The sequence below is a fragment of the Fodinibius sp. Rm-B-1B1-1 genome, assembly GCF_038594945.1.
In the GTDB taxonomy this organism is placed as follows: domain Bacteria; phylum Bacteroidota; class Rhodothermia; order Balneolales; family Balneolaceae; genus Fodinibius; species Fodinibius alkaliphilus.
This window is the reverse complement of the sequence record NZ_JBCFYD010000001.1, coordinates 749,730-807,400: the sequence shown is the minus strand read 5'-3', so window position 1 is coordinate 807,400 and position 57,671 is coordinate 749,730. Positions and strand designations below refer to the sequence as shown.

The following is a 57,671-nucleotide window of genomic DNA, read 5'->3' as shown; positions in this document are numbered from 1 at the left end:
AAGCATTTAATAAGCTGGATACTCACGAGGTCGTAATTGGTCCGGCGCAGGACGGGGGGTATTATTTGCTGGGGATGTCCGAGTACTATCCTGTATTATTTGAAGGTAAATCCTGGAGCAGCTCTTCTGTTCTGCAGTCAACGGTAGAGCAGGTTGAGAAAATGAATCTTTCATACCATCTTTTGCCCACTTTGAATGATATTGATACCGAAGCTGACTTACGCACATCAAATCGGATTGCTTTGCCATGAGTGAAATAAGCGTTGTGATTCCCGCCTACAACGAAGCGGATACCATTGGACAAACCATTCAAAAAGTAAAAGCCCACAGTAGCGGGTTGGTGGTAGAAGTTATTGTGGTAGATGGCGGAAGCGTGGATGGAACGATGCAAGAAGCTGAGAAAACGGGAGTTATTGTCTTGGAAAGCCCGCGCAAGGGCCGTGCAGCCCAAATGAATTTTGGGGCAGAGCAAGCAAATGGCAGGCTCCTCTACTTTTTACATGCAGATACGCATCCTCCGAAAGATTTTGACGACAAGATGCTACAGGCGGTGAATAATGAATGGGATGCCGGATGTTTTCGCCTCCGCTTTGACTCTGATAACCTTTTTTTGAAATGCTATGCCTGGTTTACTCGCTTTGATGTGGATCTGTTTCGATTTGGGGATCAGAGCCTGTTTATAAAACGGCAGCTATTTTTTGAGATTGGGGAATTTCGCGAAGATCATATTGTAATGGAGGATCAGGAGTTTGTTAAACGAGTTAAAAAAGAACACACGTTTACTATTTTGGATGAGGTTGTGATCACATCCGCTGAAAAGTACCGTAATAATGGTATGGTAAAATTACAGTTGGTGTTTATGCTGATCCTTATTCTTTATTACTTGGGGGCAAGCCAAGAGCGACTGGTACAAATTTATAAGCGATTTATTGATTAAGGATGAGCCTAATATTGGAGGTGCGGCGTTAGATTATTTAAGAGAGAATTGCTTTGTGAGATAGCATGCAAGAGGCGCATTTAATAGTGCTACAGGGATTGGCTAATTATTTCGCTGAGTGTGCCGATCTCTTTAGGACCCGAGAGATGAGTAGTAGAGTCTGGTTGATAAAAAAAGCCATTCCATCCACAATATAGGGATAGAATGGCTTTAATAATTTGATTGTACTATCGAACAACCAGAAACCTAAATCAACGCAAGTAGAACGAAGGGGTTACTCTTCTTCGTCAGCGTTTTGAGCTTCTTTAGCGGCAGCCTTCTCTTCTGCCTTACGGTTCAATTCACGAACCGTATCCTGGTTCTGGTCTTTCTCTTTAATACGCGCTGCTTTTCCTTGTCGGTCGCGCAGATAATAGAGCTTAGAACGTTTAATATCACCTTGTTTTTTGAGCTCTATTTTAGCGACAAAAGGAGAGTAAAGCGGGAAAATACGCTCTACACCAATGTTGCCCGCTGATATTTTGCGCACCATAAAAGTCTGATTGGCGCCGGTACCACGACGAGAAATAACGAGTCCCTCAAACTTCTGGATTCGCTCCTTGTCGCCTTCGCGAACGCGATAGTGTACAACAACGGTATCACCGGTTTTAAACTCGGGATACTCATCATCAATTAATGTCTGTTCTGCTAATTTTAACTTGTCCATAATGTTATCTACTGCTGTTCGTTTCGAAATTTCTTAAAAATATCCGGACGTACATTTTTTGTACGCTCAAGCGACTGTTGGTGTCGCCATTCCTTTACTTTTTGATGATCACCTGATCGTAACACTTGTGGCACTTTCATCCCCTTAAAATCAGCGGGACGCGTATAAACGGGACCTTCCAGCAAATTTTCATTTTGGAAGGAATCCGTTAGTGCACTTTCGGCATCACCCAATACACCGGGCAATACTCGAACAATGGAGTCAACCATTACAAGAGCGGGCAGTTCGCCACCTGAAAGCACATAGTCGCCAATGCTATACGTTTTGGTGATAAATGCATCTATCACACGCTGATCAACACCTTTGTAATGTCCGCATAAAAAGATGAGATTTTTCTCGGTTGACAACCTGTTGGCGTCATCCTGCTTAAACGGCTGACCGTTAGGAGCCGTAAAAATGATCTCATCATAATCACGCTGATTTTGCAGGTGCTCAATGCACGAAAAAATCGGCTGTGGTGTCAAAACCATGCCAGCACCGCCGCCATAGGGATAGTCATCCACCTTGTTGTGTTTATCCTCCGTGTAATCGTGAAGGTCATGCGTATGGATTTCAACCAATCCATCATCCTGCGCATTACCCACGATGCTGTGATTCAGAGGACTTTCCAAAACCTGGGGTACCGCCGATATGATGTCAATGCGTATCATTTATATACCTCTTAGTTGTTTCAGGTTTTTGCATTGAATTTGTTGTGCCTCTTCATCGATACCGACAATATATTCCTCCACAACGGGGATGAGCAATTGTTGCTCATCGGTGGTTACCTGAAGTATCGGGTGTGCCGGGTTTTCCAGCATTACATCTACAGCACCGACTAACTTTCCATCAGAAAATACTTGGAAAGAAGTTAGATCGAGCGGACGTTCATCCGAATCCAACAGGGATTCTACCACATCGCGATCGGCAAATACCGAGAAGTTTTTAAGCTCTTCGGCCTGCGTGCGATCAGCTACGTGTTCAAATTTTACAAAGAACGAAAGCCGGTTATTTTTTTCTTGTACCCGAACCGACTCTACCCGGGCAGGGATCAAATCCCCTCTGGTCGTTTCAATACGAACCAGATCAAGAACATCAAAAAGCGAAGGCGCGTAAATATCGGGAATGATTAATACTTCTCCCTGTACGCCGTGTGATCGGGAGATATACCCGATCTTTTCATACTGGTTTTCAATTGGTTCCAGCATCTGTTCTGTTGATGGATGCCATCTTAAAGATGGTGTCCATCTTTATTTAACTATTCTCTTTCTTGTCATCCAAAGCACGTTGAACGGTGACCCGATCTTCGTCTTCAGGGACAAAGCCTTCAAGCTCATCAAGAGGTGTATTCTCGATATGTTCAATAGCTTCTTTCGCTAACATATCGGTAGATACTTGTCCTTCTGCTTTTGATTCTTCTTCATCCTCATCTGCAGCGTCTTCCGTATCTTCCTCTTCATCATCAGAAGCTTCAACCTCTTCCTCAGTTTCGTCATATTCTTCCTGAGCTTCAGTCTCTTCTTCAGAATCGTCGCCAGACTCTTCCTCTTGAGCTTCGACTTCTTCCGTTTCTTCATCAGCAGCTTCCTCTACTTCTTCGTCTGCTGTTTCTTCTTGTGCTTCGGCTTCTTGCTGATCATCTTCATCAGCGGCCTCGGCCTCATCTGCCTCTGCAGTAGCTTCATCAGCATCCTCTTCTTCCTCTTCGTCAGATGCAAGAGCTTCCTGCTTAGCTTTTTCTTTGGCAGCCTCTTCAGCTTTCTTTTTAAGCTGCTTCTGGAATTCTTTTTCCTCGGCTTCTAATAGTGCCTGTTGACGTTCTTTGCGCGTAGGAACTTTTTCCTCCTTCTCCTCGCGACGTTCACGCCACTCAGCAAGAGCTTCTTCAATTTCTTCTTCCGACTTGCCCCAACGGTACAAGTGCATTTCGTACATGATACCTTGGTTCTTGAAAATAGAACGAACGGTATCAGTTGGTTGAGCACCTTGCTTTAACCAGTGTAGTGCACGTTCTCTGTCCAGATCAAGCTGGTTGTTGGGTGTTACGTTATCAAAACGACCTAAATCTTCAATAATGCGTCCATCTCTGGGCTTGCGGTTATCCGCAACAACAATATGATGGATAGGTCGCTTTTTTCGACCTCTACGTTGTAATCTTATTCTTAACAATGGATTATTTCCTTAGTTTTAAATTTGCGTTGATTTTGTATAGAGGATATTGTCGGAATCTTGCGCAATATTTATATAAAAAAGATGCCAACTGGGCTAAACAGTTGGCATCAATGGTATTAACCAAATGGTAAATTTCCTTTCATTCCCTTCATACCTTGCATCAATTTGCCCATCTTGCCCATACCCGAGAACGACTTCATCATCTTCTTCATCTGTTCAAACTGCTTTAACAGATCGTTGATATCCGAAACGCGTGTCCCGGAACCTTTGGCGATTCGGCGTTTTCGCGTGGCGTTTAAAATATCCGGATTGTGCTTCTCTTCCGGAGTCATTGAGCAAATGATTGCCTCAATAGGCTTGAAGGAGTCTTCATCAATTTCAGTGTCTGCTTCTTGCAGGGCTTTTCCAGCGCCGGGAATCATCCCAACCAGATCCTGGATATTACCCATACCTTTCACTTGCTGCAGCTGCTGATAAAAGTCATCGAGATCAAACTCATCCGACTTAATCTTTTTCTGCAGCTTTTGTGCTTCTTCTTCATCAAATTCTTTTTGTGCCTTCTCCACCAATGATACCACATCACCCATACCGAGGATTCGTTTCGACATTCGCTCGGGATAGAATGGAGCAAGGGCATCCAGCTTTTCGCCGGTGCTTACAAACTTGATCGGTTTTTGGACCACCTTCTTAATTGAAAGGGCCGCCCCGCCGCGGGTGTCACCATCAAGCTTGGTAAGTACAACACCATCATAATTGATGGTTTCATTAAATTCTTTGGCCGTGTTTACCGCATCCTGGCCGGTCATCGAATCCACGATGAATAATGTTTCATCGGGTTCAACCGCCTTTTTAATTTCAGCCACCTCATCCATCATTTCTTCATCCACGTGCATACGTCCGGCTGTATCAATGATAACGGTATCTAATGCCAGACTTTTGGCCATGTTTACGGCCTCTTTGGCCACGCGCACAGCATCTTGCTGATTGATGGAGTAGACCGGCACGTCAATAGAGTCGGCCAGTGTTTTGAGCTGATCAATAGCTGCCGGACGATAAACGTCGGCCGCGGCTAAAATAGGATTACGATTGTTTTCCTGTTTCAAGTAACGAGCCAGCTTAGCGCTGAAGGTTGTTTTACCAGAACCTTGCAAGCCGGCAATCAGAATAACGGTCGGTGGCGTATGTGCAACAGAAATGTCCACACGCTCTTGACCCAAGATATCGGTCAGCTCATCATGTACAATTTTCGTAAACTGCTGACCGGGATTGACGGCGGTAAGCACGTCTTCTCCCATCGCACGCTCTTTTACCTTGTTCGTGAACTCTTTGGCAACCTCGTAGTTCACATCGGCATCGAGCAGAGCGCGACGTATTTCTCTCACCGTTTCCGCAATGTTGACGTCGGTGATCTTAGCTTCTCCTTTCAGTTTCTGAAAGGCGCTATCTAATTTTGATGAGAGATCTTGAAACATTTGTTTATTGTAATCTGAGTTTTTAAAACTTATTCACTTACTCCCAAATACGGCATGGGAATAAGAGTCCCGCAAAATAAGGACAATTTTCTGTGTTATCAACAGAATTATTTAATAGAAATTATGATAAGAATAACGACAAAATGTGTAATGACAGTTTTTATGTTTCTTTTATTATCTTCCCACAGAAATCTATTGAATTCAAAGAAATTGAGGATACTATTTTATGGCTGACCAACAAGGATATGGACTGCTTAAGGGAAAGAAGGGATTGATCTTTGGTGCCCTTGATGATCGCAGTATCGCATGGAGAATCGCCTTAGCGTGTAAACGTGAGGGGGCAGAGTTTTCATTATCCAACGCTCCGGTGGCCCTGCGATTCGGGGATCTGGATGATCTTGCCGAAGAAACGGGGGCGGAAGTTTTTCCCTGCGATGTGACGAATGAAGATGAAATAGAAGAGCTGATGCAGAACGTAAAAGAAGAGCACGGTCAAATTGACTTCATGCTTCACGCCATCGGGATGTCTCCCAATGTGCGTAAAAAGAAGGGCTACGAAGAGCTCAATTATAACTGGTTGCAGCAAACGCTGGATATCTCTTCGGTATCACTGCACAAAGTTATCCGCTATGCAGATGAAGCTGATATCTTGGCTGACGGCGGGAGTATTGTTGCGCTTTCGTACATTGGCGCGCAGCGCATTTTTTCAAAATACAGCGATATGAATGATGCCAAAGCGCTGCTCGAAAGTATCGCCCGAAATTATGGTAGTCGCCTGGCCGATCGCGGTATTCGCGTGAATACGGTATCGCAGGCACCGACCAAAACATCAGCAGGAAGTGGTATTAAAGGTTTTGACGGGATGTATACTTTTGCTGACAAGTTGGCTCCGATGGGGAATCCTACGGCTGATGAGTGTGCGGATTATTGCGTAACATTGTTTTCTGATCTTACGCGTAAGGTGACCATGCAGAATCTGTATCACGATGGCGGATTTGTCACAGCGGGAATTAATGAGGAGATGATTAACGACCTGGCTGAAATGTATGCCGATGATGAAGGGGATGAGTAACACGTCATCTCGTTTAATATGCTATTCAGATGCCCGGTGTTTTCGAAATGCCGGGCATTTTTTGTTTTGGACAACCCCTCTTACATCTCCCCCTTTAAAAGGGAAGAATATTTATTGCTTAGGATATTATGCAACATAATTCCCTACTTATGAAGGGGGCAGGGTGGTTGTTTTTATTTTTGTTCTCAAACCTGTAGTTGCCTGACCTTCTGAAGGATTGGCCAACTTGCAAATATACTTTTTAAAACTTGTATCTTGGTTTTAATCTTTTCTCGAAAACCAGTTACTTACCAACGGTTTTTTAACTCCCAATAAAATAGTGCACCGATGAAGCGACTTTCTGTTTTCTTATTTACACTTCTATTTATAACAGCAACCGGTTTTTCCCAAGATCTTCCTTCCATTAGCAAGGAAACGCAAGGACTTGAAAAGGAGGAGGGATTTTTCACCTATTACTGGGATGATTCCAGTGGGAAGATTTGGCTGGAGATCGACAAGTTTAATACGGAGTTTCTGTATGTTAATTCGCTTGCCGCAGGAGTTGGCTCGAATGATATTGGACTCGATCGTAATCAGCTGGGCGACGATCGAATCGTAAAATTTGAGCGTCGTGGCCCCAAGGTCCTGATGGTACAGCCAAACTATTCGTATCGGGCCATCACCGATAATCCCAAAGAACAAGAGTCGGTGCGTGATGCTTTTGCGCAATCAGTGTTGTGGGGATTTGAGGTTGCGGCACAGGAAGGAGATCGCGTGCTTGTTGATGCTACCGATTTTCTAATGCGGGATGCCCACGGCGTCAGTGAGCGGTTACAACGCAGTAACGAAGGAAACTTTAGTGTAGATAACAGTCGCTCGGCTTTGTATCGCGAGGCAACGATGAACTTCCCCAAAAATACAGAATTCGAAGCTACGCTTACGTTTACGGGCAGTAATCCCGGCGGACAAGTTCGCTCGGTAACCCCTACATCTGATGCAATCACTGTTCGTCAACACCACTCATTTGTGGAGCTGCCGGATGATGATTTTAAGCCCCGAACGTTTGATCCTCGTGCGGGATATTTTGGCATCAGCTACCAGGATTACAGCACGCCGGTTGGAGAATCGCTCACCAAACGATTTATCACCAAGCATCGGCTTAAGAAGAAAAATCCAGCTGCGGAGATGAGTGAGCCTGTTGAGCCTATTGTTTATTATTTAGACCCGGGAACGCCTGAGCCTATTCGTGGTGCACTGCTGGATGGTGCCCGTTGGTGGAATGAGGCTTTTGAGGCGGCAGGTTATCAGGATGCGTTTCGCGTAGAGGTGTTGCCAGATAGTGCTCACCCCATGGACGTGCGCTATAATATGATTAACTGGGTGCACCGGTCAACGCGTGGCTGGTCGTACGGTTCGTCAGTGGTGGATCCGCGGACGGGAGAAATCATCAAGGGTCACGTGCTACTGGGATCGCTGCGCGTGCGACAGGATTATTTAATTGCTGAGGGATTGTTATCCCCATATAAAGAGGGAGCAAGTTTTGAGAAATATGATCCCATGCTGGAGATGGCGCTGGCACGAATTCGCCAGCTTTCTGCACACGAAGTTGGTCACACTATTGGTCTCGCACACAATTTTGCGGCCAGCACCAACAATCGTGCTTCGGTTATGGATTATCCGGCTCCCAAAGTGAATATTACTCAAGATAGTACACTGGACCTGTCTGATGCCTATGATACGGGCATTGGCGAATGGGATAAGGTGGCCGTTGAATATGGGTATAAGGATGTTTCGGGTCTGCCAAGTAAAGAGGCCGCGCTAAATAATGTGCTTGAAGGTGCGATAGATGATGGGTTGCTTTTTATCTCAGATTCGGATGCACGTCCCGCAGGAGGAGCTCATCCTAAAGCTCACCTCTGGGATAACGGCGAAGATGCGGTCGATCAGCTGCATCATATTATGGATGTGCGGGATATTGCCTTGCAGAACTTTTCGGAATCAAATATACCACAAGGTACCCCAATGGCTAAGCTGGAAGATGCCTTGGTGCCTATCTACTTATTTCACCGTTACCAAATTGACGGTACGGTTAAATTAATTGGTGGACAAAATTACAGTTACAACCTTCGTGGAGATAGTCAGGTCGGTCCTGAACCAGTACCGGATTCTACCCAGCGGGCTGCTTTGGATGCTATGCTCAAAACGCTGTCTGCGGAACAGCTGACCATGCCCGAACGCATTGTGGAACTAATACCACCACGTCCCATAGGCTATTATGATTCCCGTGAATTGTTTAACAGTCATACCGATCCTACGTTTGATCCGTTGAGTGCAGCGGAAACAGCGGCAGCAATGTCCGCAGAATTATTGTTCAATACCGAACGGGCAGCCCGGTTAGTACAGTCAGAAGCGCACAATGCAGATAACCTGGGCCTTGGTGATATGTTGGATACCTTAATTGATCGGACTTGGAAGCAGCCGGTTGCTGATGGGTATAAAGGAGCTGTTCAAAATACGGTTAATCACGTTGTTTTATACCAGATGATGAATTTAGCTGCGGATGATCAGGCGTCATCACAAGTACGTGCCGTTACCAATTTTAAGCTTGAAGCGTTGCGTGAGTGGATGCGTGAAGAGGCCGAAAATCGAGCAGAAAAAGAACAGCGCATCGCATCTCTTTTATATGGATATCGTACGTTGCAGCAGTTTAAAGACGAGGGAGAAATGTTTATGCCCACCGAGCCGTTGACTCCACCACCGGGGTCGCCCATTGGATCTGATGAGCTCGGGTTTATGCAGTGTAGTTTTAGGTAGGCCGATCAATCCTCCTGCCCTACTTGTCCAAGGAGGAACTCCTGAATAAGAGATTTAATTCTAAAATTAATTAGCCTGGAAATCTCTCTTGGAGAAGAGGCATTTAGGGAGGTTGAAAATTATATAAGTTGTTTGTGTTCTGTAGCCGAGCTATGGAAAGAGATAGAGTTTAAATATTATGGGACTTGGTTTTGGTTACGTAGTTTTGCTGCGTAACCTTACTTTTTAGTGCAAACTTTAGGTTTTGTAAGTAATCAGATAATAGATGCTCACTCCAGAAGAATTATTAAACGCCTATGCCAACGGTATTTTCCCGATGGCCGATTCACGGGATGATCCTGAAGCTAAATGGTATAGCTCAAGTCGACGTGGCATAATACCACTGGATGAATTTCATGTCTCTTCTAACGTGCAGCGGATCGTTCGTAATCAGCACTATCACATCAAATTTGATTATAACTTTCGTCAGGTGATGGAAGCCTGCGCTGATCGGGATTCAACGTGGATATCCCATGAAATTATCGAGTCGTATTGCCGTTTGCATGAGTTGGGTCATGCGCATTCGGTGAGTGTTTGGGATCAAAAATGGGAGCTGGTTGGCGGGCAGTATGGCGTTTCACTGGGTGCAGCCTTTTTTGGAGAATCCCTGTTTGGTTGGGCCAAAGAAGCCTCGAAAGTGGCACTGTATTGGACTCACCAGGCATTGCTACAAGGTGGCTTTGAGCTTTGGGATACGCAATTTTGGACGGAGCACCTGGCACAGTTTGGGTGTATTGAAATATCGGCCGAGGAGTATGAAAAGCGGTTAAAAAAGGCTCTCAAAAAAGAGGCTGAGTTTAGTGTTGCGCATAAGAAGTAAAAAAGATGCGCATTAACTAATTGGTTAATGCTTATGTTTTTGGCAAAACATAAGCATATTTTACTCAATTGATGCGCATCAATTTAAAAAGCAATACTAAGCCTTCAGAGATGCCGATTCATGCACTTCGCGTATTTTTTTCTTAATGCCTTCCGGATCAAGTCCAACCTCGTGATGAAGTTCCTCTTGCGTACCGTGTTCTACGATACGGTCAGGTACACCCATAATGGTTGTGGGAATGTGATGCGGTTTATCAGCAAGATATTCCGCAACGGCACTGCCGAATCCGCCCAGACGAGTGCCATCTTCGATGGTGATAATACGCTCGTAGGTATGACAGATTTCGTCAATCAGATCGGTATCCAGCGGTTTGGCAAACCGCATGTTAAAGTGTCCTACTTTAATGCCTTCTTCGGCCAAATCATCAGCGGCTTCCATCACGTAGTTGCCAAATGGACCAAAACTCAAGATTGCAATTTCGTCGCCATCACGCAGTTTTTGTCCCTTCCCTATTTCCATATCCTTAAAGCCTTCAGGATAATCCATGCCGGTCGCACGTCCACGGGGGTAGCGAATGGCCCAAGCGCAGTCATCATATTTTGAGGCCGTATACATCATATCACGAAGTTCTTCCTCATTCATCGGTGAAGAAACAATCATGTTAGGTACGCTGCGGAGATACGAAATGTCATACAGCCCGTGGTGTGTAGGACCATCGGCACCGACTAACCCAGCACGATCAATACAGAAGACGACTGGCAGCTTTTGAATGGCTACATCGTGAATTACCTGATCGTATGCGCGCTGCAAGAAGGTGGAATAGATAGCTGCAAACGCTTTTTTGCCTTCGGCCGCTAATCCCGCTGCAAAGGTGATGGAATGCTGTTCGGCAATGCCGACATCAAAAGCGCGGTCGGGATACTTGTTCATCAGTGGCCACAGGCTTGACCCGCTGGGCATGGCTGGAGTAATACCTACGATATCTTCATTCTCATCCGCAAGCTCTACCACCGCTTCCCCAAAAACGTGCTGGTACTTTGGTGGTTTTGGAGTAGTATCAGGGTCGATCTGCTTACCGGTAATTTTATCGAAGGGACTACTTTGGGCATGCCATTTCGTTTGTTCCCGTTCGGCCGGAGCAAACCCTTTTCCCTTAACGGTAACGGCATGCAATAATTTGGGACCCGGGATGTCTTTTAGGTCTTCCAAATGTCGACGCATAGCATCCACATTGTGTCCGTCAACGGGACCATAGTATTTAAAGCCTAATGCCTGGAAGAGGCCACCGGGCGTGATGGCCGTAGAAATCGCTTTTTCCAGTTTTGAGGCCATCGTGCGCATTTTTTCACCAGCTGATTTAAAATGGCCCAGCATGTCATAAATCTCGTCACGCAGTTTGTTAAATGTTTTACTGGTCGTAATTTCGGTGAGATATTCTTTCATGGCTCCCACATTGGGGTCAATCGACATGTTATTGTCATTGAGGATGACCAAGATATCCGAATTCATAACCCCGGCATTATTCATCGCTTCATAAGCAAGTCCGCCGGTCATGGCGCCATCTCCAATAACCGAAACCACTTTTTTATCACTTTCATCTAAATCACGAGAGACGGCCATGCCAAGACCTGCTGAAATAGAGGTGCTGGAATGTCCAACACCAAAAGTGTCATATTTACTTTCACTTCGCTTTGGAAAACCCGAAAGTCCACCGTATTTGCGGTTTGTGTGAAAATTATCACGCCGCCCGGTAAGTATTTTATGTCCGTATGCCTGGTGTCCCACATCCCAAAGCAGCAGATCTTTGGGCGTATTGTAGACATAGTGCAGGGCTACAGTCATTTCTACCGTTCCCAAACTGGCACCAAAGTGTCCGCCATGAATCGAGACGATATCGATAATAAAATCCCGGAGCTCATCACAGACATCTACCAATTGCTCTGGACCGAGCTTTTTGAGATCATCGGGCGAATCAATTTCTGCTAAGAGTGGACCGGGCGTTACTTTTTCAAATTCCATAATTGATTATTTCTTTTCATTATCATCGGCATGCTGGTCGGCTACTTTTTGGATGCGCAGCTCTGCCTCTTCAAGTGTTTCTGTGCAAATTTTGGAGAGTTTTATTCCTTCTTCGTACAGATCAATCGATTCTTCAAGAGAAATAGATTCGTCTTCAAGCTGATTTACAACTTCTTCCAGTCTTTTTAAAGCTTCTTCGAAGCTCGGACGTTCCTTTTCGGACATAAATAGTGCAGTAATAAGGTCATTAAATTCTTAAACCATATAAATAAAAAGTTTTACTCATCAGATTCCAACTCTTTTTATCGTTGTAAAGTTTCTCAAAATTATTTCCGGTATATTTGAGACCCATCTGAAACAAAAGTTAAAGCTTTATCTAAGCTTGTAAAGTAAAGCGTAGGTATATATTGATGCAATCTCTGCGTTGCTTTTTGGTGCGGATGGCCAAATCGATTTTGTTTTGCCAGTGATACCATTCCGATATCTGGTGAAGCTAATTCCAAGAGCTCATAACCCGAACTGGTTTTACTTCCATGGTGACCTACTTTTAGAAAGTTTGTATTGAGCAACTTGGGAAAGTTCTTCGTTAGGTTATGTTCTTGCTGCTCTTCGGCATCACCCATAAATAGGAATTCGGTTTCCCCGTAAACCAGTTCGAGCACCAGTGATCTGTTATTGACGTTGGCTGATGAGTTTGAAGGTTCAGGGCCATAAACAAAAAGTCGTAATGTGGGGTCGATGTTCACCTGATCGCCGGCCGTAAGTGCTTTAATGGGGATATTCTTTTGGACAGCTTTCTTGCGATATGAGCTGTATAAGTTGGAATCGTAATGCGTCCCCGAATTGTAGATAGTGTCTACTGGGATGGCATCTATGATTTCCAGAATGCCGCCGATGTGATCAGCGTGCGGATGGGATAAAAATACCGCATCCAGCTTGTCTATGCCTTCTTCTTTAAGATGCGGGATGATGATATATTTCGCACTGTTGTAATCGGGCTGCCATCGTCCGACATCAATCAGAAAGTGTTTGTTGCTGGGCGTTGAAACGAGCGCAGCGTCACCCTGTCCGACGTCGAAAAATGTTACTTGTAATGGTGCTGGTTTTATTTTTTTGATGAGTTGGTTGCTTTGATGTAGGCAGCAGGCTATTAAAAAGACAATGAGCATCTTCCAGCGCATTTTTGGAATGGGGAGCGATGCAATAAGGAAAATGGCAGTAATCCACATCCCAAAAAATAGCAGGCTATCAATGTGGATTTGTACCCAGCTCCAGGGAAGGGTTGCGGTATAATCCACAAAGCGATTAAGCCACTGCAGGAATAAATCGATAGGGTAATTGAGCGTTTGGGCTGCAGTTGGAGAAAATGGATAAATGAGTAGCAGAAGCAGCGCCAAAGGCACGGCAACCCCAAGAAAGGGAATGACGAAGGCATTAGCCAGCGGACCAATGAGGGAAAATTCACCAAAGTAGTAGGCTAATAAAGGAAAGAGTCCTACTTGCACAAGAAAGGAAATGATGATAATCATGATCGGTTCGCCGTACCATTTGAAACGAATCCAATTGGGTAACCCCCGCTGAATAACGGGTGCGGTGAGCAGGATGATATAAACAGCGCCAAAGGAGAGTTGGAATCCGATGGAAAAGAGGTCGGAGGGATTGATAAGTAAAATTATGAGTGCTGCCACAGCCGTCAGGTTTTTGGAGTCACGAACCTTATGGAAGAGTTTGCCGTAGGCTAATAACATGCCTACGAGTGAGGCACGGGTAACGGAGGCCGAAAAGTCAGTTAGCCCTGCGTAAATAAGTAGCACAAAGCCAAGAAGGGTAATGCCTATCTGTTTACCGTATTTAATGGTCCAAAAGAAGGGGATAACGAACCAAAAAGGAAGTAAAAGAAATCCTACGTGCAGGCCCGAGACAGCCATGATATGGGAAAGTCCGGCGCGGGAGAATGAGATCTTTTCTTCTCGAGCGAGCTCGTTTTTATATCCGATGAGTAGCGCCTTGGCCAGTGATGAGGTTTGTTGGCTAAAATTGTGATCGATGGCATTAAGAACGTGTTTGCGCAGGTAGCTCCAGCGCCAAGGATTACTATTTACTTTGATGGAAGTTATTTCTTTGATACCTACCTGGCTGTAGATGTTTTGAGAGGCTAAATACTGTTTGTAGTCAAACTGAGACGGGTTACGTTTTTCTTCTAATGGATACACGGTAGCCGTAAAGGTGATGCGATTTCCTAACGTCAACGCATTCGGAATAGACAAATCATCGGGATTTAAAACTGCTCGCAAGTTATATGACTTATCCCAGCTTAATTTATCTGGGAAAACCGTGGAATCTACACTCACATCTACCTGCAGTTTGCCGGTGCTGGTTTGTTTGACCTGTTGGATATTGCCCGAAAAGGTGAGTTCATGCCATGTATAAGTGTTGATCACTTGCGCGTGATTGGGCGCTGAGCGATAATCCCAAAGGGAATGCCAGGTGCCCCCAAAACAAATGATAAGAGCTAAGTAGGAGAGTATAGCTGTATTATAAATTTTATTGCCCAGCAACCGGTGGTAGATCAGTTCGGCCGTTAGGTATGTAAGTCCACAAATGCCGAACAGTACCAGCCAGATAGAGATAGAAACATCAAGCTGATAGTCTGCAATAATGCCTGCTATCAACAGCAGTGCTAATCGTACGGCAGGGTACGAGGCAAAGGGAAATTGATATGTCTGATGAATACTCACATTAGTATGATCGGTGAGAGTGCAAAACCTTACACCTATTAAATATTGTTACAAAGTATTCTCAGACTTTGAAGTGGGGATTGTGGTGCTTATAATTTTGCGGACACAAACTTCAATAAATATAGTATGGGGATTATGAAAAAAGTTATTGGATTATTGGTGGTTGCTGTGGTAGCGATTGGCTGTATGCAACCGGGGGTACAGCAGGACCAGCAGAAAAAAGAGTGGGCCATAGCACTACATGGTGGTGCAGGTGCAATTTCTGAAGATCGTCCCGATTCAGTGAAGCAGGCCTATTTTAATGATTTGGATGAGGCTCTTACGATCGGTGAAGATATTTTGGCTGATGGCGGTTCTGCGGAAGATGCCGTCGAGAAGGTGATTAATTATTTGGAGGATAACCCCAAGTTTAATGCGGGCAAAGGTGCTGTTTTTACGCATGATGGTGAGCACGAGCTTGACGCTGCTTTTATGGTAGGAAATACGCGCGAAGCCGGTACTATAACGGGAGTTAAGACGGTAAAAAATCCTATTACGCTGGCTCGCAAGGTGATGGAGACATCCGAGCATGTGATGTTTGCCACAGAAGGTGCTGAACGATATGCTGATAAGGTTGGTGTTGAGCGGGTAGAACAGGATTACTTTTATACGGAATCGCGATATGAAGCACTGCAACGTGCTCTTGAACAAGAGAAAGAAGATAATACCGAGCAGTCCAGCTTGATCCCCCAAGAAGATAAAACGGCGCTTTATGCCGATGGGGAAAAGTTTGGTACCGTTGGAGCTGTTGCGGTGGATAAAAATGGACAAATTGTGGCAGGTACTTCTACCGGAGGTATGACGAACAAGAAGTTTGGTCGCGTTGGTGATGTGCCTATTATTGGCAGTGGCACGTACGCAAGTGATGTTGTGGCGGTTTCCATGACCGGCTGGGGCGAAAAAATTATGCGGGCGGTATCAGGACATACGGTTAGCTCGTATATGAAATATAAACCGGCTACTCTTGAAGAAGCCGGAGATTATTTGTTAAATGATGTGCTAAATCCCGGTGAGGCTGGTATGATTGCTGTTGATAAGTATGGCAATATCTATACGGATATGAATACGAATGGAATGTTTCGGGGAAGCTCTGACTCGGAAGGAAATCGAGAAGTAGCTATCTGGGACTAAATTGTCAGGTGTTGGAGTACGAAAATGTGTAAATCAAAAACACTTTCGTTCTTCAACACTTTTATATCCCATTGTAAAACTGTTCGCGTAGCTCTTGGATGTAAATCCCAATGTCGTTTCTGAGTGTGAACAGTTGTTCGTGGAAGTAGAAATACTGTTTTTTAGTGATAAACGAGCTGCCTTTTAAATCCCGTTGTAAAATAGTAAGGGCATCATTGGCGCAATAAAGAGATTTTTTGGTGTAGGCAATATTTCCGCCTAAGAAATCTCGGTCAAACCCAAAGGAATAACCACCGGCAATTTTTGCTCCAATTTTAAGCACATTGCCGATAAATTCATTGACGTTGATGGTGATATATTTAGGATTGATGGTTTCGGCCCACTGCAATATGGAAGCGGCAAGCATGCGGGAGTTGTTGTAAACATACAGGGTGTCAATGGAACCGGTATTTGACATAGCAAAGTCTTCACTTAGTTCTTTCCACTCTTCCCCCTCATCAAAATCATCGTAGTCGTCATCCAAGAAGAAATCTTCTTCAAGATCATCAAACAAAAAGTCTTCCCATTCTTCTTCGCTATCATCCTCATCGTCAATCTCCTCATCATCTTCTCCCGGGAAATAGGCTTCGTCGATCAGAAGTTCTTCCTCGATAAAGGCATCTACGGCATCAAACTCATCGGAATTTTCCTGCAGGAGTTTAAGCCATCGGGGGATATTGCCAGAGTGTTCCTGGATAATAAATTTCCGAAGGTGAGTACTTCGACGTTCAATATCATTGAGGTGAGTTTCCCACTGGTGCTCATCCCAAATATCATCGTTAAAATCACCGTAAAACATAGAGTTAGAGGATTGGGTGATGTTTATAAGTAGCTTCCCCTTGTAGAAAGCTCATGTAAATTTAACGCTTTTTGAGATAAAATTGGTACAAATAATTTTGTTATACCCACAAAATGTTTTAAAACGTGAATTGGATAGGTAAGGTCACAAACATATCTACTTCTTTCCCATCTCGTTTTCCGGGTACAAACCGTACCTTACGTATGGCTTTTTCGGCTGCTGCTTTTAGTTCGGGATATTTGTCTTTGTTAAAAGAAATACGATTAACATTGCCTTCAGCATCAATGAGCACATTTGCTTCGAGCATAATTTTTGTACCATCTGCGTAAAGATGAGCAGGATACCTTAACTGTTGGTGCAATGCATCTAACCCACCAATAATGGCAGGGGTAGTTTCTGTTACTACTTTGATATTCTCTTTTGTTACTTCAGGGGGAGACTGTGTATTTTTAGAGCTACTACAGCCGTACACAAAAATAACGGTTGAGAAAAAACAGCAGGCTATCGTAAACCAAAAGGTGCGCATGTAAAAATAGGGTTATAGTTTTTCCAAGACCCCAATGATAACTTCAGTCATCTTGGGCTCGGCTTCTCCGGCTGCTTCTAATACATCTTCAATATCTACTGGTTCAAGGGCATCGGGAAAGCACTCATCAGTAATTACTGAAATGCCCAGCACATCCATGCCCATGTGCACCGCTGAGATTACTTCGGGGACGGTACTCATCCCTACTACATCGGCGCCGATATTACGGAGGAAGCGATATTCTGCTTTCGTTTCCATTGTGGGACCGCTGAGCGCTAAATAAACTCCTTCGTGCATTTTAATACTTTTCTCTAATGCAACTTCTTCGGCGACATTCCGCAGTCGTTCGGTGTAAGGGTCGCTCATATCCGGGAAGCGGGGCCCGAGTTCATCATCGTTGGGCCCAATAAGTGGGTTATCTCCGAGCATGTTGATATGATCGTTGATGAGCATAATTTCGCCGCGAGAAAAGTTTGGGTTCATCCCTCCACAGGCATTACTCACAAGAAGTGTTTCGGTTCCGAGAGCATGAAGAACACGGAGAGGAAAGGCAATTTCTTGCATGCTGTATCCCTCGTAATAATGAAAGCGTCCTTGCATGGCCACTACTTTTTTTCCACTTAGAGATCCAAAAAGAAGTCGGCCGGCATGACTTTCTACCGTAGATACCGGGAAGTGAGGAATATCATCATAAGATACGCTATCAACGATGTCAATGGCATCTGCTAACTTACCAAGACCAGTACCCAAAATAATTAAATAATTAGGTTTTTCGTCTGTAGCACCTTGTATAAAAGAAAGGGCCTCTTTTCGCTTTTTTCGAAATTCTTCTACGGTTTCTCGTTGCATGGATACAAAAATCTGGTTGGATTAAGATCGATTACAGAAAATATAAAAACCCACTCGAGATAGGAAACTCCGAAAAGTAAAAGATCCTCAAAAACCGATTGTAGTGATGAAGCACTTAATCAAGTTCATCAATAAGATCGTCAATATCTTCGGTACCGGGGGGCATTGTTTGAGTATCATCTTCGAGCTCATCTTCGTCATCATCTCGCAGGGCTTTACGGCGACGTTCAGTTTGCTCTTTTAATTTGTCAGAAAACTGATCGTCATCAGCAGGTAACTCAAAGAGAGCTGCCTCATCTTTGGAAAACTGCTCCAGTGATTCCTGGGCCATTTCCAGATACGAGCGAATACCACTAATAATTTCTTTGCGTCGATCGAGTAGTCGGATAATGCTTTGTCGAACCTGCTGACGTTGTTGCGTAGCTTCCCGAATGATCGATTCGGCCTCCATTTCTGCCTTTTCAATCTTATTCCGAGCATCTTTACGGGCACCGGTAAGTTTTTGCTCTGCTGATTCTTTAGCCGTTTGCAGGGTTTCATGAAGAGCTTCCTCAACGCGCTCGTAATGTTTTAGTTTCTCCTCCAACTCATCAATACGTTTTTCGAGCTCGCGGTTTTTAGCTACCAAATGCTCCCATTCATTTGACATGAGGTTTAAAAAGGCTTGTACCTCATCCTTGTCATATCCACGAAGAGACTTTTCAAATTCCTGTTGTTTAATTTCCAGCGCAGTAAGTTTCATAATAATAGTAAGTGTACCCTTGTAGTAAAAAAGATAGTTTGTTTAACAGGTTACTCCCGTAGCATGTTCCGCAGATTATTATGGTCCGACGATAGGGATCCTTGGGAAGCTGATTCCGAGTCTTCTATTTCAATTTCCTTGTTAGGAGCATCTATTTGTTTAGGGGGCTTCTGTTCCTGTTCTTGCGTTTGGCTATTGGGTTCTTCATCGGCAATAATAGCTTCTAAATGTTCAAGTCTGCGCTGCGAATTTTTTTTATAATCCATAAAAGCGCGAGCAAGCCGATTGAATTCCTCTTCGGGAACGCCACCCTTATTGCGATTAATCCATGTTTTAACAAGGTTGAACGTTTTTGCTGCGAGGTAACCTACCAGTGCAAATGCCCCGATAGAGCCTACCAAGGCAACTACCATTTCCTCAAAACTCATGATGATACCTGTTCTTTTTGTTGAAGATCATTCGTTAGATTACCCTCAGTTGAGGAGGCTTCAATTTGTTGGTACCCAGATTTCTCATCATTGTCACCATCCTCTTCGGCAACAATGGCCTCAAGATTTTGAACTCGTTTTTTCATTTCCTTTTGATACTGATGGAGTTCCTTCTGAAGATTATCGAGCTCATTTTTTGTAAGACTGGATGTGTTATTTCGGGAATCCATCCATTTTTTGATTAATCCGGTAGCACAACAAATAGCAACAATAGCAACGACAAATTCAGGTCCACTCATGATTTGCTCCTCTTCTTGTCTGCAAGATTAGAAACTTCCTGTTCATTTTCCTTAACGGTTGATGAGTCGTCAATTTCAATTTCTTCCATTCCTCGTCCCGCTCCAGTCGAGAAATCATCGGGTTCACCAGCCGCGATCGCTTCCAGGTTTTCAATACGTCCTTTAAGCGAATTAACAAGTTTACGAAGGTCTTCGACTTCCTCTTCATTTTGCCGGCTCCGATTCATCATCGACATTTTATTTTTTTGATACTCAATAATAAAAGCACCGATAATTGCTACAAGCGGAATAAGTACCCAGATCCATGCTGCCATAATAATCTGCCCTGTTAATTACTATTAGTAATGTACTAAATCTTAGTGAGATTGAAAGTACTTATAACGATAATTTTACTTAGTAGTTACGTTCTCCAAAGATTGCGCGTCCTACCCGGACCATTGTTGAGCCCTCTTCAATAGCAATTTCCATATCGTTTGTCATTCCCATCGAAAGTTCGTTAAGACTTACATTTTCAGCTTCGTACTTCCGATGGTCATCCCGTAACTTTCTAAGCATCTTAAATTCTGGTCGTACGCTTTCCACGTCTTCGGGATCTACAAACGTTGCCATCCCCATAAGGCCGCGAACTCGTACATGGTCAAGGCCTTGTGCATATTTCAGAATTTCTTTTAGGTCTTTGGGTTCGCATCCACTTTTTTGGTCTTCGCCACTAATATTTATTTGTATTAACGTGTTGATGACGCGATCTATTCGGGAGGCACGCTTTTCAATTTCACTCAGGTACTTCGACTTTTCTATAGAGTGAATCCAGTTCACCCGTTCAACCATGTATTTTATTTTATTGGTTTGCAGGTTTCCGACCATATGCCACTGGAGTTCGTTATTTTCATAGTCTTCCATTTTGTCCTGCAATTCCCTGGCACGATTTTCTCCAAAATGAACCTGCCCGCACTTAAAGGCTTCTTTGATGTCATCAACAGGTTTGGTTTTGCTTACGGCAACAAGAGTAATTTCATCTGGGCTGCGGCCAGCTTCTTTGCAAGCTTTTGTTATGCGTTGTTGTACGTTTTCCAGATTGTGACAAATATCGTTGGGCATAAAAAGGGTGTTTGAAACGTTTGGTTAATACTGATTTAGATAATTTCTTGATAGATCAACGCGGTTTAATTACTTAAAAATAAGCTTTTAAGAAAGGGATTAAAATGGTATTTTAAGGGTCTGAATTAAAGAATCGAATGTAAATTGACCGTTCACGCTCTGAGTATTTTTTATTTCGACTCTGATATTTTTTTGTATCGCCTCAGGTGCTATAAAACAGGAATGCTAAAGCATGGGGGCCGATAAACCACAGATGAATATTCAGGTTCGGCATATTTCTACCTTCCTAAACCAGTGGGCACCGCCCAGCACAAAGCTCGACTACGATAATGTTGGCTTACTCGTAGGAGATCCCAACCAGCAAGTTTCAAAGATTCTCACCTGTTTAGATGTTACGCTGGATGTTGTGAACGAAGCTCTTGAGAACGATTGTGATTTAATCGTCGCACACCACCCGCTCATTTTTCAAAGTATTGATCGTATTAATCCCACCGATGAGCAGGGTAAAATTATTTTTAAGCTGATAAAAAATGATATTGGGCTCATTGCCGCCCATACTAATTTAGATGCAGCTCTTGATGGGGTTTCATTTGTACTGGCCAAAGAGTTGGGGCTCGAGAATCTTAAGTTTTTGGATAACAGCTACAATATCAGTCGAAAAATTGTGCTTACAACGAATCATTCTGAAAGTGATTCGGTGCTTAAATTGTTGAATTATTATTCAGCGGAAGAGGCGCATTATTACAAGGTAGAAGGCAAAAAAGATCATCAATATACCTATGAGGCGATTATTGATGAACATCATGTTTCAGAGTTGGAAAAAGAGCTTGAGAAAAATGGATTACTTCATCATGGAAGTTTCCAGGTGATGGAAGTTGCCAGCCCATCGAAGAATGTAGGTATGGGCGTGGTTGGGTTTTATCGCGATAAAGGATTAACTCAGCAACAGTTTTTGGATACGGTAGCTGATGCGCTTGATGTTACAGCAGTACGTTTTTCGGGATCGGTGGATCGTATTAAAAAGGTAGCTGTATGTGGCGGTGCCGGGGTTTCATTAACGGGCACTGCTATTGGAGAGGGAGCGCAGGCATTTGTAACAGCTGATATTAAATATCACGATTATTTTACTGATACTGATAATTTTTTACTGGTCGATGTAGGCCATTATGAAAGTGAAGTGCCAGTGGTGGCGGCCCTTCAGCAAGAACTAACGGAAGCATTTGAAGATGTTGACGTTCTTGAAACCGAAGTAATCACCAACCCTATGCAGGTATATGTACCTGATGCTTAATAAATAAAATCCGCAGGAATAAACGACGTAATATAATCTATGGAAGAAGTACTACAACAATTAGCAAATCTTCAATATATCGACAGCAGAATAGACGAGCTTAAGCAGCTGCGTGGCGATTTGCCGGAGGAAATTCTGGATATCGAAACCGATATAAATCGACTTGAGGCAAAGATCAGTCGGCTTGAGGAAGAGGAAAAAGAGCTGAAGGTTGAGCGCGATAACCTGGAGCTTGAGATTGAAGATGCCCAAAATAAGATGGAGAAGTACGAAGAGCAGCAGATGTCGGTCCGGAATAACCGCGAATATGACGCGTTGACCAAAGAGATCGAGTCGCAAAAGCAGGTTATTGAAAATTCTGAGTCTCGTTTGGAAGAGATCACAAACCGTCTTGAAGAGGTCGGTCCTGAGATGGAAGAACTTCAAGAAAAGTTGGAGGATACCAAAGAGCTTCATGAAGAAAAAAATGAAAATCTTGAAGAGGTCAAGAAGGATACGCAGAAAGAAGAAGATATGCTTTTAGAGAAGCGTGAAGAGGTCGAAGAAAATATTGATGAACGTTATCTGAAAAGCTATAAGCGTTTACGCAATGGACTATCAAATGGACTTGCTGTTGTACCCATGGAGCGTGGTGCAGCTTTAGGGATGGCGTTGCCTCCGCAAACTCAGGTTGAGGTTCGCAAAAAGAATAAAATTATTATTGACGAAAACAGTGGACGCATTGTGGTGCATCCATCATTTTTCGAAACAGCCAAAGAGGAGCTGTCGTTGTAATAATTTTGTTGGTTTAGTGGTATTTTGAAGATGTACAGTATTTATATACGATATTGTACATCTTTTCGTTTTTTGAGCAGATGTTCTTTAACATATTATTTAGGATGATCGGGCAATCGCTCGCTGCATAGCGTGAGGAAAGTCCGAACACCTACGAGCACCGTGCTTCCTAACGGGAAGATCCGGGAAACCGGTTAGCCAGTGCCACAGAAAATAGACTACCCTGATTCGTTGGGGAAAAGGTGAAAAGGCGAGGTAAGAGCTCACCGCTCCGGTGGTAACATTCGGAGGCATGGCAAACCTCACGGGGTGCAAGCTCATGCAGGCTGTGCGTTGCTCGTCGCAATACAGCCGGGTAGAGTGCTCGAGCCCCAAAGTAATTTGGGGACCAGATAAATGATTGCCATCCTGACAGCTGTCGGGATACAGAATTCGGCTTACAGATCATCCTTAGAAACTACATCAAAAGGCTGCCTTAACAGGGCGGCCTTTTGGCTTTCAATGGGAATGCAACATAAGTAAAAACAGAATGTTAACACGTAATATTTTCTTCCATGATATCGAAAGGTAAAGTATATTTATAAAATATAATTGAGTTGATAAAACTCGGAAAAATATCAAAATAAGGGAGAAGAGAGTATGAAAAAAGAATTAGTTGTGGGGTTATTAGTGGTCACAGTGTTAACAGGTTGTTCTGCACAAGCTGAACAAGATGAGGTGATTGAGACGCTACATGTAAAATGGGATAATCCCATTGAAGCAGGTAAGTATTTGGTAACTATTACGGGTTGCAATGATTGTCACACAGATGGATACTTGATGATGGGCGGACAAGTGCCTGAAGAAGATTGGCTGATGGGGTCTGCCGTAGGTTGGCGGGGCCCATGGGGAACGACCTATCCTACGAACTTGCGGTTGCGTGTTCAGGAATGGGATGAAGAAACGTGGGTAAAAACACTGAAGAATCGGAAAGCTTTACCACCGATGCCATGGATGAACGTTAATAGGATGAGTGAAGAAGATATGCGCGCAATTTATGTATATATAAAATCGCTGGGCCCCAAAGGTGAGCACGTTCCCTTGGCAATAAGCCCGGAATTAGAACCCCAGACTCCATATTTGTCATTATTCCCACAAAATATGCCGGTAGCGACATCTCAAAAATAATAGGTGGGATACGGTCTTGAGATCACTTATTTTTGACCGAAATTGAGATAGAATAAAGGAAAAATCGATCATGGATAAGGAAGAATTACGTGCGGTTCAAGCTCCACTTAAGGAAAAATACAAGACGAGTCCCGAAAAAGCCGAATGGATCTTGGAGGCTGAGGGAAAGTTAGGAGAGGGTATTGCCTGTAATGTTCCAACGGATGCGGGTGAGGTAGAAGCAGGATTACATCCGGCAACGGGGGGCGATGGCACGCAAACCTGTTCTGGTGATATGCTATTGGAAGCGCTCGTTGCTTGTGCGGGGGTGACGTTAAAATCGGTAGCAACCGCCATGGAGATTGAGATTGCCGAGGGAACCGTTCGGGCAGAAGGGGTACTTGATTTCAGGGGGACAATGGCTGTATCAAAAGAGGCACCGGTAGGTTTTAAATCTATCACCTTGAATTTTGAGTTAGACACAGCGGCCTCTGGCAAAAGAATAGAAAAGCTTATCGAATTGACTGAGCGGTATTGCGTGATTTATCAGACGCTAAAAAATAATCCCGAACTAAATACAAGCGTTTCAATTCGGTGATTAAAAGCGGCTACCGAGATTACGGTTTGCTATAGCTGGCAGGGTCTTGCTGATAGAATTTTGAGAGCTGTTGATATAGCTGCGGATGTTTCTTTTTTAAATCTATGGGCCGCTCAAAAAACAGTTCGGTTATTACAGCAAAAAACTCGGCTAAATTAGTGGCTCCGTAGTGATCAATGAGCGTTTGTTGATTTTGTTGGATGCTCGTTAAAAATTTTTGGTACTCGTCACCTACGATACGTGCCCACGAGAGAAAGTGTGAATCTGTTGCTCGATGTTCAATTTGTTCCGTAGCACCATATTCGTAATCCAGCTGGTGGGCAAACTCATGAAATACTAAGTTTTCACCGTCATGGATATCTGAAGCTCCTTTTTGAACCTCATCCCAGGCCAGGATAACATAGCCGTGCGACCAAGCTTCGCCATGACGTTGTTCAAATCCTTCCTCTACAAAAAAGCCGTTGTTGCGCTGTTTTACCTTAGCTACATACTTTTGGGGATATACGAGTACCGAGCGCAGATCTTCATAAAAGTAAGAAAGGTCATCAATACCCAACAACAGTATGGATGCCTGGGCTGCAATGCTGACTCTAATTTCATTTGTTAGTTCAAGTCCGGCACAACCCTCAAACTGTTTTTCCGCGATAAAAATTTGGGTAAGTCCCTGTAGCTTTTTCTGAAGATCGCCGGGCAAATGTTTGTAATAAGGAACATTAGTTTTAAGAATGGGGAGCCAATCTTCGGGAAAAGGTTTGTTAAGCAGGCGTTTACGCCGCCATTTTTTAAAGCCGAACATGGCAGTGCCGGTTACATGTTAACTTTGTAGGTGCCTTTGTATTTGCGCTCGAGCTCGCGTTTCGTATCGCGTTCTTTAATGTCTTGGCGCTTGTCATGTTTCTGTTTACCCTTGGCGATCCCAATAAGGATTTTAGCATAGCCCTTTTTAAAGTACATTTTTAGCGGAGCCAGCGTATACCCTTTTTTGTTAACGGCTTTATCCATCTCACGAATTTCGCGCTTATTAAGGAGCAGCTTACGTTCTCTGCGCTCATCATGATTTTCGTAAGTAGCATGCTTGTATGGTTTAATATACATGCCGTTGAGCCAAACTTCACCGTTCTTAATATATGCAAATGCTTCACCAAGGCTGGCATTTCCTTCGCGGAGTGACTTTACCTCTGTTCCCCTTAGAACAATACCCGCTTCATATGTTTCTTCGACATGATACTCGTGACGGGCTTTACGGTTCTTAATGGTGGGTGTTGAGTTGTTGGACATGTTTTAGGGTTTATTGACTATGCTTTTGTTAAAGAATGACCCTCATTTTAAATATAAGTTTTAACTGGGCCGTGTGAAAAGGCAGATGGTAAATGTGTAATGTAAGGTACTTCTGCCTTTTGCTGTTTCACTTTTTATTAATAATCAAAACCCAGTTTGTTAAGTTCACTAATAATTTCATCACCGGGAGATTTATCAGGCATAGTGCTGTATATACTCATAATCTGGTCAATTTCGGTCCGCGCCTTTTGGTTATCGGGATTGATTTTGAGCACTTCAATATACTGTTCCAGTGCCGATGTCATACGATCACGCATGGTACTGCCTTCGGGACCGCGATACTCAAGATACAGCCCGTAATTAAGGTACGTTTTCTCCTTAAGTTCGTTCAGATTCGTATCCGTTTCTTCAGCATCGGCATCATTAAGAATGTTGAGTGCCTGGGTATAATTGTCTTCAGCAATAAGCTGGTCTACCCGTTCAGCTACATTTTTTGGTGTTTCGTTAGTGCATGAGATAAAAAGAAGTGCAATGAGAGAGAGAAATAAATAACGCATTAAAGTGATAGGGTTTTGGGGTTGTAAATGAACCTAAAGATAAGGAAAACGATGTTAGATTAAATATAATGGATTGGGACTAATACAGAGTACAAAAATCACCATACAAAGCCATCCTAAGGTCTTTCGGGTAGGGTCAAGCTCGCGTTCGCGGAGTGCCGGTGGATGTTCAATTCCCACAAAAAAGACGATAAAAAATGACCAAAAGACCCAGATAAGCGAGCCAGATGTCGTTAGGTTGCCGACGATAAAAAACAGGTATGATGCAGCAATGGTTAATGAACTGATGAAGACTGGTAAAATCCACTCAAAATCATCACGAAAACCCTTTCGGAGAAGCATCATCAGCACTCCTGCCCAAATTATCCAGCTCAACAAACCGTATGAATAGGCATATTCACCAAGGGATAGATGAATAAAGGGTATAGCCTCAATTCCTCCCAGTGTGACGAGTACGCCAAAAAAGATTCGTGCTACGGTTTGGTGTTTTTTAAATCCCAAGAGAGAGTATAAAATATGGCCCCCATCGAGTTGACCAATGGGCGTTAGGTTCAGTGCCGTGAAGAAGAGTCCCAGCCATCCTGCAAATAAAAAGGGATAGTGATACATTTCCCACATGGGGGGCACGTTTTCGAAAAAGGAGGCTAAAAATCCATACAGTAAGGTGTTGCCAACGATAAGTACATTTCCATTGGTTTCTTGTTGCGGACTGTCGGGATAGATGCCATTCTGTGCTACATACTCTTTTACGGATTCGTGTCCGGCAAAATTTTGGATGTAGCTCGCATCGGGCAGAGTGGAAAACCCGTAAAGTAGCACCACAAGGGAGACGACAAATCCAGCCAATGGACCTGCAGCACCGACATCAAACATTTTATAGGTATCGTTAATTTTTTGTTTGATGCGGATGACAGCCCCTACTGTTCCAATGCCCAGCGGAATGGGAATAAAGTAGGGTAAGGTTACTTTTATCTGATGGTATAGCGCCGCAAAATAGTGGCCGAATTCGTGCACGCCCAGAAATCCTAAAAGAAGACCGGCGAAAAGGAGTCCGCGGTAAAAGTCGGATAGCGAAGGAAGTCCGAGGGGAAAATATGAGGGTGTAAATCCTACAAAAGCAGCTCCGGCAAAAGAAACAGTAAATACAGTGATGATAAAAAGGGCCAGATGTTTGCCAACTGTTTTCGGGTCAAGGGTTCGGCGCATGGTTTGCCAAATGGTTGGTGGCTCAGAAAAATCGTCGATGTATACGTCCGTTTTATAGGTTGGTTTGTTCTCCAAAGGTGATACGCTTTGTTATGATTTTCTTGCAATTGGCATGGTCATGCAGCGTGCGCCACCGCGTCCCCGGCAAAGTTCATGGCCTAAGAAACTGATAGCAATTTTTTTGTCAGCAGGATCAAAAAGTGCATCCTTATATTCTTCAATAAATTCGTATTGATTCATCAACCGGTAGCCATGTTCTTTCAACTCATTAAATGTATTTGTGTTTCGTTCGTAGCCCACAATAATACCTGGTGCGATGGCAAAAACGTTGGCACCATCCGTCCATTGTTCACGGAATTGATTGGTGCGATTGGCGCCGCCGCAATTAATAAAGGTCAGGTCGCGTTCCAAAAGTTCTTCGAGCGCTTGTTTTAACGAAGGCATCGACTCCGATATTATAGATCCATTTTGTGACCGTAATGCTACTACATTATTTTGGCGTTCGGTGATAGCTGGTGGAAAAGCTACGCACTCGGTCGGACTTGCAAACGTAAAGATAGTATCGAGGTGCATGGATGACCGCTGTTTGGGAATATCAACAGCAAGAACATGTTCAACGCCTTGATCAAGCAATCCTTTAGTGGCGTTCATTAGTCCGCTAAACGAGGTACGCTCGCTCATGCCAATGAGTACTACCTTGTCTGAAGCAACAAGCACATCGCCCCCCTCGATAGACTCCTGCTTGGTAATAGAAATCGTATTTTTCCTAATGTTATCAAACAAGGGATGAAACTTAATGAGTGTGTCCATCAAAATGGCTTCGCGCATGCGTGCTTTTTTAGCAGGCTGAGAAAGCAAAATACTGTCGTTAATGACTGCCGACAGGTCTCGTGTAAATAGAAGGTTAGGCGTGGGGTGCATGTTAAATTCTGGAATTGAGGGCGTAGCACCATCTATAACAAACCGCAGCAACTCTGTGGCGGAAAGACGAAATAAATCTTGTTCAATAGCCTTAAGGTTTTCTTGTGGAAGCTGTTTGATAAGTTGTTCAATAAAATATCCCCGGGCATCTTCAGCAGAGAGGGCTTCTTCAAAAAGATCTGTTATTTCGTGGATGGTACCGTTTTTGGGCATGGCGGCCTCAAAAACTTTTAGCATATCCAAGTGCTCTTTACGCGCGTCACTCTCAAAAATGATGTCATCGAAAAGGAGTTCGTCTTTGAGCTCGGGGTTAACCAGCGAAACCTCCTTTCCAGGGGTGTGAACAATAACACTCTTAAGTAAACCGGTTTCAGATCGAACAGAAAGTTGCATGAAAGTTTTTCTTAAAAAGGTTAATAACTATGCCGATAAGCTAACTACACGAGGCCAAATATACGCTTTGAGCAGGCAATATTTAAATTGAGAATTAAGTAGAAAATTCAAAAAGTTTTTCTCTATATTTTCGCACGATTTAATGACCAAAGCTGTTGCAAAAAGTAATTAGACTAACAACGGAAGTGAGTATTCCCAAAGAAAATGGCAGCTAATAAAGCCGAAATAGAATCTCTTGTATATTTATTGGAAGACCCCGACCCCTATGTGAAGTCGCAGGTGCGAAATCGCTTGTTTGAGCTTGGCGAAACAGCTGTACCCCTGCTGGATGAGCAAAAAAATGAGACGGACGATAATGAGGCCCGGGAGCTTATCAATGAAATTATCCAGCATATTACCTTTGGGAGCGTTGAAGAGGATTTTTTGGATGTGCTCGAGGGAGGCGTCAATAATATGGAGCAGCTCGAGAATGCTGTGCTTATTTTGTCGCGATTTGATAACCCTACCCTTCGCGAACGCGAATACAAGAAAAAACTGGATCGTTTTGCCGATATGATAGCCGATGATGTCCGGTATTCGCTGAGTGAAACCCAAAAAATGCATAAGGTTTTGAATTTTGTGTTTCATGAACTCGGTTTTAGCGGTAGCACGACCGATTATTATAACCCCAATAACTCGTACTTAAACCGTGTGATTGATCGTCGCCGGGGATTACCCATTTCACTGGCGCTTATTGTGCTGTTTTTAGCACGTCGATTAGACCTTCCCTTTTATGGGATGAACATGCCCATCCATTTTATGATGAAGTTTAAAAGTAGCAATGAAGCTTTGCTTATTGACCCCTTTGATCACGGAAAGGTGGTGACCTACGACCAGTGTTATTATTTTTTAAAGCAAAATGGTGTTGAGCCTCGAAGTGAACATTTTGAGGTTAGCACTGAAGAGGAAATCTTAGCTCGCTGTATCCGAAATTTGATAAATAGCTACGAACGAAATGATAAGCTGGATACGGCAGAAGGGTTAAAAAAATTGCTCAATACCGTCGAAATTATGGCCCGTAATTAATATAACAGGGTACAAAAGGATAGATTAAATTTTTGAAACCTCGGTATAATTATGCATATTACAAGGCGCCTTTTTAGGCGTCTCTCTTGATGAATAGTGGAGGCCCTGCTTTGATCGGTAGGGCCTTTCTTTTTTTAAGCCCGTCGTGTTTATTTTAGGATGTGACCTGTTGCCTACAACGTAAATCCGAAAGCATCTTTTTCTTCATTAGCAAATTCAAAAGGATTGATTTGTTCAGCCAAATCATAAAATGATTGTGCCTCCTCTTTGTTTCCACTGAACTTGTGGATGTCTCCCGCCAGTTTGTATAGCATCGGGTTGGCCGGGGCGTGTTCCATAAGTGTTTTAAGTCGGGGGATAGCCTGATCTAAATCTTTATTTTCAACAAGTATCGCCAGGCGATACAGGTCGGCCCGCAGTGATTCGTTTTGTTGTTTAAGCCGGTTGAGATAATGAGTGCATCGCGAATAAATATTTCGCTCAAAGTAGAAGTGAACCAATTGATAGATAAGTGGAGCGGGGATATCAATATTATCAAGCCGGTCTTCCAAGCGACGCATGATTTCCCGTTCGCCCATCACCATAAACAAGTGTACAAGCTTGCAAAGAACGTCGTCGTCGTGTTGGGAGTTTAAGATCTCAGTCTTTATTTCATCAGTAAAAAGACGGTTAAATTGGTCCTGTATTTTTTGTTCGGGAAACAGCGGGTTAACAATATCATCCAAAGCCAAAAGTTGGTCAAAAGTACTGAGCGACTTCAATTCATCCTCAGAAAAGACTTCGATATCCCACTTTTCATTGAAGTATGAAACATTTTTCCAGTATTGCTCACTTTCGGTATCCAGATCCAGGGCAAAAGTAGTAGTTCCAAAGTGATGTTTGATTTCTATATGGGGGGCAATACCTACTTTAAAATCCTTGGCCCGGGCTTGGAAGCAGAGGTCAATATCCTCAAAAAAAGCGAGTTGAAACGTTTCATCCATTTTAAGGCCGGCATCGGTGCGTACCATCATGCAAAAGCTGTCTAGATACTCGGCACGGATCAGATCGGGAGCGGATTCTTCTATATTTTTAGCAGCTTGGTCCGGATTAAGGGTTTTATTGGTAGTGGGACCAACGACGGCAAATTCCGGGTTCTCATCCATTAAGGAACTGAGCTTGCCAATCGCATCATCCACAAACTCGATATCGTTATGGATGATGCATGCATATTTGCCATTTGTTTTTTCAAGCGCTTGATTAACGGAGGCTGCAAATCCAGCATTCTTTTTATTGGTGATAACCTTACAGTTTAAAAAGTTTTTTTCCCGTAGTTCATCCAAATAATCGTGTGTGTTGTCCAGGCTTGCATTGTCAACGACAATCAGTTCAAGGTTAGCGGTAGCGCAGTGTTTTGAAAGTGAAAGGAGGCAGTGTTCTAGGGCCGGCTTGCCATAGGTGGTAGTGGGCACAATGACGCTTATTTTTATATCCTCATCTTCCTCTTCGGTATCAATGGTTTCGGGTTGAGGAGAGGAGGATTTTTTCTGCTGCTGCGATTTTGAGATCTGATGTTTGAGCTCAGAAGCTTCTACAAATCGTCGTTTTTTCTCCAGGATTTCAATTTTAAGATTACTGGCGGCACTATGGCTGGGATTGTTTTGCAGCACTTCTTCAATAAGTTCGAGGGCGGCATTAAAACGTCCATCCTGCTTCATCTGAACGGCTTCGTTAAGCAAGTCATTGTCATAGGATTTTTTCGTTTTGGCAGGAAGGTTTTGCATGGCTTCCAACACAGCCTCCCGCATTGATCCGCCATAATCAGCCCGCCGAAGCAGGGTTAATAATAGCTCTTGCCGAAGGGTGAAATCCGGTTCTGTAGTTTCAAAAAAGCTGCTGGGCGAAAACCAATTTTTGGTTGTTTTTACCGATGGTATATCACCGAGACGTGCTGCCAATTCCAGTCCGTGAAAAGCTGTTAGGTAGGGGTTAAAAAAGTGGTTACCGGGCGAAAGGGCTGATAAGTCCCAAATAAACGATCCATTTTGTGGCCAATTTTTTTGGCTGATAAGCGAAAGCCATTCCTTGTAGTTTGTAGGCAACGTTTGGCCCTGCAGGGCAACGACACTTTTTGTGGATTCTGTTAGTTGCTCAAGACGAAGGCTTAATTGTTCAACATCGATATCCGCAATGGTTTGGGGAGCCCAAAAAAGCCGGCCATTTCGTTGTGAAAGCACTTCATTTAAACTGTTTCCGAGTCCGGCTGGTTTTTTGCGAGCAAAATAAAACGTTTGTTCATGCTGATAATAATCAAGAACCGATTGAGTAACCTCGTCGCTATTGTCGCTTGATCCATCATCAACGATAAAAAGTTCAAGTGGTATGCCCGAGATGTCATAAAGTGAAGTCAGGGTTGACTCAATAACATCCCGATGGTTTTGAACGACAATAGCGACCGTAAGCAGCGGCTTGTTTGGCATAGGGTTACAGTCCAAAAGTGAGTATTAGTTGACTGAAATATACGAGGTGAAAGTAAAAAGCCGAAACACAATCAATTAGATACGTTTGTTAATAAGGTACATTGCAGAGCCCAATAATCCCACAACAGAGTGTATGTAGAGATAACGCGCAATTTTTTTATAATAGCTGTATTGATGATATAAATTTTAGCTAATAGCTCAACTCTATATGAATTTTAAAAAAGTAAAGGTTTGGACAGTAGGATTAGTAATTATTTTTCTTTTTCAAAGTTGTGGATCATTGGAAAATACAGCCGGGGATCGCTCTGTTACTTATGAGTATGGATTTGACAAAATGGTGGAAACGGTTGAACAGGCAATACGAAGTAGTTCATTAAATATAAGTTTTGCCCAGAAGTCGGATGACGGAAACAAATACACCATTGTTTTTAATTCTCAGGTGGCAGTTAATAATCAGTCGGTTCAGCAGGACCAGGGAGAAGTGGTGGTGGAACGTGTTGCAGAGAAACAGACAAAAGTAATAATAACGAATCCCGAATATCACTTTTCGGTACCTTCGCACCAACGCAAAGAATATGACAGGCGATTGAAAAATCGGATTGATGATATTTTGGGAGTGTAGCTGCTAATAGATCGGAAGCAATTCATCCACGGTGTTAAATGGATTTTGTAACAAATGGATGCTCTCCTTCTCTTGAAAAACTTATAGGATTGTATCGGGCGTATGTCGGGATACTGGTAATTGACAGTACAATTTAGGACTTTTGTAAAAAAGGGTGCAGAATAATGCCTAATAGTGGGGAACGCATTTCCAGTGAGGGAATGGACAAAAAAATTGAGAAAAAGAGGTGGGGTGCAAAGCGGTTAGCACTGATCGCTGCGGGTATAGCACTTCTGGCCTTTTTTGTATACAGTTTTGTTTTTTTTGATTCCAGATCTACCCTGAATGTCGAGCGTGAAACATTGAATATCAGTGAGGTTGAAGAGGGAGCTTTCCAGGAGTTTATACAGGTATCTGGTATGGTACAGCCCATTCAAACGATTTACCTGGATGCGGTAGAAGGCGGTGTTGTAAATGAGATATATGAAGAGTCGGGGGCGATGGTACAACAGGGCGATACTATCCTTACACTTTCGAATTCAGATTTGCGGCTGAGCGTTTTGCAGCAGACCTCTGCTATTTATGATCAGATTAATCAAACTCGAAATTCGAGACTTAATATCGAGCAGAATACCCTTAGCCTGCAAGAGCGGTTGGCAGAGGCCAAGAATGCGTTAGAGGTAACGAAAGCAAATTTTGAGCGAGAAAAAGAACTTTTTGAGAAAGATCTTATTGCCGAGCAGAAGTTCCTGGAGATTCGTGAAAATTACGAGTATCAGCAAAAGCGCCACGAGTTGATATATGCATCCTTTAAACAGGATTCTATTAAATCAGATCAGCAGATTCAACAAATTGATCAATCACTGGATCGTATGTGGCGCAACTTGGATGCCGTGCAAAATATACTCGATCGACTGGTGGTAACGGCGCCTATATCGGGCCAGTTGTCTACCATTGAGCTTAATCCCGGGCAGTCGATTTCATCCAGCGAGCGCATTGGACAAGTTGATATTCTGGATAACTATAAGGTGCGTGTAAAGATTGATGAATATCATCTTTCCAGAATTACGCCGGGGCTACAAGGAGTATTTGATTTTAATGGACAGCGCCATCAGTTGGAAATCACCAAAATATACCCGGCAGTGGAAAATGGAGAGTTTAAGGTTGATATGGAATTTACGGATACCATCCCCGGCAATTTACGGCGTGGCCAAACACTTCGGATTCGATTGATGCTGGGTAATTCGGCGGAGGTTTTACAGTTCGAGCGAGGAGGATTTTATCAAAAGACCGGGGGGAATTGGGTGTATAAAATTACAGATGATGGAGATCGGGCGGTGAAGCAGGATATCCAGCTCGGCCGACAGAATCCCAATTATTTTGAAGTACTATCTGGCCTTGAACCCGGGGACAAAGTTATAGTTTCGGGCTACGATACCTTTGGAGATAATGAAGTATTGAATTTGCAATAGGCTGATTACGGAAAACTTAGATGAAAGACAAAAGGCTATTTTATCGTTTGTGACGTATTAAAACTGACCATCAACCAATACAAAAAGCTATGATCAAGACCAATAATCTAAAAAAAGTTTACACGACTGATGAAGTTGAAACTACTGCACTAAACGGCATCGATCTTGAAATAACAGAAGGAGAATTCTGTGCCATCATGGGTCCCTCGGGATGCGGAAAGTCGACGCTGTTGAATATCCTGGGGTTGCTCGATAATCCGACTGAGGGTACGTATCAATTTTTGGATTATGAGGTGTCAGATAAATCAGAGCGAGAGCGGGCACGACTGCGAAAAGGGAACATTGGTTTTGTATTCCAGAGTTTTAACCTGATTGATGAACTTACAGTGTTTGAAAATGTAGAGCTTCCTCTGCTCTATCTGGGAGAGCCGGAACAAAAGCGCAAAGAAAAAGCCGAGGCTGCCCTCGATCGCATGAATATGATGCATCGTCGTAACCATTTTCCTCAACAGCTATCGGGCGGACAGCAGCAGCGCGTGGCTATTGCTCGGGCCGTTGTTGCGGATGCCAAATTACTTCTTGCCGACGAACCTACGGGTAATCTTGATTCTGATCACGGCAACGAAGTTATGCAGCTGTTGGAAGAGCTCAACGAGCAGGGCACGACCATTGTGATGGTAACTCACTCACCCCACGATGCGGGCTACGCTAATCGTACGATTAATCTCTTCGATGGAAAAATTGTAGAGGAGGAGGTCGAAGAAGGATTTCATGTATAGCATTTGAGGGTTCTTTGTTGTCAAGATACGTTTCTTATGGGACGCTAAACTTTCCAGGTATATGTTACTTAACTACATCAAGACGGCGCTGCGTAACCTCAGCCAGCACAAAAGCTACGCGGGTATTAACCTGTTGGGATTATCCGTGGCGATGGCCTGCTGTATTCTCATAGCATTATATGTGCATGAAGAGTTGAGTTTTGACCAGTTTCATAAAAAAGCGGATCGGTTAATTTCAGTAGGGGTGGAAAATGACCAGTGGGGAAGAAGTCGCACTACGCCCTATCCACTGGCTGAGACGATGGTTGAAGAGATACCTGGTATTGAACGGGCAACACGGGTTAGCTACGAAAGTAATCTGTTGCTCAGTGGTGATAAAGAAAACTACGTAAAAATAGACGATGCCAAATACGCTGAACCGGATTTTTTTGAGTTGTTTTCGTTTGGTGTGGTTGAGGGTAATCCCCGGGAAGTGCTGGATAATCCTGATACGATTCTGTTAAGTCGTTCAACGGCGCGAAATGTTTTTGGTTATGCAGATGAGGTGGTTGGCCGACCGGTATACTGGCAAAAACGAGATACGGTTAAAATGCTGCAGGTGGGAGCTGTTGTAGAAGATCCGCCAGTAAATTCCACCATCCAATTTGATATGCTTATATCCTACCAGACAAAGCCGGCCTGGGGGCGAGATATGTCGGCCTGGCGGGCTTTTGCGCACCATACATATGCTTTGCTGTCATCGCCTGAGGTAATAAACACATTGCCTGCACAGTTCAATCAATTAGTAAAAAATCATTATGACATACCTGAGGGAGAAGACCCAAGCCGGTCATTTTTCAGTTTGCAAATAAAGGATTTACATCTTTCTGAGCTTAGTAATAGTTCGGGATTTACAGGAAATAGAACCTATCTGTACCTCTTTGGTTCTATAGCACTTTTTATTTTAAGTATTGCCTGTGTTAACTATATCAATTTAGCGACGGCACGTACCTCCATTCGTGCCAAAGAGATAGGGGTTCGAAAAACGTTGGGAGCGGTCCGTCCACAGTTGGTAGCACAGTTTTTGGGAGAGTCGGTTTTGCTTAGTTTTAGTTCATTTATAATTGGCGGAATTATTTCGGTAGTGACTCTTCCCTATTTTAATCAGATGTTTGGCACTAATTTGAATTGGCAGGTCAATATAACTTTTTTGCTGGGATTACTTTTAGCCTCTATTGTAGTAGGAGTGTTGGCTGGAATGTATCCCGCCCTGTATCTTTCGAAATTTGCTCCGGTTTCAGTATTACAAAATAAGAGTAAGAAGGGAAGTTCAGGGTCGTGGCTTAGGCAAACTCTGGTAGTTATTCAGTTTGCACTGGCAACGAGTCTTATTGTCAGTGCATTTATTGTGTATCAGCAGTTGCAATATACCCAGGAGAAGGATCTGGGCTTTGAGGGTGAGCAGGTTGTATCAGTTAGTTTGCCCAGTAGTGCAGCGTGGGATAACCGAGAAAACCTGAAGGATCGATTGCGTCAGCATCCTTCTGTACAGGACGCATCAGTGGTAAGCAGTATGCCCGGTGGGTATGCTGTCAGGATAGGATATAGGCCAGAAAGGATTTCATCCCAGGCTAAAACAGATTCTGATCAAACCATTATGTTTGCCCCTTCAGTAGTTGATTATAAATTTTTGGAATTGTTGGATATTGATTTAGTAGCCGGTCGCTTCTTTTCGCGGGATTTATCATCAGACCGTACGCAGGCATATATTTTCAATGAAAAGGGGGCTGAAGAGTTGGGCTGGACGCCAGAAGAAGCTGTTGGTAAAACAGTTACCTTTAGAGAAGAGGGAGAAATTATCGGGGTTGTTGAAAATTTTCATATCAGATCGTTAAAGGAAGAGATAGAACCGGTTACCCTGCAACTTTTTGAACCTTCATCATGGAGCTCGGGAGGGAATTTGTTGGCGCGCTTATCGCCGGATCATATTACAGAGGGGTTAGAGATAATTGAGTCAGAAATGGAGAAGTATGCCGCAAATTGGCCATTTGAATACGAGTTTTTAGATGAGAAATTTGATGCAATGTATCGCACCGAGTTTAGGTTGGGACGCATTGTTATCTTGTTTACCATTGTTGCCATCATTATTGCTTGTATGGGATTGTACGGGCTTTCAGCATTTGCTGCAGAACGCCGTACAAAAGAGATTGGTATTAGAAAGGTATTAGGTGCTAATGTATCGGGGATAGTAACGTTGTTGAGTAAAGATTTTCTAAAATTAGTACTAACAGGATTTATTCTTGCCGTACCGGTAACATGGTATGTGATGAATAAATGGTTGCAAAATTTTGCCTACCGTATCGACATTGAATACACTGTATTTTTGCTTGCCGGAATAATAGCAATAATTATTGCCTTGGTAACGGTAAGTTGGCAGGCGATTAGGGTTGCTTCTGCTAATCCCATAGAAAGTTTACGGAGTGAATAGTACCTATCTTAGAAAGGTGAATAGGGATTGGCGGGGAACGATCTCATCCAATCAGGACTTAAAAAAGATATGCTGTCTTTGAATAAAAGTTGATCGTTATGATTGCTCGATTACTAAGCCTTATGTTGGTTTTTGCCCTTTTATTGGGCATGCCGTCACGATCAGATGGAGATACTCCTGCAGATTCTTTGTCGCTTGATCAAATCCATGATAACGTATCTGCCATTCCATCTGTAACCAGTTTATTAATTCAAAAGGATGGACAGGCTTTGGCAGAATATTATTTTGATGGACTTCGTAATGGGGAAACGACGAACATCAAATCAGCAGCGAAAAGCATTATCTCGCTACTTGTAGGTATTGCCGTAGATAAAGGATATATCGAGGATGTTGAGCAATCTATTCGCCCCTATTTTAAGGATTACTTTGAAGCCAATCCGGATTCAGTCAAAGAGTCGATAACGATTAAAGATCTACTGACGATGCGATCGGGGTTGGAAACAACCAGCTTCCATAACTATGGGCGTTGGGTGGTTAGTGACAATTGGGTTGAATTTGCATTGGACCAGCCACTGGAGAAAGAGCCGGGCGGTGACATGGCGTATAGTACGGGTACTTCTCATTTGCTGTCGGTTATTCTTACAAAAGCCACGGAAATGACAACAAAAGCATTTGCTGAAAAATACCTGTTTAGACCGATGAACATTGAGGTTGGAGGCTGGGATCGGGATCCACAGGGATATTATATGGGTGGTAACAATATGGCACTGAAACCGCAGGGTATGATCAAGATTGGACAAATGATGTTGAATAAAGGTCGATATAACGGTCAGCAAATTATTTCTGAAAAGTGGGTGGTTGATTCTTTTAAGACATATACTCGAAGCAATTATAATCCGTACAATTATGGATATATGTGGTGGAATAAGCTCGTAGGGAAAGAAAAGGTCTATTTTGCATGGGGCTTTGGCGGGCAGTATATCTTTATAATTCCCGATTTAGATGCGGTTGTAGTTCTCACGGGTGCACTACAAAATGCTACGCAGTCGCGTTCTTATAAAGAACCAGTATTCGAGCTGTTAAGAGAAGATATTATCCCATATCTGACACAGTATAAATAGTGTTGTGTTAGATTGTTTTAATCCGGGTGTTAATTTTGTAACAAAGTTATCTTCTGGTGCTCTTCTACTCTCATCGTTGGTAAACGTTAGATACAATTAGGGTACTATAACACCAGGTTTTATGATCAAGAATTATTTAAAGGTTGCGCTTCGTAATTTGAGCAAGCGCAAAATTTTTACATTGATTAATGTATTAGGTCTTGCAATCGGTATTGCCAGTTGTCTGCTTATTGCTGCTTACGTACTTACTGAGCTTAGTTATGATCAGTTTCATGAGGAGTCAGAACACATCTACCGTGTTGCACAGAAAACAGAGACCTCATCTAAGTCGGAGACCAGTGCTACTACCCCTTTCCCTGTAGCCCCTACCTTAGAAAATGATTATCCCGGTCAGGTTGAGAAGACTGTTCGCTTTTTTGATATGCAAGAGGAGGTGCGAACCATCCAAAATGCGGAAACGGAGGATTCGTACCGAGTTAATCATTTTTATGTGGTGGATTCTACATTCTTTGATGTCTTCTCGGCCGATCTCGTCCGCGGAAACTCACAAACGGTACTTGATGATCCGATGTCGGCCGTTATTACCGAAGAGCAGGCACGTCGCTTTTTTGGGGATGAAAATCCTATCGGCAAACAACTTACCTTTAAAGGGGTTGAGGATTTTACGGTTACCGGCGTAATGGAAGCCTTGCCTCAAACCTCTCACTTTCAGGTTGATATGTTAGTATCCATGAACAGTCTGCCAGAGCTGTATGGATCCCGGGCATTTATGGAGCGATGGTTTTGGAATCCCTGCTGGACGTATGTGAAGCTGAACGATGAGGTATCTCCACAAGAGCTGGAAGCCCAGCTCCCCGAATTTGTGGATAAAAATTATGCCAATCGTGAGGAGGGCGAAACAATATCACTGCAGTTGCAGGCGCTAACTGATATCCATTTGTATTCCAATTTGGATCAGGAGATGGAAGCCAATGGATCTATTTTTTATGTCTATCTTTTTTCAGTGGTAGCAGGACTTATTTTGGTGATTGCTGCAATTAACTTTATGAACCTGAGCACAGCGCGTTCTACCGAACGAGCACGCGAAGTGGGTATGCGCAAAGTATTGGGAGCGCAACGGAAACAGTTGCTGGGACAGTTCATGGGAGAGTCGGCACTGGTAACAGGTTTGGGATTTCTGTTAGCACTGTTCTTGGTTTATCTGTCACTGCCCTGGGTAAATAGCTTGCTGGGGATGTCATTAAGTCTAAACCTATTGGGCAGTACGCAAGTAGTCATCGGATTACTGCTGTTATTTGCGACGATAACCATTCTGTCTGGCTTGTACCCGGCGCTGTATTTATCGGGATTTAACCCCAGGGCAATTATGCACGGGTCAAAGGGTACACAAAGTAGTGCCAATGAGAAGGGGCTTCGAAAGGGCTTGGTGATCTTTCAGTTTGCCCTTTCTGTGATGTTAATTATTGGGACGATTATTGTGTACTTGCAGCTCCAGCATCTGCAAAGCAAAGAATTGGGGTTTGATAAAGAACAGGTGGTTATAATGCCGATTACGCAAACGTTAATTGCATGGGAGTTTGATCAATTTAAAGAGCAGGCATTGCAGAGTCCTCATATAAATGATGTGACGGGGATGAGTAAAATTTTGGGATCCGATCGGCAGTTTTTTTCAAAATATTCACCGGCTAATCAGCCCGATGCACCCCCCACGAATATGACACTGCATGTTAAACACGATTTTTTGGAAACCTACGGCATTAAGTTGTTGGCCGGCCGAAGTTTTTCGCGCGATCACCCTTCTGATGCGGACAATGCTATTTTAATTAATAAGGCTATGTTAAATCAGATTGGGGCCGAAACTCCTCGTGATGGTCTGGGAAAACAGTTTTATTATACTACGGCCGAGGATGAGCGTACCCCTTTCCAGGTTATTGGGGTGGTCGAGGATTTCAATTACACCTCTATAAAAAAAGAAATTTCGCCACTGGTTATAAACTTGGTAGAGGGCGAACGTCCCACGGTGCGAAATATAGAATTTGCTACGGTAAAATTGGCGGGTGGAAGTACGAACGTAGGAATTGACGATCTGCGAAGTGTCTGGAAAGAAGTAAACCACATTGATCCGTTCACGTATTTTTTCCAGGGTGAGAAGCTGCAGGAGATCTATGAATCCGAATCACAAATGAGCAGTGTGGCAAGCCTGTTTTCGTTGCTGTGTATTTTTGTGGCCTGTCTGGGACTTTTTGGCTTGGCATCATATACTGCATCGCGGAGGACCAAAGAAATTGGCATTCGCAAAACATTGGGTGCTACTATACCCAGTATTGTGGCATTATTGTCAAAGGATTATATAAAGTTGATTGTAATATCGAATATTATCGCGTGGCCCGTAATTTATTATTTGGCTATGCAGTGGCTTCAAGACTTTCCATATCGTATTGATTTGGGATGGAATATAGCCAGTGTCTTTATCATGGTTACAATCATCACAATGGGTATTGGTTTGTTGACGGTTAGTTATCAGTCAATTCGCGCCGCGCTGCAAAATCCGGTAAATAGTATCCAGCAGGAATAACATGCAGTCGTTGGAACTCTTTATGCCATAACGAGGTATAGCATTTATGGTTAAAAAGAGGTACAATTATTTATTGATGCCACCTTAATAAAGGAGAGAGTACATTATGAAAGAGAAGACCATAAAAAACGAAGGCCAAGGAACTATTTTTGATAATCCGGTATTGGAATTGATGACCAAAGCCCCTGCCCCGGTCTCTGCTACGATCTATATCAGTATTGTAGTAGCATTTCTCTATGTGGGATTTATTCGTGAAGTGGCCTCATCGCTGGCAGTAATTATAGTAGTTTATATAGGAGCGATGTTTTTTTGGACATTTTTTGAATACTTTTTTCACCGATATATCAATCATTTGGATGAGTATTTTCCTGAGTCGGAATGGGCGCACACCATCGCACATACGCTACACGGCATCCATCATGAATATCCACGCGATAAAGAGCGTCTGATGATGCCTCCTATCCCGGGATTGATTATCGTGGGGCTGCTCTATCTTGGGTTTTCACTGGTATTGGGTGAGTGGGTGTATCTTTTTATGCCGGGATTTATGACCGGATACCTTATTTACTCATCAATGCATATTGCTGTGCATAAGCGAAAAGTACCAAAAGTGCTTAAAACCCAGTATCGACACCATGCCTTGCATCATTATAAATATCCCGATAAGGCATTTGGAGTTTCTACCACGCTTTGGGATCGTGTTTTTGGAACCATGCCGCCGGAAAATTAAATTGGCAGAACGGTTTATACCGACGTATTGTTGGTAGAATATGTGAGAACACATAATTAATAACGGCATGGGTATCAGAAAATATCATCTTGGATGTACCGGATGGAGCCTGAAAGAATGGACTGGCAACTTTTTTACAGACGATGCCAAGCCGGATGATTTTTTAAAGCAGTATTCGTCTGTTTTTAATGCGGTTGAGGGAAATACGACTTTTTATAATGTGCCGACAAAAGAGACCCTTAAAAAATGGCAGCGTGCCACTCCCGACGGTTTTAAGTTTTGCTTTAAATTCCACCGTTCCATTACCCACGAAAAGCGTCTTGACGTTGAAGAAGATGAGTTGCTCCAATTTATAGATACATTTGATCCCATTGCCGATCGTTTGGGACCGTTTCATATCCAGTTGCCACCCAATTTTTCTCCCGATGAGTTCGGGCGATTAGAAAAAGTGGTCAGCCTGTTACCCAGCTCCTATCGTTATGCCGTAGAGGTTCGTCATCCCGATTTTTTTAATCATGGGCGGCAAGAACACCGGTTAAATCGGTTGCTGAAAAGCTATAGTATGGACCGTGTTATTTTTGATACGCGTAAACTATATGGAATGAATTCCAACGAATCATCAGTGTTAGAGGCAAAAAAGAAAAAGCCCAAAGTGCCCGTCCGATTTGATAATACAGCAGCACGACCGTTTGTGCGTTTTGTAGGATCAAATGATCCTGTTGCAAATGAGCCTTATTTAAAGGAATGGGCGATTGTGGTGGCTGATTGGATCAGGGATGGTTTACATCCTTACTTCTTCCCACATACTCCGGATAAAGTAAGTCAGCCTCAAATAGCTCGGAAATTTCACCAGCTGCTTTCCGATTTGGTGGAATTAGATCCTATGCCCGCTTGGCCCATCGAGCGGCAAAGCCAACAGATGAATTTATTTTAGGAATGGAACGCGGAGCATTGCGACCAGATGGAAATATAGATTTAGAAACACAGGATTTAACCCTGTGTTTATCCGTATCATCTGCGTAATCTGTGTTCTTTGGAAAAAGTGATAAATGCTCGCAATTTCCTTATCTTTAGAGGCTTTTTAAAATACCCAACTCTGAGATTCTTTCATGTCGAACACTGATACTAAAACGAAACAGCAACAGGAAATTATAGAGGAGGCCAAGCGCCGGCGTACCTTTGCTATTATATCACACCCCGATGCGGGTAAAACAACGCTGACCGAGAAGCTGCTTTTGTATGGAGGGGCTATTCATGAGGCTGGATCAATTCGTCAGCGGAAAGCCAACCGTTATGCAGCTTCTGATTGGATGGCCATCGAAAAGGACCGCGGAATTTCCGTAACGTCATCCGTGCTGCGATTTGAGAAAGATAACATCAAGTTTAACTTGCTGGATACGCCCGGCCACAAAGACTTTTCTGAGGATACGCTTCGGACGCTGGTTGCTGCCGATACCGCCCTGATGGTGATTGATGTTGCCAAAGGTGTTGAGGAACAGACAGAGAAACTTTTTGAAGTCTGTAAAATGCGCGAGATCCCCATTATTACGTTTGTAAACAAGTGCGACCGCCCGGGTTTGGAGCCGCTGGAGGTGATCAGCAATATTGAGAACCAGTTAGGTATTGAACCAATACCCGCATCCTGGCCGCTGGGCTATGGACGAGATTTCCAGGGTATTTATGATCTGATTGGTAAGAAACTGCATCTACAGAAAAAAGAAGAGCATGGTGCCAAGAAAGCTGAAACCGAAATTTACGATTTAGAGGAAGGTATTGAAGAAGCGCATCTCTCCGATTTTGATAAAGAGAAGTTTTGTGAAGAAGTGATGCTGACCGAGGGCATGATGGAGATGATGGATGAAGAAGCCTTTGCCAATGGGAAGGTGACGCCGGTATTTTTTGGTTCAGCGCTCAATAACTTTGGGCTGGATGTGTTTCTGGATTATTTCTCGGAGTTGGCCAATCCGCCGCAGCCCTATGCTGATGAAGATGATGAGCCCCGGGATTTAGATCGCGGATTTTCGGGTTTTGTCTTTAAGATGCAGGCCAATATGAATCCCGATCACCGCGACTGCGCAGCTTTTATTCGTATTACATCAGGAAAGTTTGAGCGCGGTATTCAAGTTACCGAAAGCAATACAGGGAACAAGGTAAAAATGTCGACGCCTCACACGCTGATGGGAGATGAGCGTAATATTTTGGAAGAGGCTTATCCTGGTGATGTGGTGTCGTTGTTTAATCCCGGATCATTTCGCATTGGAACAACGATCTACAGCGACGATCCTGTAAAGTTTGACGTAATTCCGCTTTTTACGCCGGAGCACTTTATGAAGGTGTCCACTAAAGATCCCTTTAAGCGAAAACAACTGCGTGAGGGACTTAAGCAGCTGGCCGAAGAAGGGGTGGTACACGTTTTTGAGGTCCCCAATGGTGTGGGAAATGAATTGCTGTTGGGAACGGTTGGTGCCCTACAGTTTGATGTGGTAGAGCATCGTATGGAAACGGAGTACAATACCGAACTCCACATGAATTCGGTATCCTATCACGCAGCGCGCTGGTTGGGGGATGATCAGGAGGTCATTGATAAGCTGGAAAGTAGTTACTCAACGCATGTGACCAAGGATATGGAAGGCAATCCTATTGTGCTGTTTGATAGTGGATATGCGCTCAGTCAGGCTGAGGAGAAAGTTGGTGCTGAAAACCTATTCAAGTTTAAGCAAAGCTGATTATAGTAGTGAGATGTGAGTAGTGAGATATGAAGAGGTGTCTTATTATTCTCTATTCATATTTATGGTGTTGTCTGTATTTGACATCAATATAAAATCCTGATAGACTTAATTACTGATTGATGAGCAGGGAATTTAAAAGAAGAGAGTTATGATTACAGGAAATAGGTTTAACACCGAATTGAAATAAATATGAATAGTGAAGCCAACCTAAGTTCTACTCCGCTATCCATATATCCGCAAAACTTCTAAGTAATCATAGATATTATGGGCCAATCATATATAATACTTAGATCTTATTCACATGCTCATCAAGCTGATTTGGCTTTGAATAAGCTCAAAAGCGAGGGTATTGATGCACATCTTAGTGATACCAATATGGGTGGTTTAAACTATATGGGGGTAGCAGGCGGTGTTAAAATTCATGTTGCAGAAGAAGATATACACCGTGCACAAGATATTTTGTCTGCCAATCAGTCTGATCTCAATGAGGATCAGATGAAATGATCTGTTGATCTTATTTATGGCTCGAGAACTGCATTCATCACTCAGAAGCATCTGCCATGAAAATTGATGAGTAGTGAGGTATGAGAGTCTCACTACTCAATACTCATAACTACTTATTACTTCCCGCCGTTTGCCTGCAGATCTTCAATACAAAGCGGATCTAAGTTAGGAATATCACCATCAAAGGTGTTCGTAAAGAAATTGCCCGTTTCGACAGCTGGCTCCATCAGACATCCATCAACGGAACAGTGGGCATCTCCGTTTTGGTGATTCGATTGCCCTGATGGATGGGGGGTGCCATTTCCTGTTAATCCCATATTATGTCCAAATTCGTGGCGAAAGACTGTACCTTCAATCTTTTCTTCAGGCGGTGCTCCAATGCCAGAACTCACCTCTTCAATTGTTTCGCCAAAGAAAGCAACAGATGTATTCCAATAGGCAATGCCGAGTACATTAGACCCACCGTCGTCACCGTCATTATATTTTGCATCAACAACAAGAAAGTAAACCTGTAGCGTACTACCATCACTTTCTGTGTAATGATCACGTTCATTCTCTTCGATTGATCGGATGTCAGCTGCGGTATAGCTGCTTTGGTTACGGGAATCGATTTGGGTGGGTGACCTAAAACTTATGTTTTGCTTGTTAAGCCGCTGCACGAGGAATGTTTTGAGGCTGTCTATACCATCTTGGGTTGGTTCGTGACCTGGCATATAGTCAATCTCTACCTGTAGGCTGGTGTATTGGTCGTCTTGTAAAAATAGCTCGGCTGAATTTCCAGGCTTTTGTTTACTGTCGAGTTTAGTTGTTGAAGAATCATCTGGCCCCGTGGTTGAATCGGAACAACTAACAATTAGTAAGGATAGCGAACAAAAAGCTAATAGAATGGAAAACCGTTTTATAGAAATCATAATAATAACGTGCGATCAGTATTTAAGAAATTTAGATAATAGTTTTAAAAACTCTCAATGCTGTTTTTTATTTCCCGCCATTTCCCTGTAAATCAGCAATGCAATTATCATCAAGTGGTGTAATTCCTTCATCCCCCACTGTATTGCCAATTAGGTCGGTGGTTTGCGTGGCATAATACATTAGGCATTGATCATTATCACAGTGATTGCCATGTTCTTGATCTCGGTGCGGTTCCTGCATTTCGGTACCCGAGTTGGGGATGTCTACGAGCCCAAAGAGATGTCCAAATTCATGCCGGAATGAAATTGCTTCTACACGTTCCCGAGAAATAGAACCCACGCCACTACTGGCTTCATCATAAGCCGGACCAAAAAATGCATTAGATGTATTAAAGTAGGCAATCCCCATTAGCTCTCGCTCGCTGTATTTGCCATCTACAATCATAAAGTAGGCGGCCAGTGTATCTCCTTGTGAAAAGGTAGAACGTTCTTCGGACTCAATATTTCGAACATCATCGGCACTGTATGAGTCCTGATTTCGTGACTCAATCTCAGTTGGTTCTTTTATAGTGATGGAATTCTTGTACAGCCGTTGCTCAAAAAATGCCTCCAGGCTGTCAATAGCTTCGGTCTTTGGCTCGTAGCCGGGCATGTAATCTACTTCTACCACTAAATGTTTGAAACTGGTATCAGCCAGGAAGTCGTTGGCCGAAGTACCCGGGTTTTGGGTATGGGAGTATTGTGGATCAGGGACTTCAGTCTTAGGTCCCGTATGGTCCAGGCACGATTGGAAAACAAAACCGATTAAAATTGCTATTATTAGTATCGGTAAAGTTGAACCGTATCGTTTCATAAATTATTTCTCTGATTATCAATTTGCCGACTTTTATTAAATAGATTTCTGATAAAAAAGTTTCAGGTATAAAAATGGATGATGTCGAACAGGTTATTAATAGGCTTAATTTATCTCCACACCCAGAGGGTGGACACTATCGGGAGTGTTATCGAAGTGAGCAAGATGTTTGGCTTCCCAATGATGAAAAACGATCAGCCGGAACGGGGATCTATTTTTTGTTGGCAGAAGGAGAGTTATCCAACTGGCACCGCGTGCGTTGGGATGAGGGGTGGCATTTCTATGATGGTGACCCATTAATGTTGGAAATTATCGATCGGGATGGGTCGTTGAAAAGATTAGCGTTGGGGAATACATTTGCGAAGGAGGTGGCATTTCAGCGGCTGGTTCCACAAAATTGCTGGCAGCGAGCTTATTGTACGGGGCGTTATTCTTTAGTGGGATGTACAGTAAGTCCTGGTTTTGAGTTTGAAGATTTTGAGATGATAGAGCCTAAAAAACTGGCGCAGGAATATCCAGATATAGCAGATGATATTTTAAAGAGCCCGGTGTAAGAACATTGTTTAGTACTGATAATTTTTATCCTAAATAATCATGAGGCAAAACCTTATATCTCTCATCTATAATTCTTAAATTAAGGCGCTTTTGAAATGGCCGAATGATTGATTGTAAAATTGCTGATGTAACGATTATAGGTTTCAAATCAATCATTCAACCATTTTTATTCAATTAATAAATCAAATAGACCCATGGCAAAAGAATTTGATGTTTGCGTAATAGGATCCGGTCCCGGTGGATATGTGGCTGCGATTCGTGCTTCACAACTCGGTTTTAACACAGCAATTATTGAAAAGCGTCACCTCGGCGGTGTTTGTTTGAATATTGGATGTATTCCTACAAAAGCACTGCTGCGCTCGGCTGAAGTTTTTGAAAGTATTGAACATGCCGGTGACTATGGTGTTAATGTGGATGGATTTTCTGCTGATTTCGATGGCATGATTGATCGTAGTCGAAATGTGGCTAATAAAATGAGTAAGGGCGTTCAGTTCTTGATGAAGGCCAATAAGATCGATGTCTTCGAAGGCAAAGGTGTTTTTGCATCCAAAGAACAGGTTAATGTGCTCGATGATGACGAAGAAGTAGTCGAAGAGATTAAAGCTGATAATTTCATTATTGCGACGGGTGCAAGTCCACGTGAGCTGCCGAACCTACCAATCGATGGTGAGATGATTATTGATTCGGAGCGCGCAATGCAGCTCGAAGAACAGCCCGACAAGATGGTGATTATCGGCGCGGGTGCTATCGGCGTTGAGTTTGCCTACTTCTACAATACTATTGGAACCGACGTGACCATTGTTGAGCTTCAGGATTCACTGGTGCCGGTTGAAGATAAAGATATCGGGAAAGAGCTCGGCAAGATCTACAAGAAAAAGGGCATGGATATCCGCACCGGAAGTACGGTTGACAACGTTGAAAAAGATGGCGACGGCGTCAAAGTTACCATCAAAACTGGTGACGATGAGGAAGTTGTTGAAGCGGATGTGGTGCTTTCTGCAGTTGGCGTAGCTGGAAATGTGGAAGGCATTGGCCTTGATGACATCGGTGTTGAGTACGAAAAAGGTGCTATCCAGGTTGATAAGGAGACCTATCAGACATCCGTAGAAAATATTTACGCGATTGGTGATGTGGCCGGCGGACCGTGGTTGGCGCACAAAGCTTCTCATGAAGGTATTGTTTGTGTAGAAAAGCTTGCTGGCGAAGATCCACAGATGATTAACTACAACAACATTCCTGGTTGTACCTACTGCGAGCCGCAAATTGCTTCTGTTGGATATACTGAGGAACAGGCCAAAGAGGAAGGTTACGATATCAAGGTTGGTAAGTTCCCCTTCTCTGCCAGTGGTAAGGCAACGGGACTTGGTCATGAAGAAGGCTTCGTAAAAGTAGTCTTTGATGAGAAATATGGTGAATGGTTGGGTTGCCACATGATTGGATCGCATGTTACAGAACTGATTGCTGAGGCTGTTGTAGCCCGTGATCTTGAGACAACCGGACACGAAATTATTAGCGCTGTGCATCCACACCCAACGATGTCAGAAGCGGTGATGGAAGCTGTTGCTGAAGCATACGGAGAAGGCGTGCATTTAGGTTCGTAAATCCATTCATTATATAGATTGTAAAACCCGCAGGGTTTCACAGCAGGCAATTTTCTAAAGTTTTGGCTGCAAGTTGAAAAACCCTGCGGGTTTCTATTTGTATAGTTATTTCCTCTCAGCTTTTGTATTTTTCAGCGTTATGAATACGGTAGAATTATTTGATTTAGGCTATGCCCCCTATCGCCCGGTATGGGATTTACAAACTACCATCCAGCAGCGTTTGGTGGATGAAAAATTAGCCCGACGAAAAAAACAGAAGCTCTATAAGCCCGGAGAAGAAAGTAACGATGTATTTCTGTTTGTAGAACATCCCCACGTCTATACTCTGGGCAAAAGCGGGGATAAGAATCACCTCCTTAAAGGGATGGCTGAGTTGGCTAATATTGATGCCGAATTTATCGAAATAGATCGCGGTGGAGATATTACGTACCATGGTCCGGGACAAATTGTGGGCTACCCAATTCTGGATCTGGACCGCCACTTTACTGATGTCCATAAGTACTTACGCTACCTCGAGGAGGTTATCATTCGCACTTGTGCCGAATATAATATTGAAGCCGGACGTATTGAAGGGCTAACCGGCGTATGGGTAGGTGATCAGAAAATTTGTGCCATGGGTATTCGTTGTAGCCGGTGGGTAACCATGCATGGCTTTGCCTTTAATGTTAATGCTGACCTCAGTTATTTTAATCATATTGTGCCGTGTGGTATTACAGATAAGGAAGTGACCAGTTTGCAAAAATTGTTGGGGCACGAGGTAGACCAATCCCAAGTAAAAGAACAGTTAATAACACATTTTGAGGATGTGTTTGATGTATCCATAGCAAAGGTCGATTCCCTGCCTGAACTGGACGATCAATTTTCGTATCTTAAGCCGTCTGAGAAACAAGCAGCATCGCAATAATTTTTTGATTTTAGTTCCATGATTAAAGAACTCAATGTCGTAGATCGCAATGAAACCACCCAGCGTCGTCCGGATTGGCTGCGTGTGAAATTACCTTCCGGTGAAAAGTTTAAGGAGGTTTCGGAGACAGTAAGCAACAACTCGCTTAACACGGTATGTTCTGAGGCTCGTTGCCCGAACATGGGAGAATGCTGGGGACGTGGCACGGCTACGTTTATGATTTTGGGAGATGTTTGCACTCGTTCTTGTTCATTTTGTGCAGTAAAAACCGGCCGCCCAGTGCAAGGGCTGGATTGGGATGAGCCGCGGCGTGTTACCGAAGCAGCTAAAGAGATGGGGCTAAAGCACGTGGTGCTTACCTCCGTAAATCGTGATGAACGCAAAGATGGGGGCGCGCCTATTTTTGCTGAATGCCATCGCCAACTGCGTGAAGCCATCGATGGAGTGACCATTGAGTCTCTGATCCCCGATTTTCGAGGCGTTTGGGAAGCGCTGCAAATTGTAATTGATACGCCTCCCGATGTGTTAAGTCATAACCTTGAAACGGTTCCCGATCTGTACCGAACCATTCGTCCACAGGCGAAATATGAGCGTTCGCTCGAGCTGTTGCAGCGTGTGAAAGATCAGGGCATTCGTACAAAGACCGGCATTATGGTTGGCTTTGGTGAAAAGCGTGAGCAGGTTATTGAACTAATGAAAGATTGCGTCGATCATGATGTTGATGTATTGACAATTGGACAATATATGCAGCCTACGAAGATGCATCAGCCGGTAGAAGAGTGGGTTCATCCCGATCAATTTGCTGAATATAAAGAGATTGGTGAAGAGTTGGGGCTTGAACATGTGGAAAGTGGTCCGCTTGTTCGCTCTTCGTACCATGCCGAAGAGCACGTATAAGAACGTTTATAATTATTCGGGGGATTTTTCCTCGAGATTATCGTACGATATTTTATATTTCAACCGGTTGGCATTTCTCATTTAATCAGAAAGTATGATTGCACTTGGAGTTGTTTTACTATTGAGTTATTTGGTGGGATCCATCCCATCATCAATATGGGTAGGTAAGCTCGTTAAGGGAGTTGATATTCGGGCTCACGGCAGTGGTAATGCCGGTGCAACGAATACCTTTCGCCTATTGGGATGGCAACCGGGGGTAGCCGTATTGGCGATTGATTTCTTTAAAGGATTCGCAAGTTCTTTGTGGATTAGTCAGTTAGCTTATCATATCGCGGCGGGACCTGTTACATTATTTGAGTTTTGGAGCCTCGATCCCTTTTTAAGTATTACTTGTGGTATTGCGGCCGTAGTGGGGCATATGTTTCCTCTTTATGCCAACTTTGATGGAGGGAAAGGAATGGCTACAGCCGCTGGAATGCTTTGCGGCATAGAGCCGGTATCAGTAGGTATTGCCGCTGCTTTTTTTCTGGTTGTATTAGCTACAAGTAGGTACGTATCTCTGGCTTCTCTTGTTGCTGCATTTGTGTATCCATTGGTACTGGTCGTCTTACGTTATGGATACGGTTGGGATATTGACGGGAGTATTCTGATTTTTGCCGGATTTATTGGATTAGCCATAATTATCAAACATAATGGAAACATTAAGCGGCTTATGAATGGAACTGAAAACAAAATAAGTTCTTTTAAGCCTGCCGTTGGATGGCTAAATAAAGAAGAAAAACCGCAATCGGGTAACTAATTGTTGTGAAGAAAATTACCATTATTGGGGCCGGAAGTTTTGGGACGGCGCTTTCAATTGTTTTGGCCCGAGCTGGAAATAAAGTACAACTTTGGGCGCGTGAGCAAGAGGTGGCTTATGGTATTAACAAAAGGCACCGAAATCCTGCTTATATTTCTGATGTAACGCTCCCGGATTCGGTTGAATGTTCTACGGATCCCAATGAATGCTTTGATGATCCCGAAATGGTGGTTTTTGCTACCCCTTCTCATGTGATGCGTGAGGTGGCTACAAATATTAAGCAACATCTTAATGGCAATGAGATGATTGTGAGTGTGGCAAAGGGGATCGAAAACGATACGTTTATGACGATGTCCCAGGTGCTCAGTGAAGTGCTTGAGGGTACTATTGTTGATGATCATATCGGTGTGCTTTCGGGACCCAGCCATGCCGAGGAAGTAAGCAAATTTAAGCCTACCACCGTTGTGGCAAGTGCAAACTCAAAACGTACCACCCAAATTATTCAGGATACCTTTCTAACCCCGATGTTTAGGGTATATCTTAATTACGACATTATTGGCGTTGAGATTGGCGGCGCGGTAAAAAATATTATGGCGATTGCAGCCGGTGTTTTGGACGGCGCGGATATGGGCGACAACGCCAAGGCGGCACTGATGACCCGTGGTCTTCACGAAATGAAGCGGCTTGGGATGCAACTTGGAGCATCACAAGATACCTTTGCCGGTTTGGCTGGTATGGGTGATTTGATTGTAACCTGCACCAGTGAGCACAGCCGAAACCGTTTTGTTGGATATAATATTGGTCAGGGCAAAAGCCTGGATGATATCATATCCCATATGAATATGGTAGCTGAAGGGGTTAAGACAACGCGTTCAGTTTTTGACTGGAGTAATAAGTTGGGAATAGAAATGCCGATTACCGGTGCGGTCTATCGCGTGTTATTTGAGCAGGAAGATCCCAAAGATATGCTCTATGATTTGATGACTCGAAATCCCAAAGAGGAGATTGTAATTTAATCGTTGCATCCAGATGCAAAGGTTTGACTAAACCTGACATGTCAGCCTGAATATAGTTTAGGGTCTTCGTTTTCTTGCAAAAAGTAGTATGAGAGATTCTGAAACCCCGAAAAATTGGGACACGGCAAGTTTAGAATGGCACGCTAATATGGTTTTTGCTAAGTCTTTGATATAATATTTGTTCGTTACTTCATGCGGACTTAATATTTTGTTGTTACCTTCGTTTGTCATTAAAAAGACTGAGTGCTATGTATTCTCAAAATCACAGCGCGGCTACGCTTTCCGAAATGGATTACCTCGATGTCAAGAATTTGGCACAGACGGGGGAAGGGATGTACTTGGAATTCAAGCGAACAATCCCATCGGCATATAAAATAGCGCGCGAAATTGCGGCTTTTGCCAATACTAAAGGGGGAACCTTGCTTATTGGCGTGGATGATGATAAATCGCTTGTGGGGGTCATGGGTTATCAAGAAGAAGAATTTCTGCTTGATAAAGCTGCTGTAGAATTGTGCGAGCCCTCGGTGAAAATTATTATCGAAATTGTTCATTTTGGCGATCGGGATTTATTGGTGATTAAAGTGCCGGAGGCGCCTAATAAGCCAATTTTTGTAAAAGGTGACGATGAACAGATCGTGTTTATGCGCGAAAAAGATCAGAATAAGGTGGCCAGCAAAGAATTAATTGAGATTATTAAGAAACGCAATTCGGATGAGGGGGTAACTTTTGAGTACGGTCCGGATGAGCAAAAGCTGTTTCGTTATCTGAATGAATATGGTGAAATAACCGTTAAAAAATTTGCACAAGTTGTGGATATTCCTCAGCAAAAAGCATCGCAGACGTTGGTAAATTTAGTTGCAGCGGAGATTTTAAATTTGACGCGCAAGGACAACACCGATTATTTTACTTATGCGCAAAATGATAAACATTAACTTACAAGTGGTACGATAATGCCTGCAGAGACTGAAGATAATTTAGATAGTGTTATTGCGGATCTTATTGATGATGACGAAGAAGAGCAGCAAGAGCAAGCAGCATCTCCGTTGGAAGAAATGCAGGCATCGGCCGATGTAGAGTTCAGCGGACCAGCCGTATCGTTAACTGAACGGGCTGCTGATCAGGTGCGCAGTATTCGTACAAAAGAGGATCTGGATGATGATCTTTATCTTCGCGTTGCTGTTGAAGGCGGTGGCTGCTCGGGACTAAGCTATAAGCTTGGATTTGATCACCAATCCGATGACGATGAGGTCATTGTATCGAACGGCGTTAAGATTATCGTAGATCCCAAGCATTTAATGTATTTGAAGGGAATTTCTGTAGATTATCCCGATGGATTAGATGCTCGTGGATTTACGTTTGATAACCCCAATGCCAGTGAAACCTGTGGTTGCGGTAGTTCATTTGCCACATAAATAAGTTTTAGGCCGCGTTGATAACCCAACTGGACGAGTTATCAACGCGTTTTTTACTTATCTGCACGTTGTGCGTTAAAATTTCTCGTGCCATCTTCAGGATCTACTTTCCACTTCGCCCATACTGTTCCATAATTTCCAACACTTCTTCTACGGGTAACGCCTCTACTGTATGTCCATCTCTGCCCGTCATTGTTTCAGCATGGAAGAGTGAGTTAATTATGGCTTCTTCGGTTGCCTCATTTACGGCCATAAAAAGAGGAGACATGGCACTATTTCGAAGTACGTTCTGGGATTTAATATGTTGATCAGAATGATATGGGATGCGAACCGATTCGGCCGTAGAAAAGGCAATGACATAGTCTCCACTTCCATTAGAAGCAATACCACCCGTTTTACCTAATCCTAACAGGGCTCGCTTAGCCAGACGCTCTAAGTTTCGAGCATCCAGCGGGGCGTCAGTGGCAACGATTATCATACAAGAACCGTCGGGTGTTTCGTTGAGTTGATCACTCATATAATATTTGCCAAGCTCTTTGCCGACGGGTACGCCTGCAATTTGAAGTACGCCCCCAAAATTAGTTTGTGTGATAACACCCACCGTATAGCCACCCGCTTGCTCCGGCAGCTTTCGGGAGGAGGTACCGATTCCGCCTTTAAATCCAAAGGCTATGGTTCCGGTTCCGGCCCCGATATTACCCTGCTCTACTGCCCCGGATTTTGCATTATCAATAGCAGCAAGCACATCTTCTTTGGATACGTGTCGGCCACGAATATCGTTGAGATATCCGTCATTCGTTTCGCCTACAACCGGATTTACCGAATGGACCTGGTTATTTTCTGAATAGCTAAAAGTGTGATCAATTAGCGCATCGGCGGCCGTGGGCACACTAAGTGTATTGGTGAGAATGATAGGCGTCTCCAGGTTACCGAGCTCTTTAATTTGAGTTGAGCCGGCCAGTTTCCCGAATCCATTTCCCACATATACTGCAGCGGGAACTTTTTGCTGAAAGATGTTGCCATCATGAGGCAAAATAGCCGTAGCACCGGTACGGATGTAATCGCTTTGAATGATGGTTTGGTGCCCGACTTTGAGCCCTTTTACATCCGTGATGGCATTATACGGACCGGTTTCAAGTACGCCAATTTCAATGCCATAGTCCCGAATATTTTGATCTTGAGCAGAAAGGGCGAATGGAGCAAAAATCAGTAATGAAAGAAGCAGGTTCAGCAGTTTCATATAAGTAAAAGCTTAGTTTTCGGTCGCACTTAAATTGGAGATAAGATCGGGGAGTTGCAATGGTTAATTACCTCAATAGCCTTGTTATACTTTGGAAGTTTGGGAAGGGTAAAATGACTCAGGTTTCTCCAGCAGAATGATAATAAGCCTGTTTTATCAGTCATTAAGGGTATATACATATATTATGTAGTGTATTTACAAAGTACTGTGTAGACGGTCTGTATAATACTGTGCAGACACCTGACGTAGTACTATGCAATACGATTACAGAATACGTCTTTCATTGTTTAAGGCAGAGGCTCTATAAAATACCATTCTATTTTCATTCTCGCGCTTTGCTGTGGAATGAAGAGCATTTTTTAATTTCCCGGGTCTTCATTTTCACTAAATCGATCAGTGATAAGACGTACTCCGCGTTTGAAAGTGAAGTAATGCCACATCCACTCTACAAATACCTTAAAGCGATTACGAAAGCCAATTAAAAAGAAAATGTGAACCACCGACCACAGAATCCAGGCAAAAAAGCCGCTGAACTTAAACCCGCGGATATCAGCAACTGCTTTGGCACGTCCGATAGTTGCCATGGTTCCTTTATCTACAAAGTTAAATGATGTGCGTTCTTTATCTTTGAGTTCATTTTGAATGAGATTACCCAGGAATTTACCCTGCTGGATGGCAACCGGGGCCAATGCGGGTAGGGGATTTCCAGACTTATCCTTTTTGTGAGCAGCATCTCCAATGACAAAAACATTGTCGTTGCCAGGGATAGAAAGGTCATCTTCTACAAAAACGCGACCGGTCCGATCTTGTTTCGTTTCAAGGGATGACAGAAGCGGCGATGCAGCTACACCTGCCGCCCAGATAATGTTGGGAGTGTCAATAGCTCCCTCCGAAAAAGAAACCTTGCTTTCACTAATACCTGTAACAGGTGTATTTGTTAAAACGCGGACGCCCATTTCTTCTAAGGTTTCACGTGCTTGTTCGGATAGCGAATCAGGATAGCCATTGAGGATTTTCGGTGCGGCTTCGACTAAGAAGATGCGCGTCTCATTTTTGCTGAAGGTATTATAATCGCGCATCATATTCCGCTTGGCAATTTCACCGATGGCACCGGCCATCTCAACACCTGTTGGTCCGCCACCTATAACTACGAAAGTAAGATAGGGTTCGCGAAGTTTGGGATCTTCGAGTTGCTCGGCCTTTTCAAGGGACAGCAATAGACGCTCACGAATTTGCAAAGCATCCCCCACAGATTTTAGGCCCGGAGCGTGTTTCTTCCAACCGTCATTTCCAAAATAATTGTATTGTGCTCCAGGCGCCAGCACCAAATAATCGAAATTAACTTTCTGGCCATTCTCCAGAGCAACAAACTGTTTCTTTTTATTGACCTCGGTAACATTGCCCAGCAGGACTTTTAAGCCCTTTCGTTCGCCCAGGATAGCACGGATCGGAACGGCTATATCTCCCGGTGAAAGAGCTGCTGTCGCCACCTGGTAAAGTAATGGCTGAAAAAGATGGTGATTACTTTTGTCGATAATTGTAATATCAACATTCGATCGTTTTAGCTTTTTGGCAACTGAAATTCCACCAAATCCACCGCCTACAATGACAACATGTTTGCTATCTCCCATCCCAGTAATAATTTCTTAGTTCATTTTAGCTTTGGTTTCCATCAATAGTTCTTCAATTTCATTTTTGGTGATGTTATAATGCTCGTTACAAAAATGACAGACAAGCTCTTGTCCCTCGTCGCTAATCTCTTTGAGGTCTTCAACGCCAAGCATGGCTAATGCATTTTTGAAGCGATCACGAGTACAGCGACAGAAAAAGTCGACCGGCTGACGGTCAAGCTCTTTTACTTCCATGGGATCCATAGCCTTTTTCATGATATCATCAATATAAAGGCCGTTACCCAACATTTGGCTGATAGAATCAAATTGCAGCATTTTTTCTTGAAGCTGGTCAATGGCACCTTCCGGAGCATCGGGCATACGCTGGATCATCAAACCACCTGCTTCTGTGATGTTGCCCTCTTCATCAAGGCCAACATCCAAAAGAAT

56 protein-coding genes and 1 other RNA gene (2 of these 57 cut by a window edge) are annotated in these 57,671 nt (G+C 43.4%); 30 read left to right on the top strand and 27 right to left on the bottom strand.

From position 1 onward, the window contains the following. Together AAFH98_RS03720 and AAFH98_RS03715 are read left to right on the top strand one after the other, a co-directional pair. Positions 1–251, top strand: partial view of a TIGR04282 family arsenosugar biosynthesis glycosyltransferase gene (locus AAFH98_RS03720; protein WP_342521330.1) — the end only. The gene continues 367 nt to the left of window position 1, outside the view; 251 of the gene's 618 nt are visible here — the last part of the coding sequence; its start codon lies off the left edge, out of view; the stop codon is at positions 249–251. After that, positions 248–937 carry a TIGR04283 family arsenosugar biosynthesis glycosyltransferase gene (locus tag AAFH98_RS03715; protein ID WP_342521329.1) on the top strand — a complete coding sequence of 230 codons (690 nt, stop codon included), beginning with the start codon at positions 248–250 and terminating at the stop codon, positions 935–937. Before AAFH98_RS03720 ends, AAFH98_RS03715 begins: the two co-directional genes overlap by 4 nt. Positions 938–1,211: 274 nt before the next feature. On the opposite strand, the gene rplS is transcribed toward AAFH98_RS03715, so the two are convergent. The 5 genes from rplS to ffh all read right to left on the bottom strand — a co-directional run bounded on the left by rplS (position 1,212) and on the right by ffh (position 5,326). Continuing rightward, positions 1,212–1,643, bottom strand: coding sequence for a 50S ribosomal protein L19 (gene rplS, locus AAFH98_RS03710; protein ID WP_407935476.1), 432 nt, complete (start codon positions 1,641–1,643; stop codon positions 1,212–1,214). A gap of 8 nt (positions 1,644–1,651) precedes the next feature. After that, positions 1,652–2,350 (bottom strand): tRNA (guanosine(37)-N1)-methyltransferase TrmD, encoded by a 699-nt coding sequence (gene trmD / locus AAFH98_RS03705; RefSeq protein WP_407935485.1) that lies wholly within the window; start codon positions 2,348–2,350, stop codon positions 1,652–1,654. Between the two features lie 3 nt (positions 2,351–2,353). Next, entirely contained in the window at positions 2,354–2,890 is a 537-nt protein-coding gene (gene rimM / locus AAFH98_RS03700) for a ribosome maturation factor RimM (protein WP_342521327.1), read from the bottom strand. Between the two features lie 46 nt (positions 2,891–2,936). After that, positions 2,937–3,851 (bottom strand): 30S ribosomal protein S16, encoded by a 915-nt coding sequence (gene rpsP / locus AAFH98_RS03695; protein WP_342521326.1) that lies wholly within the window; start codon positions 3,849–3,851, stop codon positions 2,937–2,939. A gap of 119 nt (positions 3,852–3,970) precedes the next feature. Next, a complete protein-coding gene (gene ffh / locus AAFH98_RS03690) occupies positions 3,971–5,326 on the bottom strand; it encodes a signal recognition particle protein (RefSeq protein ID WP_342521325.1) in 1,356 nt (451 codons plus the stop codon). Between the two features lie 226 nt (positions 5,327–5,552). Here ffh and AAFH98_RS03685 point away from each other — a divergent pair, with 226 nt between their 5' ends. From AAFH98_RS03685 to aat, 3 genes are all read left to right on the top strand, one after another. Continuing rightward, entirely contained in the window at positions 5,553–6,398 is an 846-nt protein-coding gene (locus AAFH98_RS03685; protein WP_342521324.1) for an enoyl-ACP reductase FabI, read from the top strand. Positions 6,399–6,725: 327 nt separating this feature from the next. Continuing rightward, a complete protein-coding gene (locus AAFH98_RS03680; protein ID WP_342521323.1) occupies positions 6,726–9,191 on the top strand; it encodes a zinc-dependent metalloprotease in 2,466 nt (821 codons plus the stop codon). Positions 9,192–9,456: 265 nt separating this feature from the next. Then, a complete protein-coding gene (gene aat / locus AAFH98_RS03675; RefSeq protein WP_342521322.1) occupies positions 9,457–10,050 on the top strand; it encodes a leucyl/phenylalanyl-tRNA--protein transferase in 594 nt (197 codons plus the stop codon). 96 nt (positions 10,051–10,146) lie between these two features. On the opposite strand, the gene dxs is transcribed toward aat, so the two are convergent. The 3 genes from dxs to AAFH98_RS03660 all read right to left on the bottom strand — a co-directional run bounded on the left by dxs (position 10,147) and on the right by AAFH98_RS03660 (position 14,807). Continuing rightward, positions 10,147–12,069 (bottom strand): 1-deoxy-D-xylulose-5-phosphate synthase, encoded by a 1,923-nt coding sequence (gene dxs / locus AAFH98_RS03670; protein WP_342521321.1) that lies wholly within the window; start codon positions 12,067–12,069, stop codon positions 10,147–10,149. Positions 12,070–12,075: 6 nt separating this feature from the next. Beyond that, complete coding sequence (gene xseB, locus AAFH98_RS03665; protein WP_342521320.1) at positions 12,076–12,294, bottom strand: exodeoxyribonuclease VII small subunit; 219 nt, start codon at positions 12,292–12,294, stop codon at positions 12,076–12,078. A gap of 101 nt (positions 12,295–12,395) precedes the next feature. Next, the gene (locus tag AAFH98_RS03660; RefSeq protein WP_342521319.1) at positions 12,396–14,807 is read right to left on the bottom strand and encodes a DNA internalization-related competence protein ComEC/Rec2; all 2,412 of its coding nucleotides are present in this window, start codon (positions 14,805–14,807) and stop codon (positions 12,396–12,398) included. A 135-nt stretch (positions 14,808–14,942) separates the two neighbouring features. Here AAFH98_RS03660 and AAFH98_RS03655 point away from each other — a divergent pair, with 135 nt between their 5' ends. Beyond that, positions 14,943–15,977, top strand: coding sequence for an isoaspartyl peptidase/L-asparaginase family protein (locus AAFH98_RS03655; RefSeq protein ID WP_342521318.1), 1,035 nt, complete (start codon positions 14,943–14,945; stop codon positions 15,975–15,977). Between the two features lie 61 nt (positions 15,978–16,038). On the opposite strand, the gene AAFH98_RS03650 is transcribed toward AAFH98_RS03655, so the two are convergent. The 8 genes from AAFH98_RS03650 to AAFH98_RS03615 all read right to left on the bottom strand — a co-directional run bounded on the left by AAFH98_RS03650 (position 16,039) and on the right by AAFH98_RS03615 (position 20,757). Continuing rightward, entirely contained in the window at positions 16,039–16,815 is a 777-nt protein-coding gene (locus tag AAFH98_RS03650) for a hypothetical protein (protein WP_342521317.1), read from the bottom strand. Between the two features lie 118 nt (positions 16,816–16,933). Beyond that, entirely contained in the window at positions 16,934–17,341 is a 408-nt protein-coding gene (locus tag AAFH98_RS03645) for a TonB family protein (protein ID WP_342521316.1), read from the bottom strand. A 12-nt stretch (positions 17,342–17,353) separates the two neighbouring features. After that, entirely contained in the window at positions 17,354–18,190 is an 837-nt protein-coding gene (locus AAFH98_RS03640; protein WP_342521315.1) for a purine-nucleoside phosphorylase, read from the bottom strand. Between the two features lie 115 nt (positions 18,191–18,305). Then, positions 18,306–18,932: a DivIVA domain-containing protein gene (locus AAFH98_RS03635; RefSeq protein ID WP_342521314.1), complete on the bottom strand. Its 627-nt coding sequence runs from the start codon at positions 18,930–18,932 to the stop codon at positions 18,306–18,308. Positions 18,933–18,982: 50 nt separating this feature from the next. After that, on the bottom strand, positions 18,983–19,360 hold the full coding sequence (locus AAFH98_RS03630; protein WP_342521313.1) for a hypothetical protein: 378 nt from the start codon (positions 19,358–19,360) through the stop codon (positions 18,983–18,985). After that, entirely contained in the window at positions 19,357–19,659 is a 303-nt protein-coding gene (locus AAFH98_RS03625) for a hypothetical protein (RefSeq protein ID WP_342521312.1), read from the bottom strand. The genes AAFH98_RS03630 and AAFH98_RS03625 overlap by 4 nt, the downstream gene beginning before the upstream one ends. Next, positions 19,656–19,973, bottom strand: coding sequence for a hypothetical protein (locus AAFH98_RS03620; RefSeq protein WP_342521311.1), 318 nt, complete (start codon positions 19,971–19,973; stop codon positions 19,656–19,658). The genes AAFH98_RS03625 and AAFH98_RS03620 overlap by 4 nt, the downstream gene beginning before the upstream one ends. A 79-nt stretch (positions 19,974–20,052) precedes the next feature. Beyond that, positions 20,053–20,757 (bottom strand): YggS family pyridoxal phosphate-dependent enzyme, encoded by a 705-nt coding sequence (locus tag AAFH98_RS03615; protein ID WP_342521310.1) that lies wholly within the window; start codon positions 20,755–20,757, stop codon positions 20,053–20,055. Between the two features lie 232 nt (positions 20,758–20,989). On the opposite strand from AAFH98_RS03615, the gene AAFH98_RS03610 reads away from it, so the two are divergent. From AAFH98_RS03610 to AAFH98_RS03590, 5 genes are all read left to right on the top strand, one after another. Further along, positions 20,990–22,048, top strand: coding sequence for a Nif3-like dinuclear metal center hexameric protein (locus AAFH98_RS03610; RefSeq protein WP_342521309.1), 1,059 nt, complete (start codon positions 20,990–20,992; stop codon positions 22,046–22,048). Positions 22,049–22,087: 39 nt separating this feature from the next. Next, positions 22,088–22,822 carry a zinc ribbon domain-containing protein gene (locus AAFH98_RS03605; protein ID WP_342521308.1) on the top strand — a complete coding sequence of 245 codons (735 nt, stop codon included), beginning with the start codon at positions 22,088–22,090 and terminating at the stop codon, positions 22,820–22,822. A gap of 100 nt (positions 22,823–22,922) precedes the next feature. After that, an RNA gene (rnpB, locus tag AAFH98_RS03600) (RNase P RNA component class A) lies at positions 22,923–23,278 on the top strand. A 183-nt stretch (positions 23,279–23,461) separates the two neighbouring features. After that, positions 23,462–23,989 (top strand): c-type cytochrome, encoded by a 528-nt coding sequence (locus AAFH98_RS03595; protein ID WP_342521307.1) that lies wholly within the window; start codon positions 23,462–23,464, stop codon positions 23,987–23,989. 70 nt (positions 23,990–24,059) lie between these two features. Then, positions 24,060–24,566, top strand: a complete 507-nt coding sequence (locus AAFH98_RS03590; RefSeq protein ID WP_342521306.1) for an OsmC family protein — start codon at positions 24,060–24,062, stop codon at positions 24,564–24,566. 19 nt (positions 24,567–24,585) lie between these two features. Here AAFH98_RS03590 and AAFH98_RS03585 read toward each other — a convergent pair whose 3' ends face one another. The 5 genes from AAFH98_RS03585 to AAFH98_RS03565 form a co-directional block, all read right to left on the bottom strand. Next, positions 24,586–25,362: a M90 family metallopeptidase gene (locus AAFH98_RS03585; protein WP_342521305.1), complete on the bottom strand. Its 777-nt coding sequence runs from the start codon at positions 25,360–25,362 to the stop codon at positions 24,586–24,588. A gap of 11 nt (positions 25,363–25,373) precedes the next feature. After that, on the bottom strand, positions 25,374–25,844 hold the full coding sequence (gene smpB / locus AAFH98_RS03580) for an SsrA-binding protein SmpB (RefSeq protein ID WP_342521304.1): 471 nt from the start codon (positions 25,842–25,844) through the stop codon (positions 25,374–25,376). 137 nt (positions 25,845–25,981) lie between these two features. Then, the gene (locus AAFH98_RS03575) at positions 25,982–26,401 is read right to left on the bottom strand and encodes a hypothetical protein (protein ID WP_342521303.1); all 420 of its coding nucleotides are present in this window, start codon (positions 26,399–26,401) and stop codon (positions 25,982–25,984) included. A gap of 54 nt (positions 26,402–26,455) precedes the next feature. Beyond that, complete coding sequence (locus AAFH98_RS03570; protein ID WP_342521302.1) at positions 26,456–27,682, bottom strand: site-2 protease family protein; 1,227 nt, start codon at positions 27,680–27,682, stop codon at positions 26,456–26,458. A gap of 15 nt (positions 27,683–27,697) precedes the next feature. Further along, complete coding sequence (locus AAFH98_RS03565) at positions 27,698–28,921, bottom strand: arginine deiminase (protein WP_342521301.1); 1,224 nt, start codon at positions 28,919–28,921, stop codon at positions 27,698–27,700. Between the two features lie 204 nt (positions 28,922–29,125). Between AAFH98_RS03565 and AAFH98_RS03560 the strand changes: the two genes are divergently transcribed. Next, complete coding sequence (locus tag AAFH98_RS03560; protein WP_342521300.1) at positions 29,126–29,986, top strand: SirB1 family protein; 861 nt, start codon at positions 29,126–29,128, stop codon at positions 29,984–29,986. Positions 29,987–30,159: 173 nt separating this feature from the next. On the opposite strand, the gene AAFH98_RS03555 is transcribed toward AAFH98_RS03560, so the two are convergent. After that, positions 30,160–32,445 carry a glycosyltransferase family 2 protein gene (locus tag AAFH98_RS03555; RefSeq protein ID WP_342521299.1) on the bottom strand — a complete coding sequence of 762 codons (2,286 nt, stop codon included), beginning with the start codon at positions 32,443–32,445 and terminating at the stop codon, positions 30,160–30,162. Between the two features lie 208 nt (positions 32,446–32,653). Here AAFH98_RS03555 and AAFH98_RS03550 point away from each other — a divergent pair, with 208 nt between their 5' ends. The 10 genes from AAFH98_RS03550 (at position 32,654) to AAFH98_RS03505 (ending at position 45,423) form a co-directional block, all read left to right on the top strand. Beyond that, a complete protein-coding gene (locus tag AAFH98_RS03550) occupies positions 32,654–33,067 on the top strand; it encodes a hypothetical protein (RefSeq protein ID WP_342521298.1) in 414 nt (137 codons plus the stop codon). 164 nt (positions 33,068–33,231) lie between these two features. Continuing rightward, entirely contained in the window at positions 33,232–34,518 is a 1,287-nt protein-coding gene (locus tag AAFH98_RS03545; protein ID WP_342521297.1) for an efflux RND transporter periplasmic adaptor subunit, read from the top strand. An 89-nt stretch (positions 34,519–34,607) separates the two neighbouring features. Beyond that, positions 34,608–35,297, top strand: coding sequence for an ABC transporter ATP-binding protein (locus AAFH98_RS03540; protein WP_342521296.1), 690 nt, complete (start codon positions 34,608–34,610; stop codon positions 35,295–35,297). Between the two features lie 61 nt (positions 35,298–35,358). Then, a complete protein-coding gene (locus tag AAFH98_RS03535) occupies positions 35,359–37,764 on the top strand; it encodes an ABC transporter permease (protein WP_342521295.1) in 2,406 nt (801 codons plus the stop codon). A gap of 98 nt (positions 37,765–37,862) precedes the next feature. Further along, the gene (locus AAFH98_RS03530; RefSeq protein ID WP_342521294.1) at positions 37,863–38,885 is read left to right on the top strand and encodes a serine hydrolase domain-containing protein; all 1,023 of its coding nucleotides are present in this window, start codon (positions 37,863–37,865) and stop codon (positions 38,883–38,885) included. A gap of 121 nt (positions 38,886–39,006) precedes the next feature. Beyond that, a complete protein-coding gene (locus AAFH98_RS03525; RefSeq protein ID WP_342521293.1) occupies positions 39,007–41,460 on the top strand; it encodes an ABC transporter permease in 2,454 nt (817 codons plus the stop codon). Between the two features lie 106 nt (positions 41,461–41,566). Next, entirely contained in the window at positions 41,567–42,190 is a 624-nt protein-coding gene (locus AAFH98_RS03520; protein ID WP_342521292.1) for a sterol desaturase family protein, read from the top strand. Positions 42,191–42,257: 67 nt separating this feature from the next. Beyond that, entirely contained in the window at positions 42,258–43,124 is an 867-nt protein-coding gene (locus AAFH98_RS03515; RefSeq protein WP_342521291.1) for a DUF72 domain-containing protein, read from the top strand. A gap of 175 nt (positions 43,125–43,299) precedes the next feature. Beyond that, positions 43,300–44,916, top strand: coding sequence for a peptide chain release factor 3 (locus AAFH98_RS03510; protein ID WP_342521290.1), 1,617 nt, complete (start codon positions 43,300–43,302; stop codon positions 44,914–44,916). Positions 44,917–45,183: 267 nt separating this feature from the next. After that, a complete protein-coding gene (locus tag AAFH98_RS03505; protein ID WP_342521289.1) occupies positions 45,184–45,423 on the top strand; it encodes a putative signal transducing protein in 240 nt (79 codons plus the stop codon). Between the two features lie 116 nt (positions 45,424–45,539). Here the strand turns inward: AAFH98_RS03505 and AAFH98_RS03500 are convergent, their stop codons facing one another. Both AAFH98_RS03500 and AAFH98_RS03495 read right to left on the bottom strand, forming a co-directional pair. Further along, positions 45,540–46,334, bottom strand: coding sequence for a zinc-dependent metalloprotease family protein (locus tag AAFH98_RS03500; RefSeq protein ID WP_342521288.1), 795 nt, complete (start codon positions 46,332–46,334; stop codon positions 45,540–45,542). A 67-nt stretch (positions 46,335–46,401) separates the two neighbouring features. Continuing rightward, positions 46,402–47,187 carry a M12 family metallo-peptidase gene (locus AAFH98_RS03495; RefSeq protein WP_342521287.1) on the bottom strand — a complete coding sequence of 262 codons (786 nt, stop codon included), beginning with the start codon at positions 47,185–47,187 and terminating at the stop codon, positions 46,402–46,404. Between the two features lie 74 nt (positions 47,188–47,261). Here AAFH98_RS03495 and AAFH98_RS03490 point away from each other — a divergent pair, with 74 nt between their 5' ends. The 8 genes from AAFH98_RS03490 to AAFH98_RS03455 all read left to right on the top strand — a co-directional run bounded on the left by AAFH98_RS03490 (position 47,262) and on the right by AAFH98_RS03455 (position 54,371). Then, positions 47,262–47,741 carry a cupin domain-containing protein gene (locus AAFH98_RS03490; protein ID WP_342521286.1) on the top strand — a complete coding sequence of 160 codons (480 nt, stop codon included), beginning with the start codon at positions 47,262–47,264 and terminating at the stop codon, positions 47,739–47,741. Between the two features lie 195 nt (positions 47,742–47,936). Further along, positions 47,937–49,343 carry a dihydrolipoyl dehydrogenase gene (gene lpdA / locus AAFH98_RS03485; protein ID WP_342521285.1) on the top strand — a complete coding sequence of 469 codons (1,407 nt, stop codon included), beginning with the start codon at positions 47,937–47,939 and terminating at the stop codon, positions 49,341–49,343. A 139-nt stretch (positions 49,344–49,482) separates the two neighbouring features. Continuing rightward, positions 49,483–50,247, top strand: a complete 765-nt coding sequence (gene lipB, locus AAFH98_RS03480; protein WP_342521284.1) for a lipoyl(octanoyl) transferase LipB — start codon at positions 49,483–49,485, stop codon at positions 50,245–50,247. Positions 50,248–50,265: 18 nt separating this feature from the next. Next, complete coding sequence (lipA, locus tag AAFH98_RS03475; protein ID WP_342521283.1) at positions 50,266–51,144, top strand: lipoyl synthase; 879 nt, start codon at positions 50,266–50,268, stop codon at positions 51,142–51,144. Between the two features lie 94 nt (positions 51,145–51,238). After that, entirely contained in the window at positions 51,239–51,943 is a 705-nt protein-coding gene (plsY, locus tag AAFH98_RS03470) for a glycerol-3-phosphate 1-O-acyltransferase PlsY (protein WP_342521282.1), read from the top strand. A gap of 5 nt (positions 51,944–51,948) precedes the next feature. Next, complete coding sequence (locus tag AAFH98_RS03465; protein ID WP_342521281.1) at positions 51,949–52,959, top strand: NAD(P)H-dependent glycerol-3-phosphate dehydrogenase; 1,011 nt, start codon at positions 51,949–51,951, stop codon at positions 52,957–52,959. A gap of 248 nt (positions 52,960–53,207) precedes the next feature. Beyond that, positions 53,208–53,891, top strand: coding sequence for an AlbA family DNA-binding domain-containing protein (locus AAFH98_RS03460; protein WP_342521280.1), 684 nt, complete (start codon positions 53,208–53,210; stop codon positions 53,889–53,891). 18 nt (positions 53,892–53,909) lie between these two features. Beyond that, positions 53,910–54,371 carry a HesB/IscA family protein gene (locus AAFH98_RS03455; RefSeq protein WP_342521279.1) on the top strand — a complete coding sequence of 154 codons (462 nt, stop codon included), beginning with the start codon at positions 53,910–53,912 and terminating at the stop codon, positions 54,369–54,371. 103 nt (positions 54,372–54,474) lie between these two features. On the opposite strand, the gene AAFH98_RS03450 is transcribed toward AAFH98_RS03455, so the two are convergent. The 3 genes from AAFH98_RS03450 to hslO all read right to left on the bottom strand — a co-directional run. Beyond that, a complete protein-coding gene (locus AAFH98_RS03450) occupies positions 54,475–55,611 on the bottom strand; it encodes a DmpA family aminopeptidase (RefSeq protein ID WP_342521278.1) in 1,137 nt (378 codons plus the stop codon). A 359-nt stretch (positions 55,612–55,970) separates the two neighbouring features. After that, positions 55,971–57,242 (bottom strand): NAD(P)/FAD-dependent oxidoreductase, encoded by a 1,272-nt coding sequence (locus AAFH98_RS03445; protein WP_342521277.1) that lies wholly within the window; start codon positions 57,240–57,242, stop codon positions 55,971–55,973. 15 nt (positions 57,243–57,257) lie between these two features. Next, positions 57,258–57,671, bottom strand: partial view of an Hsp33 family molecular chaperone HslO gene (gene hslO / locus AAFH98_RS03440; RefSeq protein ID WP_342521276.1) — the 3' end only. 492 nt of this gene lie beyond the right edge of the window; only the last 414 of its 906 coding nucleotides appear in the window; its start codon lies beyond the right edge, outside the window; it ends in the stop codon at positions 57,258–57,260.

Excerpts from the sequence above, each read along its gene's own strand:
- AAFH98_RS03715 (WP_342521329.1), top strand. The coding sequence starts at position 248 with ATGAGTGAAATAAGCGTTGTGATTCCCGCCTACAACGAAGCGGATACC.
- rplS (WP_407935476.1), bottom strand. The coding sequence starts at position 1,643 with ATGGACAAGTTAAAATTAGCAGAACAGACATTAATTGATGATGAGTAT.
- rimM (WP_342521327.1), bottom strand. The coding sequence starts at position 2,890 with ATGCTGGAACCAATTGAAAACCAGTATGAAAAGATCGGGTATATCTCC.
- ffh (WP_342521325.1), bottom strand. The coding sequence starts at position 5,326 with ATGTTTCAAGATCTCTCATCAAAATTAGATAGCGCCTTTCAGAAACTG.
- AAFH98_RS03685 (WP_342521324.1), top strand. The coding sequence starts at position 5,553 with ATGGCTGACCAACAAGGATATGGACTGCTTAAGGGAAAGAAGGGATTG.
- AAFH98_RS03680 (WP_342521323.1), top strand. The coding sequence starts at position 6,726 with ATGAAGCGACTTTCTGTTTTCTTATTTACACTTCTATTTATAACAGCA.
- aat (WP_342521322.1), top strand. The coding sequence starts at position 9,457 with ATGCTCACTCCAGAAGAATTATTAAACGCCTATGCCAACGGTATTTTC.
- dxs (WP_342521321.1), bottom strand. The coding sequence starts at position 12,069 with ATGGAATTTGAAAAAGTAACGCCCGGTCCACTCTTAGCAGAAATTGAT.
- xseB (WP_342521320.1), bottom strand. The coding sequence starts at position 12,294 with ATGTCCGAAAAGGAACGTCCGAGCTTCGAAGAAGCTTTAAAAAGACTG.
- AAFH98_RS03655 (WP_342521318.1), top strand. The coding sequence starts at position 14,943 with ATGAAAAAAGTTATTGGATTATTGGTGGTTGCTGTGGTAGCGATTGGC.
- AAFH98_RS03650 (WP_342521317.1), bottom strand. The coding sequence starts at position 16,815 with ATGTTTTACGGTGATTTTAACGATGATATTTGGGATGAGCACCAGTGG.
- AAFH98_RS03645 (WP_342521316.1), bottom strand. The coding sequence starts at position 17,341 with ATGCGCACCTTTTGGTTTACGATAGCCTGCTGTTTTTTCTCAACCGTT.
- AAFH98_RS03640 (WP_342521315.1), bottom strand. The coding sequence starts at position 18,190 with ATGCAACGAGAAACCGTAGAAGAATTTCGAAAAAAGCGAAAAGAGGCC.
- AAFH98_RS03635 (WP_342521314.1), bottom strand. The coding sequence starts at position 18,932 with ATGAAACTTACTGCGCTGGAAATTAAACAACAGGAATTTGAAAAGTCT.
- AAFH98_RS03630 (WP_342521313.1), bottom strand. The coding sequence starts at position 19,360 with ATGAGTTTTGAGGAAATGGTAGTTGCCTTGGTAGGCTCTATCGGGGCA.
- AAFH98_RS03625 (WP_342521312.1), bottom strand. The coding sequence starts at position 19,659 with ATGAGTGGACCTGAATTTGTCGTTGCTATTGTTGCTATTTGTTGTGCT.
- AAFH98_RS03620 (WP_342521311.1), bottom strand. The coding sequence starts at position 19,973 with ATGGCAGCATGGATCTGGGTACTTATTCCGCTTGTAGCAATTATCGGT.
- AAFH98_RS03615 (WP_342521310.1), bottom strand. The coding sequence starts at position 20,757 with ATGCCCAACGATATTTGTCACAATCTGGAAAACGTACAACAACGCATA.
- AAFH98_RS03610 (WP_342521309.1), top strand. The coding sequence starts at position 20,990 with ATGGGGGCCGATAAACCACAGATGAATATTCAGGTTCGGCATATTTCT.
- AAFH98_RS03605 (WP_342521308.1), top strand. The coding sequence starts at position 22,088 with ATGGAAGAAGTACTACAACAATTAGCAAATCTTCAATATATCGACAGC.
- AAFH98_RS03595 (WP_342521307.1), top strand. The coding sequence starts at position 23,462 with ATGAAAAAAGAATTAGTTGTGGGGTTATTAGTGGTCACAGTGTTAACA.
- AAFH98_RS03590 (WP_342521306.1), top strand. The coding sequence starts at position 24,060 with ATGGATAAGGAAGAATTACGTGCGGTTCAAGCTCCACTTAAGGAAAAA.
- AAFH98_RS03585 (WP_342521305.1), bottom strand. The coding sequence starts at position 25,362 with ATGTTCGGCTTTAAAAAATGGCGGCGTAAACGCCTGCTTAACAAACCT.
- smpB (WP_342521304.1), bottom strand. The coding sequence starts at position 25,844 with ATGTCCAACAACTCAACACCCACCATTAAGAACCGTAAAGCCCGTCAC.
- AAFH98_RS03575 (WP_342521303.1), bottom strand. The coding sequence starts at position 26,401 with ATGCGTTATTTATTTCTCTCTCTCATTGCACTTCTTTTTATCTCATGC.
- AAFH98_RS03565 (WP_342521301.1), bottom strand. The coding sequence starts at position 28,921 with ATGCAACTTTCTGTTCGATCTGAAACCGGTTTACTTAAGAGTGTTATT.
- AAFH98_RS03560 (WP_342521300.1), top strand. The coding sequence starts at position 29,126 with ATGGCAGCTAATAAAGCCGAAATAGAATCTCTTGTATATTTATTGGAA.
- AAFH98_RS03555 (WP_342521299.1), bottom strand. The coding sequence starts at position 32,445 with ATGCCAAACAAGCCGCTGCTTACGGTCGCTATTGTCGTTCAAAACCAT.
- AAFH98_RS03550 (WP_342521298.1), top strand. The coding sequence starts at position 32,654 with ATGAATTTTAAAAAAGTAAAGGTTTGGACAGTAGGATTAGTAATTATT.
- AAFH98_RS03545 (WP_342521297.1), top strand. The coding sequence starts at position 33,232 with ATGCCTAATAGTGGGGAACGCATTTCCAGTGAGGGAATGGACAAAAAA.
- AAFH98_RS03540 (WP_342521296.1), top strand. The coding sequence starts at position 34,608 with ATGATCAAGACCAATAATCTAAAAAAAGTTTACACGACTGATGAAGTT.
- AAFH98_RS03535 (WP_342521295.1), top strand. The coding sequence starts at position 35,359 with ATGTTACTTAACTACATCAAGACGGCGCTGCGTAACCTCAGCCAGCAC.
- AAFH98_RS03530 (WP_342521294.1), top strand. The coding sequence starts at position 37,863 with ATGATTGCTCGATTACTAAGCCTTATGTTGGTTTTTGCCCTTTTATTG.
- AAFH98_RS03525 (WP_342521293.1), top strand. The coding sequence starts at position 39,007 with ATGATCAAGAATTATTTAAAGGTTGCGCTTCGTAATTTGAGCAAGCGC.
- AAFH98_RS03520 (WP_342521292.1), top strand. The coding sequence starts at position 41,567 with ATGAAAGAGAAGACCATAAAAAACGAAGGCCAAGGAACTATTTTTGAT.
- AAFH98_RS03515 (WP_342521291.1), top strand. The coding sequence starts at position 42,258 with ATGGGTATCAGAAAATATCATCTTGGATGTACCGGATGGAGCCTGAAA.
- AAFH98_RS03510 (WP_342521290.1), top strand. The coding sequence starts at position 43,300 with ATGTCGAACACTGATACTAAAACGAAACAGCAACAGGAAATTATAGAG.
- AAFH98_RS03505 (WP_342521289.1), top strand. The coding sequence starts at position 45,184 with ATGGGCCAATCATATATAATACTTAGATCTTATTCACATGCTCATCAA.
- AAFH98_RS03500 (WP_342521288.1), bottom strand. The coding sequence starts at position 46,334 with ATGATTTCTATAAAACGGTTTTCCATTCTATTAGCTTTTTGTTCGCTA.
- AAFH98_RS03495 (WP_342521287.1), bottom strand. The coding sequence starts at position 47,187 with ATGAAACGATACGGTTCAACTTTACCGATACTAATAATAGCAATTTTA.
- AAFH98_RS03490 (WP_342521286.1), top strand. The coding sequence starts at position 47,262 with ATGGATGATGTCGAACAGGTTATTAATAGGCTTAATTTATCTCCACAC.
- lpdA (WP_342521285.1), top strand. The coding sequence starts at position 47,937 with ATGGCAAAAGAATTTGATGTTTGCGTAATAGGATCCGGTCCCGGTGGA.
- lipB (WP_342521284.1), top strand. The coding sequence starts at position 49,483 with ATGAATACGGTAGAATTATTTGATTTAGGCTATGCCCCCTATCGCCCG.
- lipA (WP_342521283.1), top strand. The coding sequence starts at position 50,266 with ATGATTAAAGAACTCAATGTCGTAGATCGCAATGAAACCACCCAGCGT.
- plsY (WP_342521282.1), top strand. The coding sequence starts at position 51,239 with ATGATTGCACTTGGAGTTGTTTTACTATTGAGTTATTTGGTGGGATCC.
- AAFH98_RS03460 (WP_342521280.1), top strand. The coding sequence starts at position 53,208 with ATGTATTCTCAAAATCACAGCGCGGCTACGCTTTCCGAAATGGATTAC.
- AAFH98_RS03455 (WP_342521279.1), top strand. The coding sequence starts at position 53,910 with ATGCCTGCAGAGACTGAAGATAATTTAGATAGTGTTATTGCGGATCTT.
- AAFH98_RS03450 (WP_342521278.1), bottom strand. The coding sequence starts at position 55,611 with ATGAAACTGCTGAACCTGCTTCTTTCATTACTGATTTTTGCTCCATTC.
- AAFH98_RS03445 (WP_342521277.1), bottom strand. The coding sequence starts at position 57,242 with ATGGGAGATAGCAAACATGTTGTCATTGTAGGCGGTGGATTTGGTGGA.